We start from the raw sequence: 57,671 nt of genomic DNA on the forward strand, positions 1-57,671 counted from the left end.
TCTTTTGTAAAAGTGTATGCGGTAATCGACATCTCATGAAAACTGATGACGTCCGCACCGCTCAACTTTGCCTTTTCGGCGAGCTTTCGGATTATGGACAGGTTATAGGTCTTATCTCCGTCTTTGGGTTGAAATTGGGCAACTGCTAGGTTCATATGCGATTTTAAAATGACTTTTTAAGTATTACTATTTACAATGGACAAAACGATTATCATTCTGAACACCTGTTTAATTCATTTATCTATCATAGATCAGTTCTCCTTTTGGATATGTTTTAAGGACTTTTGTCTTTTCAATTCGTTTCCAAATTAGATGATGGTTTCTTTTCCAGTAGGTTCTGGCATCACAGATCGATGTAATTCCTTTGTCTACCAACATGGCCTCGGCCCATTCTTGATCCTTATTTACGGTATATATATGTCCGTAGATAAACAGTTGCTCACTGCTTTGCCGAGATAAAGCTTGGTTAAAATCTGCCTGACTAGAACATAAATGGACAACGAGCAGCAGAAAAATCAAATTCATTTTATACATATTACAATATCAATCTTTCAATCACTGTAATTAGATTTCCAATTTTTATAAATGCTATCCATCTTAACCACAATAGCATGATTATCTTTCGCTACGTTCTCAATTTCGGTAGGGTCATTGTTTAAATTATACAGCTCCCATGCTGTAAGTTTATCATTTCGTACAATTTTCCAGTGATTTAGGCGCATTGCCTGTCCATTCCTCCATTCCCAAAACAAGGGTTCCGTGCGTGCCATTTCATTGTTATCGAAGACCGGTAATAGGCTTTTACCTCTCAGAGGAACAATTTCTTCCCCATGATGTTCTAGCGGATAAACGGCTCCGGTGACCTCTATAAAAGTGGCCATAAAATCAATAAAATGACCAGCATAGTCAGAAAACGTATTGGGTTTTATTTTGTCTGGCCAATAGGCAATGAATGGTGTGTTTATACCACCTTCATAGCTAAAGTTCTTATAGAATCTGAAAGGGGTATTGGATACATTGGCCCAATTTTCTCCCAAGGACGTCCATCTAGACATAGATCCTATAGGCGCCGTATCATCGTCGTGTTCCAAAGTTACCATTTCGGCCGAAGCTCCATTGTCCGATACAAACAGTACAATTGTATTCTCGGCATATCCTAATTTCGTTAACTGGTTCATAAGCCGACCAATATTTTGATCTACCCTATCAATCATAGCGGCATATACTTCCATTACTTGAGCTTCGTAATTCTTTTGGTCTTCGGACAAGCTGTCCCATTTAGCATGGGTGGGTTCGGACAATATGTAAGTATCATCTATAAGTCCTAAGCGAATCTGCTTTTCATATCTTTTTTGTCGCACATGTTCATAGCCTTTGTCGTATTTTCCTTTGTATTTTCCAATATCTTCAGGCCATGCCATAAGTGGATCATGGGGAGCGGTATAGGCTAGGTACAAGAAGAAAGGCTTGTGCAATTCTTTGCTTTCTTCCAAATATTCCAAGGCGTAGTTTGTAAAATAATCCGTGGAATAAAAATCCTTTTCTTTTGGGGTATATGGTTTATGGATAATGCTATCTATCCCCCAAGACCTGTTGTCTTTTTTTTGGGAAGGTTTTGGTTCCCCTTCACGCTGACGACCGGGATTAAAGTGATTGGAAGCACCATCTTTGATACCAAAATAATGGTTAAATCCTCGCTTATAGGGGTTTTCTTTTCCATGATGTTTGCCCGCCCAATAGGTAACGTATCCTGCATCTTGCAATACTTCCCCGAGCGTTACCGCATTGCGGATAGGGTTTGTGTGTGTTTTATCATAACCGCAATCTTGGGCGTACACTCCGGTAAGTAACGATGCCCTGGATGGGAAACATTTTGCCGTATTGTAGAAATTAGTAAAACGAAGACCGTTACTTGCCAATTTATCTATGTTTGGCGTGTTTATTTCACTACCATAGCACCCTAAATCTGACCAACCCATATCATCAACGGCAATTAAAACTATATTGGGCCTTTCTTGTTCTTTTGGTACAGTGCAACCGCCTAAGAACAAAAATGGTATTAAAAACAGTATGGAAGGCTTCATATGGATAATCTGAATGTATTTTATTGGTCGGGCCGCTGTGATGGGCACTCCTGTCTAAAAGTAATAATTTTAGGGTAGTGGAGGGTAGGGAAACAGATTTAAAAACGGGCTGAGATGCTTTAGTCATCCTTAAGGAGTGTAACGGCAACCCCTTTTCGTAATGTATTATGGATTTCCGCAACCTTATCGGTCTCTTCTATCAATCGGTTCAGTTCTTCTTTGGGGGCATCACCTTCAACTTTTGCCGAATAGGTTAAATTATAACCCGGTTCGCCTTCCGCGGAGAATTCACCGCTGGCTTCTACCCGTACTGTTTCTAAAGTGATTCCTCTTTTTTTGGCTTCGCGATAAAGATCGTTACAAAAACAAGTGGCTACGGCCAAAAACAAAAACTCTCCGCCATTTATTGCAGAACCAAATCCGTCTGTACCACTACCTACTTGGAGTTCTTTTGTAACGCCTTTGGATATTACCTTTACGGAATGATTATCTTCTTTAGAATCTATAAACGCTGAAAATTTCATTTGGTTATAATAATTTTGATGTTCTACAATTGATTCGTTGTTGCGGGCTGATCTTACAAATCTAACCCCGTAAACATTATAAGATCTTTAGTACTGGGAAGGCGTTGCATCATCGTTTTATCGTTGGAACCCTATGGGAATTCTCCGGGCATAGGCTGCGAAGTTCCCAGAGTTGCCTTTGTAAATTCAAATGCTGTCATGGGTTGTCTTTCATCATTTCGGAAACAAACTGGTTCAAAAATTTTAAATCGTTCTTGGTCTTCAGGTATGCATCGATACGATTATCTCCCATATCCTGCAATTTATAATTGGGTAAGTCGTCTTTAAAACTAAGAAGCACAAAATTATCTACAATACGTTCTTTCCCTGCATGGGGGACATTAAACTTTTCTATAATGGATGTTTGGATACCAATATGCACTATTTCGTGCATTATTGTATTTGCCGGATTGTGGTATTGCTTAAATTCACCATTGGGTGTTGTATATATCAGTATAGATCCCTCATCAGGATTGTAAGTTCCTCCCGGACCATATAGGGTAAGGTTCACTTTATATACTTCAAATGTTTTAAAGCTCCAATCTAACGATAGATTATTCAGTTCCGAGATCATTGTATTGATTGTGGAAAGTTCATTCTTTATTTTATCGTACCCTTTTTTATAATGCGCTTTTTTGTAAACACTATCGCTGACAAATAGTTTTAAATCCTCATAGTCCTTTTCGGAAAGGTTATCCTCTTTGGCCTTATTTTTCAAAGATGTTATTAATTTTCCTTTGGGAAGGTTAACGGGATACTTGTTTTCCTCAAAGAAGTTGATATCCTGCAGGGTGCTCCAGATATAATCGGTCTCCGAAGCAGCGGTAGGCATATTCACTGCTATCCGGGATTGCGTAGTTCCTTCGCAGGAGATAAATAGAATTGCCAGAAATACGAAGTTTTTCATAGAAATAAGGGTCAATATGTATTTCCTCATCAAATTTAGCATTTTACCATTTCAAACTATTGTTGTAGCCGATAGCAGTTTTGTTTTAATAATATTTCTCAACTCCGCCAAAACCCTTTATTAGTTTATTTTCCTTTGTTTTTTTGATAAAGTTGTTCAATCGCTTATCAAATTCTTCCGGTCTTTTTCGGGCACCTTCTATATATGCAATTCTGATTCGTTTATAGGAATCCGACAAGTTTTGATAATTGGTTAAAAGAGTTTTGTCGGATTTTATGGTATCCATAATGTCTTTTGGAAAAATGAATTTCTCTTTGATAATTTTTTCAGCATCATCCCTAATGGATTCATGAATCAAACCATTGTCATAAAGCCACTTCAGGCGTTCTTTGTTTGGCTGGGAAAAGACTGATTTTTTTCTACGTTTACAAAAACGTTGTATAGTTATTTCCTCATTTAACGACTTAACAGTGCTATCTATCCAACCAAAACAAAGGGCTACTTCTACGGCATCGTTGTACAGAATTCTTTCCTTTCCCGTTTTTTTCAATGGATATGCCAACCAAACCTCGTCTGCGGTTTCAAAATTTGATAACAGCCATTTTCTCCATTCTTGTCTATTGGTAAAATATTTGATCCTTAATTGTTCCATTTGCCAATCACTACCAATACCTTAAACGAATAGCAGTATTTTGGCTACTCCTTGTTTTAAGGCACATAAATGTATTAAAAAAGCACAAGCTTTAGGAGCCTGTGCTTTCTTTACAACCTTTATACATTATGTTTTGTATTTATTTTGCCTTGGTCAAAGCCATTTTAAGGGCAAGTCCGGTTAATACGGAAGCCATAAACCACTTCTGTATTCTTAGCCAAATTGGTTTTTTTGAGAACCACGTGGCCATTTTAGCGGCAGAGATAACGATTAAAAGATTAATTGAAAAACTAATGAGTATTTGTACAAATCCGAGTTGGAAACTTTGACTTAAGATAGAACCATATTCTGGTTTTATAAACTGAGGAAAAAATGAAAGGTAAAATACGGCCATTTTTGGGTTAAGGACATTGGTAAGCAGTCCTATATTAAAAAGTTTAAGGGATTTATCCGGTTTTAGGTTTTGGTCCGCATCAAAAACCTTGTTTTTGGACTTAACTGTTGTGTAGGCCAAATACAAGAGGTAGGCTACACCTAGAAATTTAACAACTACAAATGCATAGGGAACAGCAAAGAAGATGGCGGTAAGCCCAAAAGAAACCATAAGAATATGGAATAGAAATCCGCACATAACTCCCAAAAGGGAAATAAACCCTGCTTTTTTTCCTTGCGATAGTGATCTTGAGATCAGATAAATCATATTGGGTCCTGGCGAAAGAACCATAATCAATGAAGCTAACCCAAATAATAGTAAATCGTTAATTGGTATCATATTGCTATTTGTTATATTTTTTTGACAACTGCATACTCGTTGTCCAAGATTTTATTGTGGAACGGTCCTACGTTAAAAATCTAAGGCTTTCGTTCAGCACAAATCACTATAAACCATTATCCCTGTTGTACGCCGGCTTTTTTTAAGTGAATACTCAGATAAAGGTCAATACATATCCAATTATTGCGCCGCCCAAAACTATAAATGCACTATTTAGTTTTTTGAAAACAAAGACGACGACTAAACTGGAAACAACTATTAAAATCGTTCGCCAATCGGTTAGTGTGTCTTTAGCCATTTCTATACAAACCGCAATTATCAATGCAACCGCCGCGACATTTACAACATCTAAAATTACTCCAATAATTTTTGATTTCCGCATTTTGGGTATTAAAGGATTTAATATCAGTACAAAAAGAAAAGAAGGAAGAAAAATCCCAACCGTGGCTGCTGTTGCCCCCATTATTCCGTTCATCTGCCAACCTATGAAAGTAGCGGTGGATAATACCGGCCCTGGGGTTATTTGCCCTACGGCGATCGAATCAATCAATGCCTGTCTCGTTAGCCATCCGCTTGCCACCAATTCTGTGTCTAGAAATGCAAACAAAACATAACCACTGCCATAAAGTATTGCCCCAACTTTTAAAAAACTAAGAAATATTTTGAATGTTCCAATTTTTAGAGGTTCGCTGACTTGAAAAAGTAAAAGAGGGATAAGACTGTTTAAGTTGTCCCTATTTTTTTTGAAAAAATAGATGGATAACCCGAGTGCGCCACAACCAAAAAGAGCAACTATTTCATTTACTCCAAGTAAACAAATTACTAAAGTTATTATTCCTAAAATTGCAAGCTCGGTGTTTTTTACGGCCTTTTTGCCAAGTCGGTAGGCAGCCATTACAATTATAGCTATAACTGCCGGCTTAATACCGTAAATAAAGGGTTCAACTTTTGGTAATTGTCCATACTCTTGATAAAGCCAAGCAAAAACAGAAGTGATTACAACCGCTGGTAAAATAAAACAAAAACCAGCGATGAGGAGACCTTTCCAACCGGCACGTTCGTGTCCACAGTGCATGGTCATTTCGGTGGAATTTGGACCCGGGATTAGGTTAGTTGCACCAATTAGGTCAAGAAAGTGTTCTTGTGTCATCCACTTTCTTTTGTTGACCACTTCGTCTTCCATCATTGCGATATGGGCTGCCGGACCACCAAAGGCAATACTTCCTAGTTTAAAGAATAATTTCGCAATTTCTTTTAGGTCATTTTTTTGAGACATTTTTGGTTCGGTTCAGATGTTGAATTATTTCACAATTTTCGGCTTGTGCTACATGGATAGGATATGATTTTGTCACACCGATGGCGTGATGAATTATGAGAACTGTTCTACACCGTGCTTAGATTATTTAGAATCTACTTCAGGTCTTTTTCCTAATTGCCACATTAAAATTCCTCCAGTAATAAACATCCAAATGGAATACGCTCCTATTGGAATACCCATTTCTACATTATTTAATATAGAAGTTGCAATTACAAACCCTAACGTACCGTTTTGTATACCACTTTCAACTGTGATTGAGATAGCGTTTTTTAAATTCAATTTAAACAATTTTGCGGTCAAATACCCTAACCCCATTGTTACTATGTTAAGTACCAATGTTACTAATCCTGCTGCTTTCATTCCATCTACCAGCTTATCCGCATTGGCAGCCAATACTGCTATAAATACTAGTATAAAAATGACCGTTGAGGCGGTACGCATTGGTTTTTCCATCCGATTTGCAAAATTGGTTTTGTGTTTACGGATGAACATTCCTATGGAAATAGGAATAACCGTGATTCCCATTATTTGTATAATAGTATCTATTATGGGTAATTTAATGGTAACATCTGTGTTGCTACCAAAATATTCTAATGCATAGGACAGAATAAAGGGTATTGTTAGGATACTTATAATACTGGCAATAGCAGTTAAGGTAACCGATAATGCAATGTTCCCTTTACAAACCTGTGTTATTAAATTACTGGTTGGGCCACCGGGACAAGTAGCTAAAATCATTAATCCAACTGCCATTACCGGATTTAGATTAAAAGCTATAGCTAGCGAAAAACCAATAATAGGCAAAAAGATAAGTTGATTGGTAAGACCAATTAAAATTGCTTTAGGATATTTTATAATTCTGGTAAAATCGTCTGGAATTAAAGTCATTCCCATACCTAGCATTATAATGGCAAGAGATAATGGTAAGAATACTTTACTTAAAAGTTCGGCTACATTCATAGGTTTGATTTCTTATTTAGATGCTTCATTAACGCATTAATCTCAACGTCCAAGTTATGAGTATTTGCGTGGTTTGTACTAAACAGTACAAGTATGCACAACTTCGGAAAATCTAATGAATTTTCCTAGTAGGCTAGTAGAAGCAATTACCAATAGCCATTATTGCGCAGGTTTTTATTCAATTGGTATGCAAAAGTCAACAATTGCTTTCCTTTCAGGATGTTCATTAAAATTATTGTGATAAATCTCAAAAGGGTTTCTGTCGGCCTTTTTATATCCGTTTTCATTCATCCAGATAAATAATCCGGTCCACGATTTTTCAAATTCGTTCAATCCAATTTTAAAACTACCTACAATAAATTTTCCTGCTTCTATTGAAGTCAGCCCAATTTCCCCAGTGGTTTCAACAGGTTTGTTTAGAAGCACAGAAGCACTCATTCTTACTTTGTTGGCTTCCGTAACTTTAAAACTGTCGTGGTAAATGGTTACCATTTTAGTTTTGTCGTTCATTAAGCCTTGAGGTATAGCCCATTTCATTAATTTCTGATAGGCCGTCCCAAGGTTTTGAGAACCAATACTTGATACATAAGCCAAATCTATTTTTGGCATTTCCTTAATTTCGATGTTTGCATTCATTTTTATCCATTTCTTTAGATTAGTAATGATGCAAATGTATTTTTCGTAATCAGGATATTCTTGTCCGTTCTTGCTTTTAAGTTGTCGGATCTTGCTATACTTGTTGGGATTTTGTTTTTTAAATTCTGTTGGGCTTATTCCGAAAAACTTTTTAAAAGCTTTTGAAAATGATGAGTTGTCACTAAATCCATATTTATGCGCTATTTCAGTCGTTGTAATGTTTTTATGCAATAAGTCCAAAGCAGATTTTTCTACTTTCCGTCTGTTCACATACACCTTCAAGGTTTCACCTGTTATAAACTTGAAAATTCTATGAAAATGGTAAGGTGAGAAAAAAGCAATTTCAGAAATCGTATTTAGAGAAAGGTCAACATCTAAATTTTCGTCAATAAATTGAAAAACTCGGTTAATTCGGCTTTTATAATCTTCTTGTACCTCTTTTTTGGCTATGGTCATTTTCTAATGTGGTGCAACGTTTGGTATAACGGTAGGTTTAATACCGTTTATATGTGCTTACCAATTGGCTTTAATTTTTAAGTAGGGGAATTAACATTTCTCTCAATTTTTGATATCCTGCCTTATTTGGATGTAAGCCATCAGAAAATAAGGACTCTTCAATTTTATTATTTTCCATTAAAAAAACCGAACCCAGGTCTGCGTATTTTAAAGAAGTCTTATTTGCCAGACTAGCAATTTGCAAATTTAGTGTTTCAATTCTTTGCTCATGATCCCTTCTCGGCAATAAACCCATCAGCACAATTTCTGCAGTAGGCTGCCGGAATTTGATCGCTTGTATCAATAGATTTAGACCTGCAATAATCTCTTGGTCTGTGTTGAGGTGCAAGTTATTGGTGCCTATCATTACCATAACTCTTTCGGCTTCAAATCCATCCAACTCACCATGATACACCCTCCAAAGGACATTTTCAATTCTATCCCAGCCATATGCGTAGTTTCGCACGCCCATGGGAGTAAGTAGCTCCTCCCAAGATGCTTCTTCTCGCGCTATTTTGGTTCGGGGTAGGCCTCCCCAAAAATGAACGATTGAATTAGCCAGTAAAACGGTCTTGGGAGGTGTGGTTTCATTAATCTTCAAGATTTCTCGATGACGTTTTTCCCAATCGTAATTTCCCGGTTCTCTGTACTGGATTCTAGGCTGAGTGGTGGAAGCGGTTCCCTTGGGTTCATTCAGAATGGAGCGGAGTTTAAGTGAATAACTGTCCGCATATCGCATCATACCCAGATCATTGGGATGTGTGCCATCTACCATATCGTCCAATTGCATTCCTATTTCCTCATAAGCTAAATAATGGAACATATCGATTCCTTCCTTTCTTAACTGGTTGTACGCGTCTTTCTGTATCCTATTTACCCGGGTAAAATGAGTCATACGTTCAGGACTGACCAATCCATCCGTGTATCCTGCATGTGCTGTCAACAATATCGGAATACCAGGGCGAGACTTTCTTAATTGACAAATGGAATTCAATATTCTATTTTTCAATTCTTCATCGTCGTAAACCTCTGGATTCCATAGATTGGGCATGCAATCAATAATGAAAATTTTCGCATCTATTTCTGATAGAAAATCTATCATTTCCTTTTCTAACCGGCCGTTTCCGGAAAATGCAAGATTAATCAACGGCCTATCCATTTTTCTGCTTAAAATATTGGTCCAAGCCATACCAGGGCGTGATGCGCATGCGCCATGCGCTATGGAGGTACCGTAAACCACAATCGGTTTTTCCTTTCTAATGGGAAGCGGCTCAAAGTAGGCGTTTTCGGAAACACCGATTTCCATCCATTCCAAACTATTGTAAAGTGGTAGATTTAATCGATATTCCCTACCTCTGTCATGATATCGGTCATTAGGGCGCAAACGATCGTAGCGGTAGACAATAGTATCTGAAAAGCTTCTCTTTCCTTGGCACCACATCCATTGGCCATCGCTATCAATAGCGTATAAGTCCATCCCGCTTACCCCAGTTGCTGGCATATGGTTCATCGCATGTCTGAGCCTCACACCATATCGTACTATGATTTCCTTGGCGTTAGAACGAAAGCGAACCTTTAATCCTGTAGTATGCTGCGAGAGATTCCACACGGGTTCTCGCACAAGGGTTTCAGCACGATCGGGTAAACGATTATATGGTTTACCATACTCGCCATGCCAGGCCTGTCCTTCAATAACTGGGAATTCACTATTGGCAGGATTAAACCATTTGATATCAGTTTTATCCTGGGCAAAAGAAGTTTGAACTACAAATATTACTAGCAATAAAATATTAAATGTCCTCATGGTTTTATTTCTGATGCTTTTTTAGGTGCTGCACTGAAAAATAGCTTTTGTTTACCAACCCTATTTTTATCAATTGTAAAGATCCTAGCAACTAATCATAAGCGGTTTTAGGTTTGGTTTTTCTTTAATTACAAAGAATTGGTGTTATACTGGTAAATCAATATTTTCATAATGGCTAACCGAACATTTTTCAATATACTTCTCCATTCCTTCGGGTATATGCGCTTCATTCCATTTGTCTCCTGCAAAATTTATTAAGTCATCCTCTTTTTCCCATCTTGATATCATTACAAATTGGTTAGAATTCCATTTGGTGGGTCTTGCAATTTCAAGAGAAATAAACCCTTCATAATTATTGACTATTGGAACCGAAATTTCCTTGAATTTAACTTCAAATTCATTATGAAGTTTTTTGGGAATGGTTGCTTTAAAAATTCGAATGATCATTTAGCTTGTTTTAGTTAAACCTTACGGTCTTGTGTATAAATGGTTGTGGGCATTTCTAACATAAACTGTTTTCCTTTTAGTAAATACAACCTCAATTAATTCTGCACTTTATTGGCGGTTGGTGCTTTTATTTTCTAATAATTGATCGGGTCATCTTCAACAATTGCGTAATGATAATTATCTTTCCATTCTCCCCGAATCGGAAGTATTTTTCTTCTTAAACCTTCTCTTGTCATTCCCGATTTTTCAAGAACTCTAATGGAACCCATGTTTTCAGTTGAAACACCGGCCTCTATTTTATGGAGCTTAAAATCGCCAAAACCGGTCTTTATTAAGGTTCTTGACACTTCGGTTGCATATCCATTTCCCCAATGCGAAGGCAATATTTTGTAATAAATTTCACCCAGTTTAAACTTGTTCAGGGATAAATTCATTCCTGCAATGCCAATAAATTCATCGGAGTTTTTAACTACAATTTTCCAAAAATATAGTTTTCTTTTCTCAGACTTTTGGTCATCGATCATAGGACGAATGGACTCTTTTGTTTCTTCCATATCTTTTGGAATACCAAGAGTATTGTATTCATCAACTTCCGAATACGAATGAAGTCTATGAATGTCCGCTAAGTCATCCCAGCCGACTTCTTGTAGTTTTAATCGTTCAGATTCTATGTCCATCTAAAATTTAATTGGCTCAAATTGAAATAATACACAACGGTTTAGCTATCGGAAGTAGGGTGACTCTATGAAAAACGGAGTTAACTGAGCTACTTCTAAACCAAATTTTGAATATTTTACTTTTTCACGTTCGTAATTAAAATTTTGAAGTTTGGCGGTGTTTCTACAACGTCATCAAACTTAGATTTCCTTGAGACACCCCATTGGCTATGATCATTGTTGGCAAACGTTTTTATTTTTACTCCTTTTGTTTTTTGGACTACTAAAAAGTCAGCACATTTAACCATTTTAGAAGATATATTGCTAAAGCTGTACCAGCGATACTCACAAATATTGAACTTTGCCAGAAATAAACTTTGTTTCCCCAAATATTTAACCACTTTTTGCCAAATGCTTTTTTAACGTAGCCCTTCATACTTTTGTAATAAAGAAAATTTATTATCAAAAAAATTACAACGGCTGCTATTATTATCCAAATTTTTTCCATTCCTTAATTTTTAATGTTCATGCTTTCTAATTGTTGCCGACATTGTTGTATAAGATTCGTTGCTTGGCCCACACAACTAATTTAATAAAAGGAAATCTAACCTTAGGTAAATCTGAAGGATTTTCCCAATCTCATTGCCCAGGCCCTTAACTATCTTATTTGCACCCTATTTGCTATAGCCGTTATTGTGGCACTGTTAGCTTACTGAAATTACAATTTTACCATGGTGCAGGCCATCCCCAAATCGTTGAATGGCCCAAGGTATTTTGTCAAAAGTATAAGGGCCATCTATTACGCAATTTAGCTTATTATCCTCATAAAGCTGATTGATATAATCCAAGTCCTTATTTGCTTTTAACATAACCATGTGCACGCGTTTCTTACTAAATAGCTTTAGTATTGGGCCCATATATACCATTTGCAACAGATTGCCAGATCTACCACCTATTGAAACGTATTTTCCTTCCGGCACAAGTACTTTTAAAAATTTCCAGAGCGATCGATTGGTCTTGCAATCAAGAATTAGGTCATATTGTTGATCACTCTTGGTAAAATCTTCTTTTTTATAGTCAATTACGTGGTCAAACCCCTGAGTTTTCATTGCTTCCAATTTTTTACCCGTGTCGACACCTGTTACATCTGCATTGTAAAGTTTTGCAATTTGAATACCAAATGAACCGACACCGCCACCACCGCCATTGATCAGGATCTTCTGTCGATCTTTAATCTGTCCCATATCTCGTAGACCTTGAAGGGCAAGCATGGCTGCATGTGGAATGCTGGTTGCCTCTTCAAAACTCATGCTATCGGGCTTTCGGGTAAGTGCTTTCTCGTCTATACAAAGAAACTCGGCAAAGCTGCCAAATCCAAATTCTGAAATATCACCGTAAACGGCATCTCCTGCTTTAAACTTTGTGGCATTACTTCCGATCTGCTCCACAATTCCTGCTACCTCCATTCCCGGTATCTTTAATTTTTTCTTGGGACTAAATAGCCCAAAGAGCAGACGATAGGCAAAAGGCTTTCCGGTGGTAAGGCACCAATCGTAATCATTGATTGTTGTTGCACAAACTTTAACCAGAACTTCCGTATTTTTGGGTTTAGGTTGCTCAGCTTCCTTAAGCCTTAGAACCGTGTTGGGCTCTCCGTAGTTTTTAATATTATATACTTTCATATTTACTAATGTGACACAGGGGTTGGGCAATGATTTCGTCAGGCCATCGCGTAATGAATTAGGGGTATTGTTATCTTCTGGAGGGATACATTCGAGCAAGCACATTCCGATTCCATATACAGAAGGTTCATTTCAATCAGTTGATGAAAGTTGGCTTGGGGAATCGTGCTCAATTCCGTTTCACCATTCATTTAAAGATAAATAAATTTCTGTGTTTCCAGAGGCATGAATTATAGATGTTGTTGCGTGTTGTTTTCTTATTTCTAATTGATACGGGGTTTTAACGATTTTAGTCCATTCATATTTCGTTCTAAAACTTTTTGAACATCCTCAGATTTGATATGTCCCAATATTCCCCAAGGACCCTCAAATCCTTCATCCCGTAAAATATTGATCATCTCATTTTCAAAATCTCCTTCTCCTATTGTGAGGATTTGTGGTCCCTCCTTTCTAATTCCATTAATATTTACGTATGACAAGTATGCCTTTATTTTTTTTACAATTTTTGGGAATTCATCCAGGTAGTGATGCGCATGATGAAAATTATAAATTATTTTCAAAGAATCTTCAGGCATTCGTTCAATGATTTCAACTTGATTATACGGATTGCCAAACCATCCATGATGATTATATAGGGCCAGGTTACAACCAATTTCGTCTGCCCTTAGTTTGACGAATTTGATGAAATCAATGGCCAACGAAATCGACTGTTCCTGATCTAGATTATTAAAATAGTTATTACTAAAACTAACCCAGATGGTTGGTTTGTTCTCAACGTCTTTTAAGATGGAGAGCATTCTTTCATTGGAAGGACTAAATTTGCCTACACTATCTCTCTCTGCATTGAGCCATAGGAATATTGAAACTATTTCAACATTGTGTTCTTTAGCTATTTTGAATTCAGCCTTCATTTCATTCAAATTCCCTAAATCCCAATTGTAACCGTATTTGGTAAACCCCATTGACTTTAGCATTCTAATACGCTCTATTGGCGACCTTTCCAATGAATCAAAGTTTACAATACACCAAGGTGAAACCTCGCCAAAATTGATTGGCCTTTGAGTTTGTTTCCCACAAGAACAAATGATCAGAAACAACAATGGCAAAAGTGATAATTTAGAAAAGGGTTTCATCTATCAATTCGGTAAGTTTTTTTATTGGCACCAACACCTTTTATGGTTAGTGATTTCCATTCTTTTGGTAGAACCGGATTATTTTGAATAATACCATCATCGGTTATATCTAAACCGGCAAAACCAAATAGAACACTTTGTAACATTCCACCCGCACCCGTTGCAAAATATGAAAAGTTAGAAGTTGCCACTTCAGATAAGGCACCAAAAGGAGCCTGCTGATTAGGCACGTAGCTTTCCTTAAAAAGGCGGTAGGCATTTGTTACGTCACCCTGCCTTGCATATAATACTGAAAAAATAGACTTACCCATTGCAGGGCCATCTTTGGATAACTTTGGCTCGTAATATTTTAAGTCTTTAAGTATAGCTCCTTTGTCATTTATTATATTGAGCGGAAAAGAAAGTAAGTTTACATCTGCTTGTTTAATGATTTCACCATTATAATTTTCGTGTTCTTTAGTAGTACCATCTTTAAGTTTAAGGATTTTAATTTTTTCTGATACCAATTGCCACTCTGGCTTTGGCGTTTCTCCAACTTCGATGGCCGCTTTGATGGCAAATTTCAAAGCCGTAATTGCAGCCCCATTGGTAAAGGCGTTATCATTTACATTTGGTGCAAATTCATTGGCCCCCACAACGTTATTGATTGAATAGGTACCATCACTATTTTCAGTAACTCTACTTACCCAGAAATCTGCCACTTCTTTCATTAAAGGATAGCCTTTTTGGGTTAACCACTTTTTATTTTTGGTAACACGGTAGTAGTTCCAAAATGCAATGGCTATATCTGCCGTTATATGATGTTCAAAAGGCCCAGTAAGTGCAAAAGGTGGCGTGGCCTCCTCTCCTGTATCATCGCTCTCCCAGGGAAACATAGCTCCTTGATAGCCATAATTCATAGCCCTCTTTTTTGCCGCATCTAAGCGGTCAGAACGATAATTGACTAAGGAGCGAGCAATATCCTGATTAAACATCACTAAGGGTGGAAACATCCAAAGTTCTGTATCCCAAAATATATGACCATTATAAGGTGTTTGCAAGGAGAGACCCATAGGCGCAATACTTAAATCAGAATCACCACGACCAAAAGCATACAAATGATATAATGCTAAACGAACGTCTTGTTGTGATTGTATATCTCCTTCAATAATAATATCTCCTTCCCATAATTTGCTCCATTGCGCTTTATGCTGAGCTAGCAATACTTCTTTAGAATTCAATAAATTAAAGATTACCATTCTTTCTGATTCAGATTTTGGGTCTGAAAAATCTTTGGTAGTGCATTGCGCGCCAGTCCATGCAAAATCTAAGTTTTCATTTTTCTTTAAGCTGTAATCAAATGATAAGGTGTTTTCATAGTCTGAAATAACTTTATGACTCAGTTCTGGTCTCTGATGCTCTCTTGAAGAATTTATGTTGTGCCATATAAATGTACCCGACGTGCTAACCAGATGTTTACCAAATGGACTTTGGGCAACGGATTGCAAAATTGGCATGGTAGTTTCAACATCTTTTAATATTTGAAATGTATTTTTAGGGGTTTGATATTGTTTTGGTGTCAGTATTTTTCCAGTAACTTTTAAATCAATTTGTTTAGTAGCCTGAACACTAATATCTATATATCCGGTATACTGCAAATTACGGAGGGCATAAATCGTACATGAAATTTTAGTTTTATCCTTTAAATCAAAACTTGTGGTTAACGAAGCACTTTTCATATCCATTGTTTGTTGCCAATTTGAGATATTATCTTCTGTGATTTTTTCACCATCGATATACAAATCAAGATTACCAAAATTCATACCGTGAAGAATCTGACTCACTTTTAAATTAGGGTCAACGTCATAGACATTGTTTAGGACAACGTGCTGTATCTGAAAAGGCTTTGAGGAACTGAGCATTCCAATTCTGCCATTTGCAATGGCAATACCAGTATAATCCGAATTTTCATTCGTGCTTATATGCCAGCCATCATTTTGAGCAGTTATTATTGTACTTATAATAAATAATAACATGAAAAATAGTTTTTTCATTACAATTTGTTTTTTAGATGAATGTCAACAATTTGCTAAACCTATTATTACGTGTATCTTTTTTAGCAGTACTAATCTAATGGATTTTTAATGCTTTCAAAAGTATTTGTTGTTACGGGAATATAGGTTTCGGTGGTTTTGATGGAACTATAACCTAAATACAAATGGATCCGCCTGGAGTCTACCAAGGATTTCAAAAAATGGATGTGAATAAAAAAATGTCAAGTTTACTGAAGTTTATTTTTTGATATACAAAGTTCATTTATTTTTTCGCCTATTAGTTTAGATAGATTTTCAGCAGATGAGTAATGCAGGTGCGAACCGTCATATGACTGAAAGTTGGAAGTGTTTATGTCTATCCAATATCCTCCAATTTTTTCAATTTCATTTCTGATCTTTTTCTCATCAAAACCAAATTCTTTGTTTTCCCATTCCTGCATTGCCTTGGTCGAGGGAGGCCTAAAGGCCACAACATCAATATCTTGCTTGCGAAAATCTGCAAGTCTCAATAATAGATTCTCAATGATTTTTTTGCTTAATACCACATTATTGTCCGTTGCAAATTTTTTATACACCGGTAAAGCCTCACTAGGGTTACTTGGAATTTTATAAGAAGCAACCCAGCCATCTTTATCATATTTGCCAAAATAGTTCTCTCGAACTTCAATAAATCCCTTAAGATTGGTAGTGTCTTCAACAAAGAGCTTAGCTATTTCTGAAGGTCTGTACGCGGAAATACTAAAAAAAGGATTGATGTATAAGGTTTTTAAAACTTCAGAGTAGTTTACTTTTTTATATGATTTGAAGCTTTTGTTCTCAGCAGCTATGTCCGTTAATGGCCCTGGGTCAATACCCAAGACAACAATTTTAGTTTTGGATTTTGTATCCAATCTTGACAACAAAAAATCTAAATACTCATCATTGTAACCCAAAGCTGAATACCCAAGATTTACCCCGGTAAGACTTTCGTCTATTGCAGACAGCACTGATTCTACGGAAACACCACGGTATATTCTGGAGTTGCCCCCGATGACTATATTTTTTTTGGCCTTTTGATGGGTTTTTTTAATCCAAAATTCATTAGTGATTTCAGCATTGCTCCTTTTTAATGGAAGATAATTCTTAATGATTATCGTTGAAAACATAACTAAAAAGAAAGTCAACCCTATTTTATATCTTTTAATCATACTGGTTTTAAAACTGGAAATAAATGAACTGAGACCCTGGCCCTCTTAAAAACAAAATACATAAAACACAGACTACCATTGTTATGATATCTAAATCATACCTACGGCTTACCCTTACTATTTTATGGTATTCGTTTCCAAGAAAAAAACGATATTCAATAAAAACAATTATTATTAAAAAGACCAGATTATCAAAATATACCCTAAAAAAATTGAATTGGAAAGAGTTGAAATCAAATAACTTGAATATTATTTCGTTGGCATGAGAAACGGTTTCAGCCCTGAAATATACCCATGCGGCTAATACTTGGATAAAAACCATTACGGCCCTAACATTTTTATTTATCTTAATCTTAAGATTTGTTGAAAAAAACTTTTCAATCAATAAAAAAAGTAAATGCACAGCGCCCCAAACAAGAAATGTAAAACTAGCACCATGCCAAAGGCCCGATAAAAGCATAGTAGCAGTTAGAGCGAGTATCATTTTGAGTTTTCCATTTCTAGATCCTCCAAGCGGGATATAAACATAATCCCTAAACCAAGTTGATAGCGAAATATGCCATCGAGACCAGAAATCTCTTAGACTGGTTGCGGCATACGGGTGGTTGAAATTCATTCGAAAATGATAACCCATGTACTTTGCCAAACCTCTTGCTATTAGAGTATACCCATTAAAATCGCAATATATCTGAAATGAAAATGCGATCATAACAACCCACCAATATAGAGTCCCGTCGTATTGAGTTTTCCCTTCAAATGCCGAATCAACAAAAAAGGACAGATTATCAGCAATTACCATTTTTTGAAAAAGCCCATAACAAATCAACTTACATGCATTCCATTTTTGAGTAAGATTGGGAACTTTATAGTTTTCCAGTTGTTTCAGAAAATCCTTTGCTCTAACTATAGGTCCTGCCACAAGTTGTGGAAACATAGATAAATAACTAAAAAAGTGAAGTATGTTTTTTGTTGGAGTTAATTTACCCTTATAAATATCTATGGTGTAGCTCAGCGATTGGAAAGTGTAAAAACTAATACCTACAGGAAGAATGAGCATAAATTCAGGAATACTTTCAGCTAGGTCAATTTTCAGATGAAAGAGTCCAAAGAACCGCTCTAATATTGATGCGAAAAATAAACTATACTTAAAAATGGACAGAAAGCCAAGATTGCCTATTATGGAAATGGCCAATAGTGATTTGCGGAATTTAGGAAATTTAAAAATCCCTATTCCACAGCTAAAATCAATCAAACCACTTGCAATAATTAAAAACAAGAATCTCCAATCCCACCAACCATAAAAGATAAAACTTGCACTTACAATAAGTAACCATCTACTCGTCGCCTTTTTTCGAAACAATGGCCATAAAAGAAAAAATAGAATTGAAAATACTAAAAATTCTAATGAGTTAAACTGCATTGATTAGATTAAAATATGGCTAAAAACTGGTTGTATGGTTAATCTTCTTAAATCCAGCTCGAAGATATTAAATTTTAGTATCTGTTATCCCTTTACTAATTAAATTCCTTGCTATAGGATAAAGGCTGGGTAATTTAATGCGCTTTACTACCTTCACTGAAATTCTGTATTATAGGTCTATAATGGAATTGAAGTATTCGCAGAATAATATATTGATATCTGAGTTAATTGTTCACTTTTAGGTATATGGAATTGTACTAGTATTATGTATGTAATTTGTTATACTTCCTCAAATACTGGAAGTGGATAACAAATTCTTGCATGGATACCAATGAAAAGGGCCACTAATAAGTGACCCTTTGATCGTAGCGAGAGAGGGACTTGAACCCTCGGCTACCTCTTGTGGATATGAATCCTCCATTGGAGAGACAAAGCCTCCCTGACCCAAGCCCTGCCTACGCCCGGCTTTAAGAACCTTTTAGGCGCCACGCCCTCTTTTTTAGCATTGAAAAATGCTGTATGGACTGCCTTCCTTGGGCGATATTCAGGCATTTCGCGAGTATGTTGTTCAGAATATGTCTTTTATCTTAAATATTTGCGAAACCAGTGAAATAGTTCTTCAAATACTTCTTCTCGATATTCTTTTAATGAATGGCTTCCTTTTTCAAATTTTATCAATCGGTATGGAATCTTATACTTGGTCAATTCTTTGGCAAAGTCTAATGTAAAATTTGGGTGCAATGCTATATCATCTTCACCCTGTAAAAGAAGAATGGGTATATTTTTGGGAAGTTCGTTGACCCAAAAGATTGCCGATCTTCGTTTTAAAACTTCAGCTTTGTTTAGATTATAGTTGGGTATAAAATCGGACCACCACTCATCTAACAATGGACGATCTAAAATGGTTCTGGTTAGGTTGGTCGAAGGAGCTCCTAGGGCTATGGCTTTAATTTTATCGGTTTCTTTTATTGCTAAAAAGGTGGTCATACCACCACGACTCCAACCCAACATACCCAATTTTGACGCATCAACATTAGGTTGCGATTCCAACAAGGGGATAAGATTAAGAACATCATTGATATCTCTACCACCATATTCTTCTTTACCCTCGCCACCACCGTTTCCGCGGTACTGGCTTGCTACAACAACATACTCATGGTTGGCAAGTCTAGCAAGCTCCCCCAAACCTATGGATGCCGCATTGTGGGTCAACGAACCGTGTTCAAGACTTCCGCCTCTGTTATAAATAATAGCAGGGTATTTTCCTTGGGCCATAGGTTGCAGTAAAAAGCCTTTTACCCGTAAACTATCACTCCAATAGGTAATTCCAAAAACTTGTACTTTATTGAAGTGCTCAAAGCGACTTCGATCCAGAACCACGCTATCCCTTGATTCTGTGGATTTGATATACCCTATAAATTCTTCAAAGTTCTTCAGCTCTACCTTTTCTATAATATCGCCATTAACTTGCGCGAAAGCTTGAAATGTTAAGATTTGTATGAAAAATAGAATTAAAAATTTGCACATAGATTTAATCGGGAATGGGTTAGTTCTTCTTATCTATTCGGAGTTTTCCATTACTGTAACAAAATAGCATATATTTCAGCACGTACTTTTTCTATTCCTTCATGTAGTGGGCTATATGTAACGGTTCCTAAATTAATAGCGATAAAGTAGTAAAGGTTTTTCTTCGGAATATAATAAAGTTCACAACCGGCTCCGATTCCTCCGCCAGAATGCCCGTAGGCTTCTATCTCTCCAATTCCCACATAACTTAAACCTAATCCATAAGCCAACTCACCGTTGTCTCTTTTCACCCATTTTTTCATGAGTTCCAATGTTTTTTCAGATAGTAATTTACCTTCCATCAAACCTTTTAAAAACTTTATGGCTTCTATCGGTGTGGTTACGATACCATCATCACCAATCATGTGCTCAACATTTTTTCGTTGCAGGTAAGTGGCGTTTTCCACTATTCCTGTACTGTTTCGATCCCAATAACTGTTTACCAGTTCGGAATAGTTTAAAAAATTATCATCATTTCTATAAAAAGTATGAGTAAGACCTAATGGCTTAAAAATAGTATCATCAATAAATTTTGCATGGTCTCCGGTCAGTTCATCAATTATCAAAGCCAATAAAACACAATTGGTATTGCGGTAAGAATAGCGGCTCCCAGGTTCAAAATCAAGAGGCTTTTTCTTTATATAACTCAGATAATCTTCACCTGTAAAAGCATATTCAGGACTTTGCAGAAGCTTTGTTACATAGTTTGGGTTAAAATTGTATTCCGAAATACCTGAAGTATGGTTCAAGAGCATCTTTACGGTTATTTTTTCGGCTTCTGCCACATAGTTACTGATTTTTTCCGGAAGATAATCCGTGATAGGTTTATCAAGATCAATTTTACCCTGTTCATATAATTTCAAAATTGCCACGGCGTGATACGTTTTAGCCACGCTTTGTAAATATTGAAGATTACATGCTTGCATGGGGGTTTTGTCTTCAATTCGAGAATATCCCTTGGCGGTATACCACCAACCGTTATCGGAATATATGGCAATTGTTGCGCCCGGAGCTCCATTTTTTACAAGTTTTTCCATGGCCTTATTCAACGCTTCCGCACTTATAAAATTATCAACAGGTTCGGAAGGCGAACATGTGGCTTTTTCAACCCCTTGGGCGTTGAGATCGTTGAAAGCAAGAACGATCCAAATGATATAGCTATATGAGATAATTGTTTTCATGTTTTTCAATTATTAAAGTGCACTCTAGATCCAACCTGTAGAAGTGTTTCCGGTACAATGGGAATACTTTTGTTATACCCTTTCAGCACTATAAATTGATAGCTGGCAAAAGGTGACACATAGGTTTTTTCCGAATAATTATTGTGACCTATTGAGACTCCGACCGGAATGGCAAAGAGTGCCTTACCTTTTTTTCCAACGGGGACCCAGGTGTCATTTTCTTGCTTAAATGATTGGGTGGGCCGGGACGTTAACATATAGCCCGCACCCAATTTCAATTCGGTATAAAAATTATTGGTAATGGTGGGCCGCCATACGGCTTGGGAATATAGAAACAAGCCGTTTCCAACATTTTTATTGCGATACCATACCAGATTAAATTGTTGTACCCAGTTGTGATTGCCGTTATGGCTCACTTCCGTACCAATGCCAATACCAATGTTGGAAAAATTGGATTTCATGTTCTTAAAGGGCATTGAGAAGGAATGAAACTGTAAAGTAATAATTAATGGAAAATTCCTATAATCTTTGGAAAAATCACTTTGGCCATTCACAAATTGCGCTAAACAACAGACGATCAGAAAAAATAAAAGTTCTCGTTTCATGCTTAAAATAATAACAACACAAAAGTATGTTCCCTTTGGGGTCGAAATCCCTGTAAATTATGTCTTAAATGCTGAAGTGTAGTATTTAACCCTCTGAAATGTTACAATTTTGGTCGAAACCATCTTTTAAATGAAGGAGCTTTTGTACGGCTAACAGTAATGTTTAGGGGAAAAAAATCATTTTTATGAAGAAGTACTAGAATTTTCCCGTTTTCTATTCGCTTAAAACCAGAAATCAGATTACGATGTAATATATATTTCCTGTTCAGTCTAAAAAAAGTATCCTCTGGAAGTCTATTTTCAACTTTTTCCAAGGAATCATCCAAATAAAACTTTTTCCCGTTGGTATCCTGAGCTACCGTATAATCGGTATCAATGAAAAAACCAGCCAGATTATCAAAATCTAGTTTTAAATCTTTTTTGCCAATTTTAACGACAAAGCCATCTACTTTTAATTTTTCTTCCCTTGCTATCTTTTGCTCTGTTTTTTTCCATTGATTATAGTAGTAGAGCCCCAAGTAAATGGCATTTATAAAAAAGAACCAAATTCCGATAATAATAAGGTCTATGGTGTAGAAATCCAAAGGAGCCCCTTCGCCTTTGGCTATGAAGCTCGTCAGTTCCGTTAAAAAACTGATAATGAACAATCCAACAATGATTGTGGCCGGCAATTGTATACCCAAACGCCTTATTATACCCTTGCTGTATGGGAGTTTGATATCTAGGTATAAGATTAGTTTTCTTGTAAAGTACCAGGCGATATATCCGGTTACAGTATCAATTGTAAAGGTTAATATTAAAAACCCATTGAACTTGATATTTGCATAGGTAAGGTGATAATTGATAGCACTTATAAAAGGAATTAAAACAAGGAATATGGAAATATCCGGATAGTAGACAGATTGGTTTTCATTACTTTTTTCCATCAATAGATTCACCTATAAAGAACAAGGTTAATTTAAGTTAAAACTGCCGTATTATCGACTATCTTATAAAAATAATGAGATTCGCCTGCATATGGAAATAATTTTCCAAATCGGAACAGCTGTATTTATCGACCTATAAATCTCGGGAAGTCCTGAGCTAAAAATTTGTTCCATAAAACTAACGTTTTTTGGAGTCGAAGAATTCTACGTGGACCACCTTCCATGGCCTGTATTTTACGGTAAATCCTTTATGTGCCAGTTTATTGTGGGATCTGAAGCGGTCGATGAGGTTGGAGGTAAAACCCGTATATCTTTTGTTATGCCACTCCGAATACATGATGTAGACTACAAATTCTTGCATGGATACCAATGAAAAGGGCCACTAATAAGTGGCCCTTTGATCGTAGCGAGAGAGGGACTTGAACCCTCGTCCGCCTCTGGCGGATATGAATCCTCCGTTAGAGGGACAAAGCTTCCCTGACCCAGGCCCTGCCAACGCCCGACTTTAAGAACTTTTCCCTTGCCATGGCCTCTTTTTTGGAGTCGAAGAATTCTACGTGGACCACCTTCCATGGCCTGTATTTTACGGTAAATCCTTTATGGGCCAGTTTATTGTGGGATCTGAAGCGGTCGATGAGGTTGGAGGTAAAACCTGTATATCTTTTGTTATGCCGCTCCGAATACATGATGTAGACTACAAATTCTTGCATGGATACCAATGAAAAGGGCCACTAATAAGTGACCCTTTGATCGTAGCGAGAGAGGGACTTGAACCCTCGTCCGCCTCTGGCGGATATGAATCCTCCGTTAGAGGGACAAAGCTTCCCTGACCCAGGCCCTGCCAACGCCCGACTTTAAGAACTTTTCCCTTGCCATGGCCTCTTTTTTGGAGTCGAAGAATTCTACGTGGACCACCTTCCATGGCCTGTATTTTACGGTAAATCCTTTATGGGCCAGTTTATTGTGGGATCTGAAGCGGTCGATAAGGTTGGAGGTAAAACCTGTATATCTTTTGTTATGCCGCTCCGAATACATGATGTAGACTACAAATTCTTGCATGGATACCAATGAAAAGGGCCACTAATAAGTGACCCTTTGATCGTAGCGAGAGAGGGACTTGAACCCTCGTCCGCCTCTGGCGGATATGAATCCTCCGTTAGAGGGACAAAGCTTCCCTGACCCAGGCCCTGCCAACGCCCGACTTTAAGAACTTTTCCCTTGCCATGGCCTCTTTTTTGGAGTCGAAGAATTCTACGTGGACCACCTTCCATGGCCTGTATTTTACGCTAAATCCCTTATGGGCCAGTTTATTGTGGGATCTGAAGCGGTCGATAAGGTTGGAGGTAAAACCTGTATATCTTTTGTTATACCGCTCCGAATACATTATGTAGACTACAAATTCTTGCATGGATACCAATGAAAAGGGCCACTAATAAGTGACCCTTTGATCGTAGCGAGAGAGGGACTTGAACCCTCGGCCTCCGGGTTATGAATCCGACGCTCTAACCAGCTGAGCTACCTCGCCCTAGCATTTTTAAACGGCTGCAAATATAAAGTTTAATTTCCGCTCTGTCAAAATTAGCCAAGCAAAATATTATTTTGGGTTTTGTTTTTTTATCATGTAGAAATATATATATTGTCCGTTATAAACAAATTTGGAATGAGCGACAAAATTAAATATGAACTCGAGTTTGTAATTCAATCTTCACCACAGTTACTGTATCAATATTTATCCACGCCTTCTGGACTCTCGGAATGGTTTGCGGATAACGTAAACTCAAGGGGGGAGATGTTCAGTTTTATTTGGGACGGTTCCGAAGAAGAGGCTAAGCTCCTGAAAAGAAAAAGTGACGAATTTGTAAAGTTCGCATGGGTAGAACAGGAAGACGATAGTTATTTTGAGCTAAAAATCATTGTAGACGAAATTACCAAAGACGTTTCACTGTTCATTACCGATTTTGCGGAAGAGGACGAAGTTAGCGAAGCTAAAATGCTTTGGGAAAACCAAGTATCCGATCTAAAACAGGTATTAGGTTCTACTTAAGATTCTCTGCAATAAACCCTATATTTGGCCTTGAATTTTTCAAGGCTTTTTTTATGGTGAACTATAACGGAAACTTACTTCCAAGAGAGGAAAATAGCTTAAACCATACCAATAGGGGACTGCGCTATGGGGATGCCCTTTTTGAGACCATAAGGGTACTGAGCGGAAAAGTCGTTTTTTGGGAAGACCACTACCTAAGGCTAATGGCTTCTATGCGCATGTTACGCATGGAAATCCCCATGAATTTTACCATGGAATTTTTGGAACAACAAATTCATGATACCGTTACCGCCAATGGGTTGGAAAAAGCTGCCGCACGTGTACGTCTTACGGTTTTTAGAAACCCAGGGGGTCTTTACCTACCCAAAACCAACGACGTTTCTTTTGTTGTTGAGGTTGTACCATTGAAAACCGCAAACTATGTAGTTAATACAGCGGCCTATGAGGTAGAACTTTTTAAGGATTTTTATGTAAATCAGGATATATTGTCTACCCTTAAGACCAACAATAAGGCCTTGAACGTAGTAGGTAGTATTTTTGCCAAGGAGAACGGTTATGATAATTGTTTGCTTTTGAACAACTCAAAACAAGTTGTGGAGGCATTAAACGGCAATGTTTTTCTAGTAACCGGTAATACAATAAAGACACCTCCTTTGCAAGATGGATGCCTAAATGGGATTATTAGAAAACGGTTGGTAGCGCTATTGCTCAAAAGTGGGGACTATGTTATGGAGGAAGCTTCTATTTCTCCTTTTGAACTGCAAAAAGTTGATGAAATGTTCATTACCAATACTGTTATTGGTGTACAATCGGTTACCCAATATAGAAAAAAGAAATACGCTACCCAAGTTGCAACTGCCTTACTGAATATGCTAAATACTGACGTAAATGCTCAACTAAAAAGTATAGGGAGTACTAATTAAGGCTGGGGTTTTCCGGAGCATTGGACCATAACAGATAATTGCCGCCAAGTTCCATCATATTTTCTCTCCAAAAAGCGTTAGTAGATTTATGGATAATACCGCTCTCATACTTATTAGGAAGCACAATCCAAGATTTGGATGATAATTCCTGATCCAATTGAAGGGATTCCCATCCAGAATATCCCAAGAAGAACCGTATATCTTTATCGGTAATTACTTTTTTGTTGATAAGCTCTATGGTATTTTCAAAATCTCCGCCCCAATAAATACCATCGGATATTTCAATACTATTTTCTATCAGATGGGGTACTTTATGGATAAAATAAAGGTTATCTTGCTCTACTGGCCCTCCGTTATAGACTTGGAAAGGTATCTCAATTTCTGTAATAAGGTCATTAATACTATAGTCCAAAGGTTTATTAAGAATAAATCCTACGGATCCCTCCTCGTTATGTTCTGCCAATAATACAACGGATCTATTAAAGGATACATCCCCTGTAAGTGTGGGTTCTGCTATTAAAAGTTTGCCTTTTTTAGGCTTTAAAATGACCATGACCGGATAGTAAGAATTTTAAAAATAAGACAATTCTTATAAAAACCAAAAAGTGTAACAATAAAAAAGCATCCGTTAAGACGGATGCTTTTACTGTATTGTGGAACTATGGATTAGTTTACCGCTTTGCCTAAATCGGCTCCTGCTTTAAACTTAACAACATTTTTAGCTGCAATCTGGATAGTTTTTCCTGTAGACGGATTTCTACCTTCTCTTGCATTTCTTCTAGATACGGACCAAGATCCGAAACCTACTAGAGACACTCTACCACCTTTTTTAAGAGATCCTTCTACATTCCCTAAAAAAGATTCTAATGCCTTTTTTGCCGCGGCTTTTGTGATGCCAGCGTCAGCTGCCATTGCATCGATTAATTCTGTTTTGTTCATAATTTAATTAAATTTTGTTAAAATAATTTGAATGCTGAAACAAATTTATACGGATTTGCGGTTAACACAAGTAAAATCAAGGGAAATCACCGTTTTTGTTGATAACTTGAAACGTTTGTTGATAAAGTGCACAGTTTTTAAGACTTCTCCCAGCCCCTTGTTAGTGGGACTTTAGCTAATATATGCGGAGGGGGCAAGTTTTAAGCCATTTAGTATTTCCCTGGTTTTCATTCTTCTTTTTCCTGGCAATTGTATTTCCAGAAGATTTAAGAACCCTCCTTTAACGGCCACTTTCATTTCGTTTTTGGTGTGTAGTAAACTCCCTTCTTTTAGTGTGTGTTCTTCCTCTTCCATGCGTACGCTATATATTTTTAAAAAAAGAGGTTCCGATGCATTGTAGAGGTAAGTCCATGCGGCAGGGTAGGGGCTTAGCCCCCTAATATGGTCGTAAATTTCCTTTAATGGACGCTCCCAATCTATTTTACAGGTATCCTTATGTATTTTATGGGCCGTTCTTAATTTTATATGGGCCGTCTGCTTTTGGGTAGTTACTGAATTGTCCTTTATACGTTTCACTGTTTCTAAAACCAAAACCGCTCCAAGAGCCATTAGTTTGTCGTGCAAAGTCCCTGCCGTATCTTCTAGGGAGATGTCAATTTGTTTCTGAAGTATAATTTCACCGGTATCTATTTTATCATCAATGAAGAATGTGGTAACCCCAGTTTCCGTTTCTCCGTTCATAATGGCCCAATTAATGGGGGCCGCACCCCTGTAGTTGGGTAATAGGGAAGCATGTAAATTAAAAGTACCGTATTTTGGCATTTCCCATACAACCCGGGGCAACATTCTAAAAGCCACCACAATTTGTAGATTGGCGTTTAAAGCTTTTAAAGCTTCAAGGAAGGCCTCAGATTTTAAGTTGGTGGGCTGTAACACTGGTATTGTATTGGCCACAGCATATTTTTTTACAGCAGATTCGCGCAAAGTACGCCCTCTGCCCGCAGGTTTGTCGGCCGCAGTAATTACGCCTACCACTTGGAACGGACTTTGGACAAGCAGATCCAGAGTAGCGACGGCGAAATCTGGAGTGCCCATAAAAACGATGCGCAATTCCCTGTTATCTAATGGGTTCGTATTCATTTTTTTCGTTTACATAAAGTTTCTCATCTTCCAATAATTGTTTTAAAATTTCCAAGATCACCGCTTCTTTGTACGGAAGCAACTCGATTAATAATCGAGAGGTTTTGGGCGATTCTTCCAAGAGTTTAAGAAGGTCTTGTGCAATAACTTTTTGCACATCCTCTACCACCTTTTGGTTACGTTCGCAAACATCGCACTTTCCGCATTCTTCTTTGTTTTTCTCACCAAAATAGCCCAATAATTGCCTGTTCCTACAAATTTTGTCATTTTTTATATAGGTAAGCATGCTTTCGACATTATTAATTTTTACTTGTTGCTGCTCCTTTACCTGTTTTGCAAAAACGTTGATGGTCTTATCGTCCTCCCTTGGAACCAAAAAGGTTATTTCTAGATCATTATGCTGGGCTTTGTAGGTTATGATATTATCTTTTTGCAGCTGTTCCAAAACTTCCAGTATTTTTTCCTCGGCTACATTTGCCTTTTTTGATAACAGTAGGGTGTTTATTTTTGTATCGTAATCAAACACCCCCCCGTAGGTGCGCAATAAGGTCTGTATTAATGGCGCTATCCTTTTGTTGTGATCCAAATATTGAAAAAAGTATTTTTTTTTGGTAATAAACCGTACCGTAGTCTTTCGGGAAAAAGATTCGGAAAGGGCGATGACCGAATTTTGATCTAATATCCTTAAACTATTATAGGTAAGCATAGGATTCAATTGATAAACCTCGCAAAAGGTATTGAAACTAAGGGGATAATTCTCGTCGTTACCTTCCCCATAGGAAATTTGAAAGTAATTATTGAGTTTCTTATAGGTGAGCTTTAAAAAATCTATGGTAGGCAATATCTTAAGGAATTGATTCCTCACTTGGGTTTCGTCCGTGGCATTGGTAACCAAAATGGCTTCAGCGGCCTTACCGTCTCTACCCGCTCTACCCGCTTCCTGAAAGTAGTTTTCCAAACTGTCCGGAATTTGATAATGTACTACCAGTCGCACATCGGGTTTATCAATACCCATTCCAAAGGCGTTGGTAGCCACCATGATCTGTATTTCGTTGGCAAGCCATTTTTGCAAGCGTTCGTCTTTGGCCCCTTTAGGAATGCCACCATGGAAAAAAGTTGCGGCACAGCCATTTTCGTTCAAAAAGCGAGCCATTTCCTCTGCCGACCTTCTGGTCCTTACGTATACGATACCACTTTTTGTAGTCTGCTGGCAAAGCTGTTTTAAACGATATCGCTTATCTTCTTCCCAGAGTACTTTAAAAGCGATGTTGTTTCTTGCAAATGAATCCTTTACGGTAAGTGTATCTTGCAAACGCAGATTGTCTACAATGTCTGCGGCAACTTTGGCCGTAGCCGTTGCGGTAAGGGCCATCATGGGAACTTCTGGCAAAATTTCCCGTAGTTCTGCACAATGCAGGTAGGCCGGTCTAAAATCGTTTCCCCATTGAGAAATACAATGCGCTTCATCAATGGCCACAAGATTTACCTTCATGCGTAAAATCTTCTCTTTGACAAGCTCTTGTTGTAATCTTTCGGGCGATAGGTATAGAAATTTATAATTGCCATACAGACAGTTATCCATAAGGTCAATAAGTTCATTCTCTGGTATTCCCCCTGTCAATGCTATGGCCTTTATGTTCATTTTTTGAAGGGTATCTACCTGGTTTTGCATAAGGGCTATTAAGGGGGAGACCACTATACAAATACCGTCCATACTTAAGGCAGGAATTTGGTAGCAAACAGATTTACCACCACCTGTTGGCAAAAGCGCAAGTACGTCTTTTCCCTCTAAAACGGCATCTATAACCTTCTTTTGGGAACCCTTAAAGGTTGAAAAACCCCAATATTTTTGCAAGATTTCTTGTGGGTGGTGCAGCACTATCCGCTTTTTATTTGTTGCAAAACAAAGGTAACCCGTTCCTTAACACTTCCCTTGGGGACTATAAGTGGGCTATACCCAAACCTAAGGTAGGTACTTACCAAACAATCGTGAATGAGAATGGCCTCTTCATAGCTCTCAAAACGCTCGTTGTCCGATACGTAAATTTCTTCCCAAGGGGGTAATAAGAATACCTTGTCATAGGTATGTTCTTCACAGACCGTTACAAAGTTTTTTTCGTAAGACTGATCAAAAAAATCCATATATGCCAACACATCCGGAAGACCTCTGTCGTAAAAAACAAAAGGTTCTTTTACTTCGGTGGCTTTAAGAAAGTGATCTCTTCTACCATCCAAAATTCTTTGATTAAAGCGTAACGGATCACTGACACTTGCAATGGGGTTAGATGCAAAACTACTTGTATCTCCTTCCTCTTTGGCCTTAAGGGTCATACTTCGGATAATCTCATGAAAGCAAAAAAAACCCGAGGCCTCCAGGGCTAAGATCACTGAGGTTTTTCCGGTTCCGGGGCCACCGGAGACTACAATTCTTTCCTGATTCAATATATAAAGTGCTTGTACGTACAAAAGTAAGGAAACCTGTACTATATACTACAAAATGTAAGAATATGGTTTGGGCCTATGACCTAAATCGTCAATATTTTGTTAATTAAGACCCTCGGATTGGATCAAACATCCATTTTGGGAAAAAAATTAAAGTGCTTATTCTATATTTGTAAAAAAGGACTATATGGATACCGAAAAATCCGAAGAATTTTATACCAGACTTAGGGCGCAGTTAGATCAAAACAACAGCTGGCCATCGGACTACCTCTATAAATTTATAGTGCCCACTGAGGCAGAGAAAATAGATCAGATTACCAAGATCTTTGATAATACCGGAGCGGTAATCGAATCTAAAAAGTCAAAAAAGGGGAAATATACAAGTATTTCTGTCGTTGTAAACCTTAACGGTCCCGATGCCGTTATCAAAAAATACAAGGAAGTAGGAGAGGTTAAAGGGGTAATATCACTATAAAATAGTATTTCTACCATAATTTTGCTATTTTGCAGCCTTTATAAGAATACTTCCTTAGCAATAATTTTAAGCATAAATTTTTCAATTTGAATCTAGTAGAAAACTTAGAATATAATACTGAGCGCTCAAAGCTGATTATTCCGGAATACGGGCGCCATTTTCAGAAAATGGTAGACCATGCCGTATCCATTGCCGATCGTGAAGAACGCAATAGGGTGGCAAAGTCCATTATAAGTGTAATGGGAAACCTTCAGCCACATCTTCGGGATGTGCCAGATTTTCAGCATAAACTGTGGGATCAGTTGTTCATTATGTCCGATTTTAAATTGGATGTAGAATCACCTTTTCCAATTACCAGTAAAGAAGTGCTTCAACAGAGGCCAGAACCATTGGGGTATCCACAGAATTTTCCTAAATATCGTTTTTATGGTAATAACATAAAACGTATGATTGATGTGGCCATAGGTTGGGAAAAAGGAGACATGAGGGCCGGTTTGGAATATGCCATTGCCAACCATATGAAGAAGTGTTATCTTAATTGGAACAAGGATACTGTAGAGGACTCGGCAATTTTTAAGCACCTTTATGAGCTAAGCGAAGGTAAAATAGATTTGGCTTCAGGAGGTGAAAACCTTACAGATAGTGGACAATTTCTAAAAAACAGACCTACCAAGTCCAACCGCAACAATACCAACAAAAAGAACCAAAGAAACAATAACCGCGGTAAAAAGCGGTACTAATTTTTGCTACCTTAAATGGGAACATTTAAAATTGATGGCGGCCATAAACTCCATGGTGAAATTACCCCTCAGGGTGCCAAAAACGAAGCCTTACAAATACTTTGCTCAGTGTTACTAACTGCTGAAAAAGTAACCATAAACAACATTCCGGACATCGTTGATGTAAACAAGCTTATTTCACTATTGGAGGACCTCGGGGTCAAAATCCAAAAAAAAGGGCCCGGTAGCTATACGTTTAAGGCAGATGATGTTAACCTAGACTATTTACAGTCTGCCCAATTTAAAGAAGACGGCCGCGGGCTTAGAGGCTCTATTATGCTTGTAGGTCCTTTGTTGGCACGCTTTGGCAAGGGATACATACCAAAGCCCGGGGGCGATAAAATTGGTAGACGTAGACTAGACACGCATTTTGAAGGCTTTATAAATCTAGGTGCCAAATTTAGATACAATAAAGAAGAACACTTTTATGGTGTGGAGGCCAAAAAGCTTACAGGTACCTATATGTTGCTCGACGAGGCTTCGGTAACCGGAACGGCAAATATTGTTATGGCTGCTGTTTTGGCCGAAGGCAAGACCACCATTTATAACGCAGCTTGCGAACCCTACCTACAGCAATTATGTAAAATGCTTAATAGGATGGGTGCAAAAATTACCGGCATCGGATCTAACATGCTCCATATTGAGGGAGTAGAGGAGCTAAATGGTACGGAGCATACCATGCTACCCGATATGATTGAAATAGGCAGTTGGATAGGGCTTGCAGCCATGACCAAAAGCGAGCTTAAGATTAAAAATGTAAGTTGGGACGATCTTGGCCAAATTCCCAGCGTATTCAGAAAACTTGGGATTACTGTGGAACGTATAGGCGACGATATCTTTGTTCCGGCGCACAACGATGGTTATAAGATCCAGAATTTTATAGATGGTTCCATATTAACGATAGCAGATGCTCCATGGCCAGGACTTACTCCAGATTTATTGAGTATTATTCTTGTGGTTGCCACACAGGCCAAGGGCGAGGTGTTGGTACATCAGAAAATGTTCGAAAGTCGCTTATTCTTTGTAGATAAACTCATTGATATGGGCGCCAAAATTATTTTGTGCGACCCCCATAGGGCTACTGTTATGGGGCACGATTTCAAATCTACCCTAAAGGCAACAACCATGGTTTCTCCCGACATTAGAGCAGGTGTATCCCTGCTAATTGCCGCGCTATCCGCAAAAGGTACCTCTACAATTCACAACATAGAGCAAATAGATCGTGGTTATGAACATATCGATACTAGATTGCGTGCTATTGGTGCTAAGATCGTAAGGGTATAGAGACCAAATATTCGTAACATTTACTTCACAAGCACCCTATTGCAAATAGGATTACAATAGCTTATTTTTAAGTAATGGGAGTTACCTTCAAGATTTAAAAAGGGAATCCACGGTTTCAGAGGTGCAGAACCACGGTTGAAATGGTTGTTAGACTTTTCCCCATGGCACTTTTTAAAATTTTAATTATGGCAGATAGCAGATGGGATGGTTTAACACTTATCAATAATGTGTCCGATCCAAAAAAGCGATTTGAGATGCATATAGAGGACAAAGTGGCTTTTGTGGAGTACATCATTTCCAAACAGCAAATTATTTACCTAACCCATACCGAAGTACCCCAGGGTCTTGAAGGAAAGGGGGTAGGGGGTGCCATGGTTTCTAAAGTGTTGGATTTTATTGTGCAATCTAAATTAAAGATGGCTCCCTTGTGTCCTTTTGTTGCCGCCTATTTAAAAAGACATCCAACAAGGGCAACCGGCATCCTGGCACCGGGTTATTCCATTGCTTAGTACTAAAAACTTAAACAACAGCACATTCTTATTTTTCAACCAAAGTACCGTCGGGGAATTTGGCAAAACGTCCCTTGTTCCTAGGGTGAACGTTATCGCTATGTTGCCAAGGCCAACCACCAAATTGTGTGAGCCTATATTCGTCCATAGCCTGTTGTATCTCCACATCAGTGTTCATTACAAAAGGCCCATATTTGGCTACGGGTTCATTGATGGGCTTTCCTTGTAGCAATAAAAAATGCGACTTCTTGTTACCGTTTTCCAAGGTGGTTTCTTGCAAGGAACCAAGTTCCACCCCCTGATTTGGAATTACCTTTTGGCCAGCGATGGTAACCTGATCGCCTTCGTAATAATACAAGGTTCTGTTGACATCGGTTTTGGCCGGCGGTAGGGTAAATTTTTCATCAGCATTTAGATGTATGTTCCAAATGGCTACTTCGTTCTCCGAATCGGCCGCCCAGGAGTTGGGTGCGGGTTTAGGTGCATCTGTTCCCAAAAAAGTACCGGCAATTACCTTCACTTTGGCAGTTGCTGTTTCCACGATGGGTATGGTTTCATGCCATAACATCGCAAAATGCGGGTCTACGAACTTTCCTGCTTTGGGAAGGTTTAACCAAATCTGAAAAAGCTCTAGCGGATTTTCCTCTTCAGTTTTCAACAAAGGGAACATCTCTGAATGTTGTACCCCACTACCTGCTGTCATCCACTGTACATCGCCTTCGCCAAATCTACCGGCCGCGCCCAGAGAGTCAGAATGATCACAATATCCTTTGTTTACTATAGTGATGGTCTCAAAACCTCTGTGCGGGTGAGCAGGAAAACCCGGTACCGTATGGCCATGATACATTCGCCAGCCGTCTTTAATAGTAAAATCGTTCCCTAAATTCCTTCCTTCTAAAGAATCGGCAGGCCCCATGTCTTCATTGCCTTTTGGGTAATGATCCAAATGATACACGGAAAACAGAAATGGGTCTTGGGTTTGCCAAGGAAATCCAAGAGTAAAAATATTTTTTATGGAATCTTTCATAACTTAAATGTTGGTACTTATTAAACTTTTAGAAATTGATTTACTCCAAGTTCAATGCCCGGCTGTATTTATTTCTATCCAATATTGGTCCGGATCTTGGATATATATTTGACGTACACCGTCCGCTCTGTTGGTTACAGAACTTGCTTTTCCGGGCCAATCCCAATAGGCAATATTGTTTGCAGTTAAGTGCGCTATAAATCCATCTAAATCTTGGGTCGCCAAACATAGGTGTATAGATTTATCTTTCTTAAAGACAATACTATCTTTGCGTATAAGGTGAATTTGGGAATTACCATGCACGGAAAACCATCTAAAACCTGGTTTTTTTTCGGGATGAGGTATTTCCGTAAGTTTTAAAATATCTCCGTAGAACGATGCACTTTTTTCCAAATCAGTTACCACCACACTTAAATGGTCGAACTGAAAGTCGAAAGACTGTGCTTTTACAAAGGAGCAGGAAATAAGTAGTATACTAAAAAAGATGTTTTTCATTTTTTAATCGTTTTTCACATTAATTTTTTGAGGTTGTACTATTTTTTCTTTCGTTAACCGCTTTACGGGGTTCGCTTTAACAACACCTAAAGATAGGGCGCATATTCCTAATTGCAAACAGTGTTTTTACGGTAGGTGCCCACGTTGTTGGTTCACACCCTTATTTAAACAGTGGGTTATTACAATCTTAGTAATTACGGGCATAATAGGCTCAATAAAACCTTATCACCGCTAACATTTGGCAAGGAGTTTTGGTCATTTCCAACACAATTTCCTTAGGGTTGTTAATCAATAATTTGAAAATAGCGTCATTTTAATATTGTAAGGATGTAAAAGAAGAAATGATAAAGTCGTGATCCTCTTTTAGTGCGATCTTTTGGTCTTGTGCCGTCCATATCATTATCATATATAAATCTTCCTTGTCTTCTATAAAGGCCAAAGTGTAGGCAATAGCATGGCTGGCTTCGCCTACTAGACCATCTATTGATATAATTTCGGCATTCAAACCATTAACTATGGCCGGTTTGGGTTTAGATAGATCGTGGACCTTCATATTTTGCTTCAACGACTTAATTTGCACCCGTCTGTAATTCTGTAAGACCGATTTGTTGTTATGCCATTGGTTCGTTTCCTTAAATAGAGCGCTAAGGGCGGGCTTGGACTCACTTAGTACTACCAAAAATTGCTGCTTGTCAATGTTTTGATATTGTAGTGAGGCATCTTTGTTTAAGTTTTTGGTTTCCTTCATGTACTTGGGCAACGAAATACTGTATGTATTATTGACTGTTATTGTGCGCCACTCCATGCCAGGCTTTTGGGGTGTAGTTTTATTTTTTTGTTTGTTAGAACAAGAAAGGAATACCAGAATAAAACAGGTTATGGATAGGATTGCAAGTAAATGTTTCATAGTTTTTTTACAGGGGATGTTTCCTTATCGGCTGCTGCCGTTTCTTTTAAATCACTGCAAAATTTTTACAATGTTTTGATAACCTTACAAGGGTTGCCAAAGGCCAACACGTTGGCCGGCATGTCTTTGGTAACCACTGATCCGGCACCAATAGTGGTATTGTCGCCTATGTTAACACCCGGCATAATAACCGTGTTACCGCCGATCCAAACATTATCCCCAATAGTCACCGGCTTGGTAAAAGTGATATAACTCCCCGTATTGCCACCAGTTTTAGCACTTCGTTCCGATGCCTTTAAAGGGTGGCCCGCCGTGTAGATTTGCACAAATGGTGCGATAAGCCCGTTTTTTCCAATGGTGATTTTATTGTTGTCCAAGAAAATACAGTTGGTATTTATAAAAGTATGTGCACCAATGGAAACATTTTCCCCGTAATCACAAAAAAAAGGTGCGTTCACCCAGACACTTTCCCCTTTATATCCCAGCAAATGGGTTAATATCTCTTGGGCCTCCTCACCATCCATAGCCTCTAACTGATTATATCGCTGTAATAGTTTTCTTGCCTTAGTATACATGCTCAACAATTCTGGATCTCTAGAATTGTAGTTGAAGCCACCAAGCATTTTCTCCTTTTCCGTCATCTTTGGCTATTGATCTATTTTTAACTTTAATATATACGTATTGGTCAAATTGTTTTCATCCACAAGGGTATAGTTATCTTGGTTTAAGTTCAGTAATTGACTATTAGCCAAAATGTATAGATATCCATCACTTATGGCGAACGTGGTAGGAAGGTTCATTTTTGGATGGTTTACCAGCAGGGGAACAATACCTTTAATTTCTGAATGCGCTTCGTTAAGAGCTATTCTATATATTCCGTGAGTTTCCTTGCTCCCTGCATTTTTAATGGCATACAACGAGCCGTTATGGTACTTTAGCCCATCAATTCCCCGGGTCTCTTCACTTTTTACATTTAGAACTTTTTTTGTTTTTAGATCTATGATTCTTAATCCTGTAGTCCATGAATCTACAAAAAGGGTATTACCATCATCAGAAATGGCAATACCGTTGGGATACTTGATCTGCTCATCTTCTAGAAACGGTTCAATGTTTCCTTCCGGGTATTGCAATTTATAGATTAGGTGTTGCTCCGTATCGGTAATGTAAATGTCATTGGTAGGACCAATCGCCAAATCGTTCATCAATTGGTTGTCCAAAGGTTTTGGCAAATATTTATTTACCAATGCGCCGTTGTCCAAATTAAGGACCAATAAAATGGAGCTCCAGAGGCTATCTTTTTTTTGAGCCCCTAAGGCGAACAGTTTATTGTCCTTTATAGTAATACCAATACCCCCTTTATAACCGTACTGGATAGAATCTATAAAGTCTTTGCTATTGCCCGAGACTAGATCGGTTTCAATGATTTTTTTCCGATAAATGCTGCTAAGATAGATTTTATTGGTAAGGGAATCCACGGCAATTCCTTCGGGAATCAGGGCCTTATCATAATCAATGGTTATGAGTTTGGTTTGTGCATGGCAACCACAGAAAAGAAAGCATACGAAGACAAAAGCCAGTTTTTTCATAAGCTTTTCAAATGCGTAAGGTTGCATAAATTACTGAGGTTGCTGCAGTACTATTAGTTTGTTCCAATAGGCGGTGGACCTTCTGGTACAATGGCTTCATAGACCTCGCTACCTTTACGTTCTTTGTATTCCGTCTTTACTTTTTCTACCAATTTTGGGTTCTCAAAAAGATCAACCATGGTCATTCCCATGGCTTTGGCGGCATATGACATTCCTTTATGCCCTATACTCATTCCGCCACAGGCCACAACTGCCCAAGAGTGCCATGGAGTATCTTTTGGTGCGGTAGTTACCCCTAGATTAATATTTGCCACGTTCCAACTTACATCACCCACATCTGTTGAACCACCCCCGGGGTGTTCCTTGGTCTCTTCCAATGGATTAATGGAGGCGTCCATGCCTACTTGCGGTTTTCCGGTAATTTCCTGAATCTTTTTTCCAAAGGCAATTTCTTCTGCGGTATAGGATATATCTCCCAGTAACTCCAAATTTTGTTGCATTATCTCACCGCCAGCACGGTTCACCAATACCTCATAGATACCGGATATTAAGGAAATCTTATAATCTACATTGGCCATTATAGCAGCGCCTTCTGCCATTTTTTGAACACGTTCATACACTGGCATCATTCCGCTTCTTTTGGTATCGCGGACACGTACCCATAGTTTGGAATAATCGGGGACTACATTAACTACTTGTCCGCCATCTTGTATATGATAATGTATTCGCACGGTGGGTTTAATGTGCTCCCTATAGTAATTGATCCCTGTGGTATACAGTTCCAAGGCATCAGAGGCACTTCTGCCATTCCACGGATCTGCTGATGCATGCGCGGCTTGCCCAAAAAACTCCACTTTAAAATCTACAAGAGCCAAAGAACTTTGTACGTCGGCTTTGGTTGCAGCACTTGGGTGCCAGCTAAGGTTTACATCTACCCCGTCCCAAAGGCCTTCGCGTACCATCCATATTTTTCCAAAGAATTTTTCTTCTGAAGGCGTTCCAAAAAATTTGACCGTACCTTTTAGTTTGCCCTGTGCTATTAGTTCTTTTACGGCTATGGCCGCACCTAAACTACCTGCACCAAAAAGATTATGCCCACATCCATGACCTGCTGCCCCATCTTGCAGTGGTTCTTTTGTGGGAACGGCTTTCTGTGAGATACCCGGAAGGGCATCAAACTCTCCCAAAACACTGATTACCGGAGCACCCGAGCCATAGGTAGCAACAAAAGCAGTAGGCATACCAGCAACACCTCGCTGTACGTTAAAACCGTTCTTTTCGGCATAATTTGCAAGAATTTCGGCCGATTTATGTTCTTCAAAGGCCGTTTCTGCCAAAGCCCAGATAGAATCACTTATTTTTATTAGAGCCGCTTCGTGTTTTTCCACGGAGGCTAAAATGGCCTTTTTGTTATTATTCATTTTTTGTGCCGATACCAGCGTGGTAAACATCAGCAGCAATACCAGAGTCATTCTTTTTTTCATCTCGATCGAATTAGCTATTATAAGGATTTACAATGTTCTAAATATACAAAAAAGAGATTAGGACAGTGCCTCTTTGTAGACTTTTAAACATCGTTCCCTAGCCATTTTATGGTCTACCATTTTTTGTGGATAGGTAAGCTCTTGAAGATCTGGAACCCAATAGTTAACGTAGGTTTTTTGTTTATCAAATTTATCTATCTGGGTGGTAGGGTTAAAAATTCTAAAGTAAGGTGCAGCATCTACACCGCTACCGGCGGCCCATTGCCAATTGCCTACATTACTGCTTAGTTCATAATCTAGTAACCGTTCTGCAAAATAGGCTTCGCCCCACCGCCAATCTATCAACAAATGTTTACATAAAAAACTAGCTACCAACATGCGTACCCTGTTGTGCATATGCCCGGTTGTGTTTAGTTCGCGCATGCCGGCATCTACCAAGGCGTAGCCTGTTTGGCCATTTTTCCACTTTTCAAATTCCGCTTCATTGTTTCGCCAGGGAATCCTATCATATTTCTTTTTAAAAGCTTCGTTTACCGTGTTCGGAAAATGCCAAAGAATTTGCATAAAAAACTCGCGCCAGATGAGTTCGTTTAAAAACACCTGATTTTTACTGGCCATAGCTTCTTGCACCATTTTTCTAATAGATACGGTTCCAAAACGCAAATGAGGCCCTAGTCTGGAGGTGCCATGAGGTAATGCCGGATAATTACGGGTAGCTTCGTAATTGTTAATTAGTAGCGGGGAGATGTTGTATATTGGAATTTTTATGGCAGCAGGCTCAAACCCTATATCCGTAATGGATAACCAAGGTAGTTTGGAGTTTTTCACTAAGTTATGCAAATAGACAGACGTATCTTGTGGCATAACATCCTGTGCGGCATTTAACAGTTGCTTCCATCTACGCATATATGGGGTATATACAATATAAGGGTTGCCATCTGCCTTAACCACCTCATTTTTTTCAAAGATTACCTGATCTTTATAGGAACTAAAGCCAATTCCGTTTTCATGCAGTAGCTCTCCTACCACTTTGTCGCGCTTAAGGGCATATGGCTCGTAATCCCTGTTGGTAAAGACCTTGTGCACCTGATGGTTGCGTAAAATTTCTTGAAATACCTTTAAGGGTTCTCCTTTGTAAAGGGCAATACCACTATCATAGGTCTTTTTTAGTTGGAGGTTCATGTTCTGCAGGGTAGTATGGATAAAACTTACCCTGGCGTCATTTTTTGGCAACCTGTCCAAAATTTCGTTATCGAATATGAAAATGGGAAGTACCTTATAGTTGTCTTTTAAAGCAGCTAAGAGACCTATATTGTCTTGCAACCTTAAATCTCTACGAAACCAAAATATGGATACTTTGTTGTCCAAATTTTTTAAATTGATTTAAACTCTACTTCGTTGGGTATTCCATCCATTATCCCAAATAGCTCTGCGAGTTTGTTTTCGCGATAAGAAAATATCTGCTGCAACTGTTTCTTTACCAGTAGAGGATGGGCCAGCTGTCCCAAAAAACCAAATGGCAGTTTATAGTCTATGACATCCTCCATTTCCACACCATTGTCCAGGGGATTGATAAAATGTTTATGATGCCATAAGGCGTAGGGTCCAAAACGCTGTTCGTCTACAAAATAGCGCCCTTCTTTTACATGGGTTATTTCTGTGACCCACTTGGTAGTTATACCCGGGAAAGGAGATACCTTGTAATGTATTATTTGACCAGGATACATAGGTCTGTCCCCACCTGCAATAATATTAAAACCCATATGGTCTGGAGTGATTATCTTCAGGTTTTTTGGGCTCGATAAAAACTTCCAAGCCTTATCCATTGAAATAGGAAGCGCCTGGCGCGAACGAAGTTGGTATAATTTCATAGTTTTTAACCAAAAATAAGGCAATTTATACTCAATTGAAATCGATTCTGTACGAAATGCTTCGATTTTCCAAACTATTTTCTAAACGGGTCTCATGGAAAATCACGTCATTGATAAATGAAAAAATGGTATTTGGGCGAGGCTTTTAAACCTAAAGTCGATTTTTCAATACTACCTTATTTTTTATAGGCTCAAAAAGGCTTCAAATTTGTACATTGAACCTAGAACTAAAACAATGATAGTAAAGCGGTTACACTTTTATATGTTGCTTCTTGGTAGCGTACTCTTTGCTCAGGAGAATACCGCTTTGATAGGTAGTTTACCAACCGCTGTCCACGAGACCTCTGGCTTACTTTTTTTTAATGATCACCTGATAACGCATAACGATTCTGGTAACAGCCCTCAGTTGTTTGAGATAGATACTTTGTCTCTGGAGATTAAACGCATGGTAACGGTTGTTGGTGCCAACAATATGGATTGGGAAGACCTTGCGCAAGATGACGACTATATCTATATAGGTGATTTCGGAAATTTTGAAGGCGGTAGGCAAGACCTGGTTATTTATAGGGTTTCAAAACCGGACTATCGTAGCTCGGATATGGTAGTTGCCGAACGAATTGATTTCTCATACCCAGACCAACCCAATGGTACTAACAGTTCAGGTGGCGATTGGGATGCTGAAGCTCTTTTTGTGTTGGGCAATAATCTTATTATACTCACAAAGCAATGGCAGACCATGGAAACAGTGGCATATAGTGTCCCTAAAGTACCTGGTAATCAGGTAGCCGTAAACTTAGGTAGCTACCCTGTAGGTGGTCTTGTAACGGGCGCTTCGTATCATGAAGCATCCAAAAACTTGGTATTGTTGGGATATAGTCAGCAGTTGAGCCCATTCATATTTCAATTTAATGACATAACGGCGACCGATATTTTTGCCAATCCGGAAGAGAAAAGGAACCTCAATATTCTGATTGCTCAAATGGAGGGCATAACACACGTCTCGGAAAACACACTTTTTGCATCTGCCGAACTTTTTGAAAATGATAGCCCTAGAATAACTTTGCCTCCGCAATTGTTCTCTATTACAGCGCCAAGTAAACCAACTGAGGAAGAAAATCCGGAAGGGGATATAGAAGGGGAATTGGTTTTGTATAGAAATGAGGGGTCTAAAATCTTGCAATACGAATTGAACACTTCGGAAACGCTTTTTGGTAGGGCAGTTTTTGATACCGCCGGCAAGAGAATCCGTTTTACACATGCCAATGCCATTGAGGAACATAGCATTGATCTTTCCACGTTGGCCCCATCTATTTATTACCTTACCTTTTATCTTCGCAGCGGTATAGTGTCTAAACCCTTCTTGTTAAACTGATTTTTTAAGCCTGCCCGTTTTTATTTAAGGATTTGTTAACAAAGCCACTGTCGCATAATATCTAGATTTGTGAAAACTAAAAAATCTTTCAACAAAATGAAAAAAGTATTCCTTTTACTATGTGTAGTACTTGTGTCTTTCGCAGGAAACGCACAGGTCAACACGCCACAACCTAGTCCGTCCGCAACATTAATGCAGACCGTGGGACTAACAGATGTTACGCTAGAGTATTCTAGACCTTCCATGAGAGGTAGAACCATTTTTGGTGACCTTGTTCCTTATAATGAAGTATGGCGTACAGGTGCCAATGCAAGAACTAAAATTACTTTCAGTGACGACGTTACTGTAGACGGCCAAACTTTAAAGGCAGGTACCTATGCAATTTTCACCAAGCCTGGTGAAACTGCTTGGGAAGTTATTTTTTATACCGATGCACAAGGTGGTGGTACACCCAGAGAGTGGGACGATGCCAAAGTAGCCGCTAAAGCCATGGCACAGGTAAACCCAATGCCAATGGCCATAGAGACGTTTACCATGACCTTCGACGACCTTTCCAACAATTCTGCCAACTTGGGTATGTTATGGGAAAAGAGTTACGTTGCGGTAAAATTTGAGGTACCTACTATGGAAAAGACCGTTAAAAGTATTGAGACCGTTATGAACGGCCCAAGTGCAAACGATTACTATTCTGCGGCATCTTATTACTATGCGGAGAATAAAGATTTGGAAAAAGCCAAGGAATGGATAGATAAAGCCGTGGCTATGGACAAAGAAGGTAAAGCTTTTTGGGTAATGAGACGACAGTCGCTTATTCACGCAAAAGTGGGTGCTACCAAAACTGCTATTGAAGCTGCAAAAAAATCATTGGCATCTGCAGAAGCTGCAGGTAACGAAGATTATGTTAAGATGAATAAAGAATCCCTGAAAGAATGGGGAGCACTTTAATACAAAATTTTAGATCAGATATTAAAAGGCCCGCAATTGCGGGCCTTTTTTATGTTTTGATCGGAGGGTTTCGCAAGAGTCGTTCTAAACTTTCGAATAAAAATGCGATCACCATTACCAGTCCACATCCAATAAAATTTAACCAGAGATATCCCAGTTTCTCTTCCCCTGTAGGGTGAATATGAATTAGGGTATAGTATATTACACAGACAATGATCTGGGTTACCAAGGCTGCAAAGAAAACGGCATTGCCTTTTATAAACTTAAAGAAGAAGGCCAATAAAAATATGCCCAAAACATTTCCATAAAAGATAGATCCAATAATGTTTACCAGCTGTATTAAATTATCGAATAAGTTAGCAATGCTAGCAATACCTATGGCGATCAACCCCCAGAGAAGGGTAAATAATTTAGTTGCCTTTACGTAATGTTTGGGTGTAAATTCTCCTTTTTTATTGCGTTTGTACAAATCCAAAGCGGTAATTGTACCCAATGCGTTAAGTTCCGAAGCGGTAGAGGACATGGCTGCCGAAAGTATCACCGCTAAAAGGAGTCCAACCAGTCCTTTTGGTAAATAGTTAAGAATAAAATGTATAAAGACATAATCCTTATCGTTGGTCTCAATACTGTCATCGGCCATTTTTATCAATGCCTTTGCAGCCTCCCTGTTACTTCTGTCTTTGGCATTTATGGTTATTATTTCCTCCCTGGCTTCAACAATGGCATCATATTCCTTAAGCTCCAAAGCGGTTGAAAATTTATTATGTGCCATTTTTTTCTCTGTTTCCAGGGCAACATGTCCTTCTTGCAATATATGGTAATCCTTGGCATATGGAGAGGCCATTATGGCGTTTGTTGCTGCCGGATTAAAGTTTAAAGGCGACGTATTATATTGATAGAAAACAAAGACCATGACACCTACCAAAAGGATTAAAAACTGCATCGGTATTTTGAATATTCCATTAAAGATTAAGCCCAATTGGCTCTCACGCACCGATTTTCCGGATAGGTAACGTTGTACCTGACTCTGATCGGTACCAAAGTACGCCAGGGCCAAGAACAAGCCACCGGTGATTCCACTCCAGAAGGTATACCTACTTTTGGTATTAAGGTCAAAATCCAAAATGTTCAGTTTATCGCTGGCACCTGCAATTTTCAATGCTTTGGTAAAAGTTATATCAGGTGGCAGGTAACCTAGGATAAAGAAAAAAGCCACGAACATTCCGGTAATAATGATAAACATCTGCTGCTTTTGGGTAACATTTACAGCTTTGGTGCCTCCGGTAACGGTATACACAATTACCAAGACGCCTATAATAACGCTCAATGTCCTTAAATCCCACCCTAAAACGGCGGAAAGAATAATTGCCGGAGCAAAAATGGTAATTCCTGCGGCCAGCCCTCGCTGTATAAGAAAAAGAACGGCTGCCAGTGTCCTTGTTTTTAGATCAAATCTATTTTCCAAAAACTCGTAGGCCGTGTATACTTTTAGTCTATGGTACAGCGGAATAAATACCAGGCATATAATAATCATGGCCAAAGGCAATCCAAAATAGAATTGTACAAACCCCATTCCATCATGGAAAGCTTGGCCCGGGGTAGAGAGAAAGGTAATGGCGCTTGCTTGGGTAGCCATCACCGAGAGGCCTATGGTCCACCATTTTGCTTCATTACCTCCTAATACATAATCTTTTACATCCTTACTGCCCCTGGTTTTCCAAACACCGTATCCAACAATGAAAAGTAATGTTCCGGCAAGAATTATCCAATCTAGTATTCCCATATTAGCGGTATGCGGTCATTACAAAATAGAAAAATAAGACGTAAGCGATGTTCAGTAGAATCACTAGGGTATATTCCTTAGTCCAGGTAATTTTTTCTTGCATTTTTTATCCTTTGATGTCACTTTCGTTTTCCACCTTATCCTTGCCTATGGATAACATGTTTGCAAATATTTTGTAGGCCCCGGATACTCCTGCGGGCAATTCCCGGAAAAAACTTAGGCCAGTATAGATATAATTCCCTTTTCCATAAGGTGCAACTATAAGACTACCCTGTTTTTCTGCCTCACCACTATCGCCCATGGAGAGGATAGGAGTAAATTCTGGACCCCATTCGTTTGGAAAGTATAAACCCCGTTCTTGTACCCAACCATCAAAATCTTTTTCGGTTATGGGGTTGGGGAAATTTACCATAGAATGGTTTTTAGCCAAAATTTTAACTTCAGAGTTTTCTTCCGTAACCCTATCCCTAGAGAGTTTTAATGGATAGGGGGCCAGGTTGTCTATTCCCAAACCTCTTCGGCTTGCAGTATTGTATTGTACAATTAGATTGCCACCTTCGTTGACATAATCGAGCAAATGCCGTTGCTTAAATTTTAGCTCATCCACTACATTATAGGCCCGTATTCCTACTACAATGGCATCGTATTTGGCAAGCGTTCCGGGCTGAATGTTATTGGGGTCTATGGTATGGACCTTATATCCTATCTGCTCTAAGCTCTCGGGTACTTCATCGCCTGCACCAACGATATAACCAATATTTTCACCAACTTTTTGTATGTTGAGCCTCACTATTTTAGATTCAGAGGACAACAGCACTGATTGTGTCGGCACATGATCATAAGCAATTTCTATCAACTCTTGCGAGTATGTTTTTTGACCTACCGAAACTACGGGAGCAATGGTTCCTTCACTTTCTTTTTCTGGGGGCACAACCGTAAAAATTACTGTTTGCTGGTCTCCCTTTTCCGCAATGGTAAAGTCTATAGCGGCCGGAGTTACCTGCCAATCCTGGGGATGTTCCAAGCTAATTTTTCCTTTTAGGCCACTCGCACCCGCACGGATAGTAACCGGTATATCCTTTGCTTTGGAATCGGCGAAAATCACCACCTTATCTGTCAAATGCGTAGTTGCCTGTGGCAATATTTCAAAAGGTTGGTAAAGTTCTCCCTTATCGGGTTTGGAATAGCGATGTACAATGGGTTTTTCAATGGTAATAGAAAATCCTTCAAAATCCAATTCAAAGGTAGCCATAAAAGCATGGGGAGTTTCTGGTTTTCCTATCAAGCTTTTGTCCGCAACTGTATACATACCCAAACTTCCTTTTTCCGCCAGCCAATATGGGCTTGTATACGACATGTTTTCGGGAACGTTTAGCGTTAACTCCAAGTTTATCTTTTTATTTTCTTCTAAGTTTAGATTAGTTCCATCCTCGTAATCCTCTAAGATTGAGAGAGACTTTAGAGCAATCTTGGCACTACTTCTGTTCAGAACTTCCACATTTATTTTAACCGTTCCCCCGGGGTAGGTAGAAGATTCTTGGGCAGATGCTTCCAAATAAAGTCCAGACACCGCAACAATAATATCTTTTAACTCCTTGGATTTTAGGTTCCTCCAATGGGCATCGGGAACTTCTTGTAGTTTTTTGTACGCCAATAGTAAATTGGGCAGATGTTTGGCAGGATCAATAAAATCAAAACTTTTTTCAATGGCATATAAAATCTCTCCGACAGCCTTTCCTCCAGATACTCTAGACCATGTTGTATTTACTCCTTCAAAAATATTGGTCTCGTCGTTCGGCAGACTACCTTTTACAAGTTCTATATACTCATTTTGCGAGCCTCTGGTGGTTACCCTTCCAAATCCCTGACAAAGATGTTGGTTGCTTGCCATGGAAGCAATTTCATTGTTAGAGAGTCCTTTTGTAGGGTAATAGACCCCGATGTCAAAATTAAGCATCTTGGATTTATCTGCTTTTTCAAAATTTTCTGGACTTCCATAAAACCACCAGGAAGTATTAAAAAAAGCACGTTTCGGTTGCCAGGTAGTTGTAGACGTTAGCTGTTCCGGATAGGCGTTCTCATCATTCGCCATGTCAAACGCTTCAACACTTAACATCGCTGATGAGGTATGGTGTCCGTGTGTGCTTCCCGGAGTCCTATGGTCAAAACGATTAATAATAACATCGGGCTTAAGATTTCTAATTACCCATACAACGTCTCCCAGCACGTCTTTTTTATTCCAAATGGTCAAAGTTTCATCGGGGTGTTTTGAATAGCCAAAATCATTGGCACGGGTAAAGAATTGTTCTCCACCATCTACCCTTCTAGCGGCAAGGAGTTCTTGTGTTCTTAAAACTCCCAATAGTTCCCGAAGTTCGGGCCCAATAAGGTTTTGTCCACCATCGCCTCGCGTTAAGGATAGGTATGCTGTTTTTGCCTTAACGTTGTTGGATAGGTATGAAATTAGTCTTGTGTTTTCATCATCTGGGTGAGCAGCTATATACAAAGCTGTACCCAGAAAGTTAAGTTTTTGTAGCGAATGATATATTTCCGAGGATGTTGGTTTTTTGGGAGCTTGGGCAAAGGCATGTAATGAGGTCATAAGTATCCCGATAAAGAATACTAGAATTTTACGCATAACGTTGGAGTTTTGTTGTAATCCAAAGATAGAAAGATTAGCAACCGAGCAATAACATTTACAACTTCTTTAACACGTAGTCCGCCGCTGTTTTTTGAAGGAAACGGGCAATCTAGCTAATGCGTACTACTCCTTTTTGCAAAAAAAGATTGTTGGGATAAGTAACCAGCTCGCCGTTGTCCTTTACCAAATGCACGTGGAACGCCTTTATATCCTCTATGAGCGCTTCCTCTCCGAAATCACCATCGAGTATACGAATGCGATCCCCAATTTTAAAAGGGAAATAGAAAAAAAGGATAATCCCAGCGGTAACATTGCTTAAAATAGACCAAGAAGCAAATAAGGCTACCCCAAGTACAGCGAATACAGAGGAGAAAATAAGGCCTAGCTCCTTAATGTTTACACCCCAGATAAAGGTTAGTGCAACCACAGTCAATGAGGTAAGGCCAAAGGAAACGTATTTTATGACCAACTTGGTACGGACCTCGTTAATTTCACTGATAGCCCCAACCTTACGTATGGTCTTAATACTGATGAACCTAAGTATTAATAGTAGGACCAGGCTTATAGCTGTACCAATGATCTCTGTTTGGTAATCAATAATAAGTTCTTTCATTTTACTATAATCCTAAACTATCTCGCAAAAATACATCATCATTACCATTTTGTCCCCAATAAGCTGTTTTTAAGGTGTTTATTTTTGTTGCCTTGGATGTCATGCTTTTTGCGTTGGCCCCAAAACCACTTTTATAGGTTTCTGTCCAACTTTCAATAGTGTGCGGAAAGGAAGTAGAAAAATTGATCACCAATGTTCTTTGCAGTTCTGGATAATCTATTTCATAAGCGCTTAGGTCTCCGTTTTTAGTTAAAGAAACAGTTGCTTTATAGGCTTTTATCTCCTTGTGCCTTAGTCTAATATACTCTAAAGAAGGTATAATGTACTGTTCACCCACGGGAAGTCTGTCCGGAGCTATTCGTATTTTGTTCCAAAGCTCATTTTCCAAGATGGATTTTTCTAGCTGTAGGTTCTTATCTCCCTCACTTTCAAAATAAGAAAAGGAGCTTATATCAAATTTATCCCTGTTATTGAGTTGAGTAAAGACCTGCCCGCACCATTCCTGCACCGAGGTGGTAACCTTTATGGCGTGCTGATTGTCGTGTACCGGATAAAAACTACTGCCCATAATGGAATACGGATATATTCCGGTTAAATATTTTTTGGTGCTGTTCAATTTTAATATCGGAACATTGTTCGGATTGGAACGATCTGCCTTTACCTGCTTGTCCGCCACAAAGGGTTCGGTAACATACACCAAAACTGCTTTTCCTTCACGGATTTCCCCATAACGGGCCTGTTCTAGTGCGTATGATGTTATTTCGGCATTACCTGCGTACCAATATTTTTTAAAATCTTCAGAAAGTGGTTTTTTGGGTTCTGCGGAAACAATACTTTCAGACTCCGCATTAAGGGCTACCTCAGTGGAATTTCCTTTTATTTTTTCATTGCACGAAGCTATAACATAGGTAAGGGCAATTAACGCGAACAATATGGTCTCAAATCTTGCAAAACGTTTCATTGGATTCAATTTTTCATAAAAATAAGCATCAATTTTCAAGAAACCATGCTTATTAACGTTTTGTAAACGATATGCGTTGGTAAACCCATAACATTGTTATAAGACCCCTGAATTTCAGTTACTCCAATGTGCCCTATCCATTCCTGGATGCCATAGGCCCCGGCTTTGTCAAAAGGATGGTAGTTGTTGATGTAATACCAAATTTCATCATCGGACAAATTCTTAAACTTTACCTTGGTAATGGCATAGGCGGTTCGTTGGTCTTTGGCGGTGGTAAAGCACACGGAAGTGATTACCTCGTGCCAGCCGTTAGATAGTGTTTTCAGCATTTCATAGGCTTCTTGTGCATCAACAGCTTTGGCCAAGGATTTATCCTGGTGCCACACAACAGTATCCGAAGTGATAAGAATTTCATTTTCACCTAATTCATCTTTATGGACACTGGCCTTTAATACTGCCAAATATGTGCTGATTTCTTCCCGTTTTAAATGTTCGGGGTAAATTTCCTCAACGGATTTTAGACGAATCTGAAAATCCAATCCCAATTCCTTAAAAAACTGTTGACGCCTTGGGGATCCGGAGGCTAAGACTATTGTGAATTGTTTTAATTCTTCGGTCAGCATGGTGTCTAATCGTTTTCTGCACTAAAGTTATCGTACCAATCTCCCCTTACCTTCAATACCTGTTCAATAATATCCCGCACACATCCATCACCACCATCTTTATGTGAAACATACTTGGAAACCGCTTTTACTTCTGCTACTGCATCTTGGGGGCAGGTGGGCAGTGCTACTATTTTCATAGGAGGAATATCGGGTAGGTCATCGCCCATATAGAGAACATTTTCTGGAGCTATATTATAAATATCTAGATATTCTTCTAGTGGCTCAACTTTGTGATGGGCTCCCAAATATATATCGGTTACCCCCAATCCCTTTAATCTATTGCGAACACCTTCATCGGTTCCGCCGGTAATAATACATACATTATAGCCCTTCATAAGGGCGGTTTTGAGTGCGTATCCATCTTTAACACTCATTTTTCGTAACATGGCTCCCTCAGTGGTGATTAATAGGGTGCCATCTGTAAAAACCCCATCAACATCAAATACAAATGTGGTAATGTCCTTTAGATATTCCTTATAACTTTTCTCCATGGCTTTTTTCAATTGATTTGCTCATTAGGGCGTACACCTCCCTGTGCGTTTCGTCTTTTAATTGTTTATTATGTTTTTCCAGTGTCTTTTTATCCTTGCGTACTGCTGGTCCCGTCTGGGCCTCAAAGGGCTGCAAGGTTTGTATTTTTTTTGCTGTTTCCATGATGAGTGGTTTTAATAGCTCGAAAGGAAGTCCGTTTTCATCACAAATTTCCTTGCCCAATTGATAGCAATGGTTGGTGAAGTTATTTACAAATACCGCCGAAATATGCAGAACACCCCGCTGTTTAGATGAAATATGCACTACATTGTCCGAAATTTTGGAAGCTAGCTCCGTCAAGATATGAAGGTCATTTTCGTTTCCGGCCTCTATACAAATGGGTATGGTTTTGAAATTTGGTCGTTGTCCTTTGCTAAAGGTTTGCAAGGGGTAAAAAACGCCTCGTCGCTCATTGTACTCCAAGGCATTTAAGGCTACCGCACCGGAAGTATGTACCACCAGACCCTTTTTAGTGCTTAAGTTTTTAGCTACCTCGGCAATGGCATCATCGCTAACAGCAATAAGGTATACATTGGCCTCCATGATGCGGGCATAACTGGTAGTGGTATTTACCGAAGGGGCAAAGGCAGCCAGCGCTTTTTTATTTCGCCCAACAACCTGCACTAATGCTATATCGGTATGTTCTAGGAACGCATCGAGCAAATGAGTGGCCACGTTACCAGTACCCAGAAGAACAACCTTAATCATACCGCTAAAATAAGCATATATTTCATTTACACCTCGCTATTTCCAAGCATATCCATAAGCGTAGATCGTTACCATTTTTTCGAGTTTTTTGACAGGTATTTTTTGTGAAAAAACCTTGGACAAACGAATTCTTGCATATAAAGTATCCTAAGATTGTTAATTACCTCATTTTTGTCTTCGAAATACGTTATTTTTGCACTCTGAAAATACAATTCAGTCCTCCAAAATGATAGATTTACTTAAGAAGATCTTCTTTTCCACACGCTTAATGGCCTTCTTGTTCATCGCTTTTGCCACAGCTATGGCTTTCGGAACATTTATTGAAAGTTGGTACAGCACGGAAACGGCGCGGATATGGATTTATAATACTACCTGGTTTGAGGCCATAATGGTATTTTTTGTCATCAATTTTATAGGAAACATTTTTAAATATAGATTGTTCCGTAAGGAAAAATGGGCCGTGCTTACATTACACCTGTCTTGGATATTGATCATTTTGGGAGCCTTTGTTACAAGGTATATTAGCTTTGAAGGCGTAATGCCCATAAGGGAGGGAAATACTGAAAAAGTATTTTATTCGGACAAAACATATTTAACGGCATTTGTTGACGGGGAGATTAATGGTGAGCCTAAACGAAAGCTATTGGAGGATGATTTGATAGTGACACCCGAAGCCCTAAAATCGAGCTTGCCATGGAAATCCGATTTTAACGGACAACCCTTTACCATTTCCTATGTAGATTTTATAAAAGGTGCCAAAAAAGGGCTGATACCCAATGAAAACGGCAGCGAATTTCTTAAAATCGTGGAATCTGGGGATGGCACCCGACACGAACATTATTTGGAAAACGGGGAAGTTGCAAGTATACACAACGTTTTGTTTTCATTGAACAAACCTACCGATGGGGCCATCAACATAGCAACTACGGATAGCACTTACCATATAAAATCACCTTTTGAAGGTAGTTTTATGCGTATGGCAGATCAGTTCCAAGGACAACTTTTTAAAGACAGCCTACAAACCTTACAACTACGCTCGCTATACAATACTGCCGGTATGCAGTTTGTAATTCCGGACCCCCTGGTTAAAGGTGTGGAAGGTGTAGTCACCATTCCTAGAGAGGAAGTTACCGAGGTAGATCAGGATGCTTTGGTACTTAGCATAACGGTCAATGGGGAGAGTGTTACCAAAAAGATATTGGGAGGAAGGGGTTCTTCAAATTTTTCCGAGAAGATTGGGGTAGGCGGATTGGACTTTACCTTAGGTTATGGTTCCAAAGTTTATGAACTGCCTTTTGCAATAAAGTTGAACGATTTTATAGCCGAAAAATATCCTGGTACGGAAAGGGGATATGCTTCTTTTATGAGCAAGGTTACTGTGGAAGATCAACGGGCTTTTGATTATGATATTTTCATGAACAATATTTTGGACCACCAAGGATATCGTTTTTTTCAATCGGGTTTTGATCCGGATGAACGGGGTACCATCCTTTCCGTTAATCACGATCTTGTGGGCACGTGGATTACTTATATTGGCTACTTTCTCCTGTACATTGGTTTAATGGGTATTATGTTCTTTGGGAAGACCCGTTTTAAGGATTTGGCAAATTCTCTGGATAAACTAAAGGCGAAGAAAGCGGGCATGACCACAATTTTAGCTTTGGGTTTTGTCCTCCATGGAACAGCCCAGGACACCCATGCACATACCGCCGCTCCTGCTGCTCAGCAAGTAGATTCTATATTGCAGACTACCATTGTATCCAAGGAACATGCGGCAGCTTTTGGGAAATTGATTATTCAGGACGATGGGGGACGTATGAAACCCATTAATACATTTTCTTCCGAGCTTTTACGCAAACTAAGTCTAAAGAGTTCTTATAAGGATTTAAATGCAGATCAGGTATTCCTATCCATGATGTTGAACCCAGCCGTTTGGTACAATACGGCGTTTATAGCATTGGATAAGAAAGGGGATAATGATAGTATTAGAACCATAATCGGGGTAACCGATGAACAACGTTTTGTAAAGGCGACCGATTTTTTTGAAGCGGACGGAAAATATAAGTTGGCGCCTTATCTACAAAAAGCCTATGCTACCAATACACCTAACAAATTTGAGCAAGACTTTAAAGATGCAGATCTTAGATTAGGCCTGCTAAATAGGGCATTGGGAGGCGAAATAATTAAGATATTCCCTTTGTTGAACGATGAGAACAACAAATGGATTTCGGCAGTGGAATACCGTTCCGGACAATACCAAGTAACAGATTCCCTGTATGCCAACTTTGTTAAAAATGCCGTACCATACTATTTGTCTACCCTCCAAACCGCTAAGGCCACCGGGGATTATACCGGGGCCGATAGATTACTTCAGGCTTTTAAGCAAAACCAACAAAATCATGGTAGCGAAGTACTGCCAAGCGATGCAAAGATTAAAGCCGAAGTAGTATATAACAGCCTCGATATTTTTAATCGCATGTATAAGTACTATGCTGTTATTGGACTTTTAATGTTTTTTGTGCTGATATTCCGAATTTTTAAGGATAGGGAAATTTGGCGTGTGGCCACTTTTTTCTTTAAAGGAACAATCATGGTCTTTTTTGTTTGGCATACGGCCGGACTGATTTTGCGATGGTACATATCCGGACATGCTCCTTGGAGTGATGCTTATGAAAGTATTCTTTATGTTTCCTGGGCCACCATGGGCATGGGCCTACTTTTAGGACGCAAAAGCCATATGACAATTGCCGCAACGGCCTTTGTAACCTCTTTACTGCTTTGGATAGCGCATCAAAATTGGGTAGATCCAGCCATTGCAAACCTAGTGCCCGTATTGGATAGTTACTGGCTCATGATTCATGTAGCGGTAATCGTTGGAAGTTACGGCCCGCTTACCGTAGGTATGATTCTTGGTGTAGTGGCTTTGTTATTGATTATTCTTACCAATGAAAAGAACAAGGCCAAGATGGAACTAAATCTTAAAGAACTTACCATAGTTAACGAACTTACCCTAACAGTAGGTTTGGTGATGCTTACTATTGGTAATTTCTTAGGAGGGCAATGGGCCAATGAAAGTTGGGGCCGTTATTGGGGTTGGGACCCCAAGGAGACCTGGGCGCTCATTTCCATAATGATCTATGCTTTTGTAATCCACACCCGTCTTGTTCCCGGACTCCGAGGTAAATGGACATTCAATTTTTTGAGCGTAGCCGCCTTTGGTAGTATTATGATGACCTATTTTGGTGTAAACTTTTATCTGGTTGGGCTGCACAGTTATGCCAGCGGGTCTCCTGTGATAACACCTACCTTCGTTTGGTACATTGTCTTCGGTGTATTGATTTTGGGAATTATCAGCTACTGGAGATACAAGGTCAATTACGTTAAATAATTTTCAAATTATTTGTTATCCCTAAAAAAAGGTGCATCTTTGTACCATCATGAAGTTATAGAATTTATGTACACCATAGATGTCATCGGAGGGCTAAAGCCCAGGTTTTAGTCGGCTACTTGCCGACAGGTGACACTTTTCTCTTTTTTCAACATAAATTCTAAGTAATGACACAATCCAATAAACTTACGTTTAAAAAACTTTTTAAATACTTTATTATTTCCGTTACGGGCAAGGAAACGGAATTCACCACTGGTAGCATAAGGAAGGCCATTTTTATGCTCTCCATTCCCATGATATTGGAAATGCTGATGGAGTCTATCTTTGCTTTGGTAGATATTGCCTACGTATCACAGGTAAGCGTTAATGCCGTGGCTACAATCGGTCTTACAGAATCTGTTATAACCCTGGTATATGCCATTGCCATTGGGTTAAGCATGGCCGCAACTGCTGTGGTCGCCAGGCGTATTGGCGAAAAGGACATCAAAGGTGCCCGCGAATCCGCGGTACAGGCCATCTTATTGGGAATAGGGGTCTCCGCTCTGGTAGGAGGCGTTGGTTTTTTCTATGCCAAGGAGATATTGGCCCTTATGGGCGCCGAACCCGACCTTATAGCCGAGGGTTACGGGTATACCCAATTGTTGATAGGTGGTAACATCACCATTTTATTACTGTTTCTTATCAATGCAATTTTTAGAGGGGCAGGTGATGCATCTGTTGCCATGTGGACTTTAGTACTCTCCAATGGTCTAAATATTATTTTAGACCCCATATTCATTTTTGGCTGGGGACCCGTTCCAGAATTCGGGGTAATGGGTGCTGCAATCGCAACCAATATTGGTAGGGGTACAGCGGTGCTGTTTCAGTTGGCCATACTGTTTTTTGGTTGGAGCAGCATTAAAATAGGATTTAAGGATGTTATCATAAGGGCCCAAGTGATGTTTAACTTGATAAAAGTCTCTATGGGAGGTATTGCACAGTTCCTCATAGGTACATCTAGTTGGGTATTTTTAATGCGTATAATGTCGGAGTTTGGTAGCGAAGTACTTGCTGGTTATACCATTGCCATAAGGGTAATGATGTTTACATTGATGCCTTCTTGGGGGATGAGCAACGCTGCAGCTACTTTAGTTGGACAAAATTTGGGTGCCAATCAGCCCGAAAGAGCAGAAATATCGGTATGGAAAACAGGGAAGTACAATGCCTATTTTATGCTATTGGTGTCTTTGGTCTATTTGTTTTTTGCCAAAGAGATCATCGGGTTGTTCAATGATGCCCCCAGTGTTGTGGAAAGTGGAGGGCTATGCCTGCAAATTATAGCGGCTGGCTATATCTTTTATGCCTATGGCATGGTAGTTACCCAAGCTTTTAATGGGGCAGGGGATACCAAAACGCCCACAAAGATCAATTTTGTTGCCTTTTGGTTGTTTCAACTACCTTTTGCCTACTTGGGTGCCATTACGTTTAAACTGGGAGCTATGGGTGTTTTTATGGCCATTACGCTGGCCGAAATTTTGCTTGCGGTGATTGCCATTGTCTGGTTTAAAAAGGGATATTGGAAGAAGGTTCAAGTCTAAGCTAATTTTGTAACTTTGAACATTGCCTTAGCGTAATGGAGCACTATTTTACCATCTAAAAAACTGTTGAATGGATAAAGCTAAAAAGGGACTTAATACGATTTGCACCCACACGGGAAGCTTAAAAGACAAGGAATTTAAAGGTGCTGTTTCACCACTTTACATGAGCAGCTCCTATGCTTTTGAGGATGTGGACAAAAAGCGATATCCACGATATTTCAATACACCCAACCAAGAAGCTCTTGGTAAGAAAATAGCAGCCTTGGAACATGCCGAGGCTGCTTTAATATTTGGAAGTGGTATGGCGGCCATAAGCACTTCTTTGATGGCATTTCTTAAATCTGGGGATCATGTTGTGCTGCAGCGAGAGTTATATGGAGGTACTTCCAATTTAATTTCCGAAGAGTTTGAAAGATTCGGTATTGCCTACACCTTTGCCGAAGGCATGCAAATCAGCGATTTTGAAAAGGAAATTAGACCTAATACCAAGGTAATTTATATAGAAACACCCTCCAATCCCTTGCTGGCCATTACAGATTTGCGTGGCATAGCCCAGATTGCACAAGAACATGGAATTATCTCCATGATCGATAATACTTTTGCCAGCCCTGTAAATCAAAATCCGATCGATTTTGGGATCGATATTGTAATACACAGCGCTACAAAATACATGGGAGGACATTCCGATATTTGTGCCGGGGCCGTGGCTGCTTCAACTGCCTATATAGAGCGGATCTTTGGTTTGGCCAAAAATTTGGGCGGTAGTCTCAGTGATTATACGGTTTGGCTGTTGGAGCGCAGCATAAAGACAATGGGCATAAGGGTAAAAGTGCAAAATGAAAATGCTCAAAAAATGGCAGAATACCTCTACACACATAAAGATGTAAAGGCGGTTTATTACCCTGGCTTACCATCGCATCCTGGGCATAACCTAGCCAAATCCCAAATGAAAGGATTTGGGGGCATGCTTTCTTTTGAACTTATAGAGACCTTGGACGCCTCCAGGTTTCAAAAGACATTACAGCTAATAAAGGCTTCCATGAGTTTGGCCGGGATAGAAAGTACCGTGCTTTCCCCTTCCAAAACCTCTCATGCGCTGTTGAGTGAAGAGGAACGCAAACAGCAAGGAATCAATGACGGATTGATACGCTTTTCACTAGGCATCGAGGAACTCGATGATTTAATTACCGATATAGAACAAGCGCTAGAACAGGTTAGGAATAAGAAGCAAATAGCCAATCTGTAAATACAAAATCAAACTACAGTACATGAAATTAGACATATTAGTTTTTGGGGCCCACCCCGATGACGCGGAATTGGGAGCGGGCGCTACAATAGCGAAGGAGATTGATAATGGCAAGAAAGTAGGAATTATAGATTTAACCCGCGGTGAGCTCGGTACCCGTGGCTCAGCAGTGATAAGAGATAAGGAGGCCACTGCGGCCGCAAAAATCTTAGGGGTTTCCATTCGTGAGAATTTGGAGTTTGCGGATGGGTTTTTTATAAATGATAAAGAACATCAACTAGCCATAATTAAAATGGTACGTAAATACCG

General features: G+C 39.0%; 59 protein-coding genes and 1 tRNA gene (2 of these 60 cut by a window edge). 12 read left to right on the forward strand and 48 right to left on the reverse strand.

Annotated elements, in window-relative coordinates; all coding sequences use genetic code 11:
* From ACEQ81_RS08390 to ACEQ81_RS08525, 28 genes are all read right to left on the reverse strand, one after another.
* Positions 1-155, reverse strand: partial view of a nitrilase family protein gene (locus ACEQ81_RS08390; RefSeq protein WP_411030431.1) — the 5' end (the start) only. Its footprint begins 784 nt before the window's first position; only the first 155 of its 939 coding nucleotides appear in the window; its start codon is at positions 153-155; the stop codon falls past the left edge of the window.
* Between the two features lie 82 nt (positions 156-237).
* On the reverse strand, positions 238-525 hold the full coding sequence (locus ACEQ81_RS08395) for a hypothetical protein (RefSeq protein ID WP_411030432.1): 288 nt from the start codon (positions 523-525) through the stop codon (positions 238-240).
* Between the two features lie 26 nt (positions 526-551).
* Positions 552-2,084 carry an arylsulfatase gene (locus ACEQ81_RS08400; RefSeq protein WP_411030433.1) on the reverse strand — a complete coding sequence of 511 codons (1,533 nt, stop codon included), beginning with the start codon at positions 2,082-2,084 and terminating at the stop codon, positions 552-554.
* A 119-nt stretch (positions 2,085-2,203) separates the two neighbouring features.
* A complete protein-coding gene (locus ACEQ81_RS08405) occupies positions 2,204-2,608 on the reverse strand; it encodes an OsmC family protein (protein ID WP_411030434.1) in 405 nt (134 codons plus the stop codon).
* Positions 2,609-2,804: 196 nt separating this feature from the next.
* Positions 2,805-3,584: a hypothetical protein gene (locus ACEQ81_RS08410; protein ID WP_411030435.1), complete on the reverse strand. Its 780-nt coding sequence runs from the start codon at positions 3,582-3,584 to the stop codon at positions 2,805-2,807.
* Positions 3,585-3,639: 55 nt separating this feature from the next.
* Positions 3,640-4,206: a YdeI/OmpD-associated family protein gene (locus tag ACEQ81_RS08415; protein WP_411030436.1), complete on the reverse strand. Its 567-nt coding sequence runs from the start codon at positions 4,204-4,206 to the stop codon at positions 3,640-3,642.
* 139 nt (positions 4,207-4,345) lie between these two features.
* On the reverse strand, positions 4,346-4,978 hold the full coding sequence (locus ACEQ81_RS08420) for a LysE family translocator (protein ID WP_411030437.1): 633 nt from the start codon (positions 4,976-4,978) through the stop codon (positions 4,346-4,348).
* 154 nt (positions 4,979-5,132) lie between these two features.
* The gene (gene chrA / locus ACEQ81_RS08425; protein ID WP_411030438.1) at positions 5,133-6,254 is read right to left on the reverse strand and encodes a chromate efflux transporter; all 1,122 of its coding nucleotides are present in this window, start codon (positions 6,252-6,254) and stop codon (positions 5,133-5,135) included.
* Between the two features lie 123 nt (positions 6,255-6,377).
* The gene (locus ACEQ81_RS08430) at positions 6,378-7,256 is read right to left on the reverse strand and encodes a bile acid:sodium symporter family protein (protein WP_411030439.1); all 879 of its coding nucleotides are present in this window, start codon (positions 7,254-7,256) and stop codon (positions 6,378-6,380) included.
* A 174-nt stretch (positions 7,257-7,430) separates the two neighbouring features.
* Positions 7,431-8,348 carry a GyrI-like domain-containing protein gene (locus tag ACEQ81_RS08435; protein ID WP_411030440.1) on the reverse strand — a complete coding sequence of 306 codons (918 nt, stop codon included), beginning with the start codon at positions 8,346-8,348 and terminating at the stop codon, positions 7,431-7,433.
* 70 nt (positions 8,349-8,418) lie between these two features.
* Entirely contained in the window at positions 8,419-10,191 is a 1,773-nt protein-coding gene (locus ACEQ81_RS08440; protein WP_411030441.1) for an SGNH/GDSL hydrolase family protein, read from the reverse strand.
* 144 nt (positions 10,192-10,335) lie between these two features.
* Positions 10,336-10,638 (reverse strand): antibiotic biosynthesis monooxygenase family protein, encoded by a 303-nt coding sequence (locus tag ACEQ81_RS08445; RefSeq protein WP_411030442.1) that lies wholly within the window; start codon positions 10,636-10,638, stop codon positions 10,336-10,338.
* Positions 10,639-10,772: 134 nt separating this feature from the next.
* Positions 10,773-11,315, reverse strand: coding sequence for a GNAT family N-acetyltransferase (locus ACEQ81_RS08450; RefSeq protein WP_411030443.1), 543 nt, complete (start codon positions 11,313-11,315; stop codon positions 10,773-10,775).
* A gap of 262 nt (positions 11,316-11,577) precedes the next feature.
* Positions 11,578-11,802, reverse strand: coding sequence for a hypothetical protein (locus ACEQ81_RS08455; RefSeq protein ID WP_411030444.1), 225 nt, complete (start codon positions 11,800-11,802; stop codon positions 11,578-11,580).
* A gap of 196 nt (positions 11,803-11,998) precedes the next feature.
* Positions 11,999-12,976, reverse strand: a complete 978-nt coding sequence (locus tag ACEQ81_RS08460; RefSeq protein ID WP_411030445.1) for an NAD(P)-dependent alcohol dehydrogenase — start codon at positions 12,974-12,976, stop codon at positions 11,999-12,001.
* 263 nt (positions 12,977-13,239) lie between these two features.
* On the reverse strand, positions 13,240-13,980 hold the full coding sequence (locus ACEQ81_RS08465) for a sugar phosphate isomerase/epimerase family protein (RefSeq protein WP_411030446.1): 741 nt from the start codon (positions 13,978-13,980) through the stop codon (positions 13,240-13,242).
* Between the two features lie 125 nt (positions 13,981-14,105).
* Positions 14,106-16,142, reverse strand: a complete 2,037-nt coding sequence (locus tag ACEQ81_RS08470; protein ID WP_411030447.1) for a glycosyl hydrolase family 95 catalytic domain-containing protein — start codon at positions 16,140-16,142, stop codon at positions 14,106-14,108.
* A gap of 227 nt (positions 16,143-16,369) precedes the next feature.
* Positions 16,370-17,329, reverse strand: a complete 960-nt coding sequence (locus tag ACEQ81_RS08475) for a hypothetical protein (RefSeq protein ID WP_411030448.1) — start codon at positions 17,327-17,329, stop codon at positions 16,370-16,372.
* Positions 17,330-17,336: 7 nt separating this feature from the next.
* Positions 17,337-18,521, reverse strand: coding sequence for an MBOAT family O-acyltransferase (locus tag ACEQ81_RS08480; RefSeq protein WP_411030449.1), 1,185 nt, complete (start codon positions 18,519-18,521; stop codon positions 17,337-17,339).
* An 810-nt stretch (positions 18,522-19,331) separates the two neighbouring features.
* The gene (locus tag ACEQ81_RS08485; protein WP_411030450.1) at positions 19,332-20,276 is read right to left on the reverse strand and encodes an alpha/beta hydrolase family protein; all 945 of its coding nucleotides are present in this window, start codon (positions 20,274-20,276) and stop codon (positions 19,332-19,334) included.
* A gap of 50 nt (positions 20,277-20,326) precedes the next feature.
* Positions 20,327-21,496 (reverse strand): serine hydrolase domain-containing protein, encoded by a 1,170-nt coding sequence (locus tag ACEQ81_RS08490; protein ID WP_411030451.1) that lies wholly within the window; start codon positions 21,494-21,496, stop codon positions 20,327-20,329.
* A 5-nt stretch (positions 21,497-21,501) separates the two neighbouring features.
* Entirely contained in the window at positions 21,502-22,101 is a 600-nt protein-coding gene (locus tag ACEQ81_RS08495; RefSeq protein WP_411030452.1) for a hypothetical protein, read from the reverse strand.
* A gap of 101 nt (positions 22,102-22,202) precedes the next feature.
* Complete coding sequence (locus ACEQ81_RS08500) at positions 22,203-23,027, reverse strand: LytR/AlgR family response regulator transcription factor (RefSeq protein ID WP_411030453.1); 825 nt, start codon at positions 23,025-23,027, stop codon at positions 22,203-22,205.
* 178 nt (positions 23,028-23,205) lie between these two features.
* Positions 23,206-23,388, reverse strand: a complete 183-nt coding sequence (locus ACEQ81_RS08505) for a GIY-YIG nuclease family protein (RefSeq protein WP_411030454.1) — start codon at positions 23,386-23,388, stop codon at positions 23,206-23,208.
* A gap of 97 nt (positions 23,389-23,485) precedes the next feature.
* Complete coding sequence (locus ACEQ81_RS08510; RefSeq protein WP_411030455.1) at positions 23,486-23,737, reverse strand: GIY-YIG nuclease family protein; 252 nt, start codon at positions 23,735-23,737, stop codon at positions 23,486-23,488.
* 97 nt (positions 23,738-23,834) lie between these two features.
* The gene (locus tag ACEQ81_RS08515) at positions 23,835-24,086 is read right to left on the reverse strand and encodes a GIY-YIG nuclease family protein (RefSeq protein ID WP_411030455.1); all 252 of its coding nucleotides are present in this window, start codon (positions 24,084-24,086) and stop codon (positions 23,835-23,837) included.
* Positions 24,087-24,183: 97 nt separating this feature from the next.
* Entirely contained in the window at positions 24,184-24,435 is a 252-nt protein-coding gene (locus tag ACEQ81_RS08520) for a GIY-YIG nuclease family protein (protein WP_411030456.1), read from the reverse strand.
* 43 nt (positions 24,436-24,478) lie between these two features.
* Positions 24,479-24,552, reverse strand: a tRNA-Met gene (locus ACEQ81_RS08525).
* Between the two features lie 135 nt (positions 24,553-24,687).
* Between ACEQ81_RS08525 and ACEQ81_RS08530 the strand changes: the two genes are divergently transcribed.
* Both ACEQ81_RS08530 and ACEQ81_RS08535 read left to right on the forward strand, forming a co-directional pair.
* Entirely contained in the window at positions 24,688-25,071 is a 384-nt protein-coding gene (locus tag ACEQ81_RS08530) for an START-like domain-containing protein (RefSeq protein WP_411030457.1), read from the forward strand.
* Between the two features lie 53 nt (positions 25,072-25,124).
* Positions 25,125-25,994, forward strand: a complete 870-nt coding sequence (locus ACEQ81_RS08535) for an aminotransferase class IV (RefSeq protein WP_411030458.1) — start codon at positions 25,125-25,127, stop codon at positions 25,992-25,994.
* Here ACEQ81_RS08535 and ACEQ81_RS08540 read toward each other — a convergent pair.
* From ACEQ81_RS08540 to ACEQ81_RS08560, 5 genes are all read right to left on the reverse strand, one after another.
* Positions 25,987-26,547 carry a YqgE/AlgH family protein gene (locus ACEQ81_RS08540; RefSeq protein ID WP_411030459.1) on the reverse strand — a complete coding sequence of 187 codons (561 nt, stop codon included), beginning with the start codon at positions 26,545-26,547 and terminating at the stop codon, positions 25,987-25,989. The genes ACEQ81_RS08535 and ACEQ81_RS08540 overlap by 8 nt on opposite strands.
* A gap of 113 nt (positions 26,548-26,660) precedes the next feature.
* A complete protein-coding gene (locus ACEQ81_RS08545; protein ID WP_411030460.1) occupies positions 26,661-26,933 on the reverse strand; it encodes an HU family DNA-binding protein in 273 nt (90 codons plus the stop codon).
* Positions 26,934-27,104: 171 nt separating this feature from the next.
* Positions 27,105-28,073: a methionyl-tRNA formyltransferase gene (fmt, locus tag ACEQ81_RS08550; RefSeq protein WP_411030461.1), complete on the reverse strand. Its 969-nt coding sequence runs from the start codon at positions 28,071-28,073 to the stop codon at positions 27,105-27,107.
* The gene (locus ACEQ81_RS08555; protein ID WP_411030462.1) at positions 28,051-29,952 is read right to left on the reverse strand and encodes an ATP-dependent DNA helicase RecQ; all 1,902 of its coding nucleotides are present in this window, start codon (positions 29,950-29,952) and stop codon (positions 28,051-28,053) included. The genes fmt and ACEQ81_RS08555 overlap by 23 nt, the downstream gene beginning before the upstream one ends.
* A complete protein-coding gene (locus tag ACEQ81_RS08560) occupies positions 29,952-30,515 on the reverse strand; it encodes an AAA family ATPase (RefSeq protein ID WP_411030463.1) in 564 nt (187 codons plus the stop codon). Before ACEQ81_RS08560 ends, ACEQ81_RS08555 begins: the two co-directional genes overlap by 1 nt.
* A 187-nt stretch (positions 30,516-30,702) precedes the next feature.
* Between ACEQ81_RS08560 and ACEQ81_RS08565 the strand changes: the two genes are divergently transcribed.
* The 4 genes from ACEQ81_RS08565 (at position 30,703) to ACEQ81_RS08580 (ending at position 33,562) form a co-directional block, all read left to right on the forward strand.
* Positions 30,703-30,990, forward strand: a complete 288-nt coding sequence (locus ACEQ81_RS08565; RefSeq protein WP_411030464.1) for a DUF493 family protein — start codon at positions 30,703-30,705, stop codon at positions 30,988-30,990.
* An 86-nt stretch (positions 30,991-31,076) separates the two neighbouring features.
* Complete coding sequence (locus tag ACEQ81_RS08570) at positions 31,077-31,730, forward strand: DUF4290 domain-containing protein (protein WP_411030465.1); 654 nt, start codon at positions 31,077-31,079, stop codon at positions 31,728-31,730.
* 15 nt (positions 31,731-31,745) lie between these two features.
* On the forward strand, positions 31,746-33,053 hold the full coding sequence (gene murA, locus ACEQ81_RS08575; RefSeq protein WP_411030466.1) for a UDP-N-acetylglucosamine 1-carboxyvinyltransferase: 1,308 nt from the start codon (positions 31,746-31,748) through the stop codon (positions 33,051-33,053).
* Between the two features lie 185 nt (positions 33,054-33,238).
* Positions 33,239-33,562 carry a GNAT family N-acetyltransferase gene (locus tag ACEQ81_RS08580; RefSeq protein WP_411030467.1) on the forward strand — a complete coding sequence of 108 codons (324 nt, stop codon included), beginning with the start codon at positions 33,239-33,241 and terminating at the stop codon, positions 33,560-33,562.
* Positions 33,563-33,590: 28 nt separating this feature from the next.
* Here ACEQ81_RS08580 and ACEQ81_RS08585 read toward each other — a convergent pair whose 3' ends face one another.
* From ACEQ81_RS08585 to ACEQ81_RS08620, 8 genes are all read right to left on the reverse strand, one after another.
* Complete coding sequence (locus ACEQ81_RS08585; protein WP_411030468.1) at positions 33,591-34,589, reverse strand: pirin family protein; 999 nt, start codon at positions 34,587-34,589, stop codon at positions 33,591-33,593.
* Between the two features lie 51 nt (positions 34,590-34,640).
* Positions 34,641-35,084 (reverse strand): VOC family protein, encoded by a 444-nt coding sequence (locus ACEQ81_RS08590; RefSeq protein WP_411030469.1) that lies wholly within the window; start codon positions 35,082-35,084, stop codon positions 34,641-34,643.
* A 313-nt stretch (positions 35,085-35,397) separates the two neighbouring features.
* Positions 35,398-35,991, reverse strand: coding sequence for a hypothetical protein (locus tag ACEQ81_RS08595; RefSeq protein WP_411030470.1), 594 nt, complete (start codon positions 35,989-35,991; stop codon positions 35,398-35,400).
* Positions 35,992-36,056: 65 nt separating this feature from the next.
* Entirely contained in the window at positions 36,057-36,632 is a 576-nt protein-coding gene (locus tag ACEQ81_RS08600; RefSeq protein ID WP_411030471.1) for a sugar O-acetyltransferase, read from the reverse strand.
* Positions 36,633-36,638: 6 nt separating this feature from the next.
* Positions 36,639-37,604 carry an SMP-30/gluconolactonase/LRE family protein gene (locus ACEQ81_RS08605; protein WP_411030472.1) on the reverse strand — a complete coding sequence of 322 codons (966 nt, stop codon included), beginning with the start codon at positions 37,602-37,604 and terminating at the stop codon, positions 36,639-36,641.
* A 26-nt stretch (positions 37,605-37,630) separates the two neighbouring features.
* Positions 37,631-39,061 carry an amidohydrolase gene (locus tag ACEQ81_RS08610; RefSeq protein WP_411030473.1) on the reverse strand — a complete coding sequence of 477 codons (1,431 nt, stop codon included), beginning with the start codon at positions 39,059-39,061 and terminating at the stop codon, positions 37,631-37,633.
* Positions 39,062-39,118: 57 nt separating this feature from the next.
* On the reverse strand, positions 39,119-40,429 hold the full coding sequence (locus ACEQ81_RS08615; RefSeq protein WP_411030474.1) for a cryptochrome/photolyase family protein: 1,311 nt from the start codon (positions 40,427-40,429) through the stop codon (positions 39,119-39,121).
* Positions 40,430-40,434: 5 nt separating this feature from the next.
* Positions 40,435-40,932 (reverse strand): SRPBCC family protein, encoded by a 498-nt coding sequence (locus ACEQ81_RS08620; protein WP_411030475.1) that lies wholly within the window; start codon positions 40,930-40,932, stop codon positions 40,435-40,437.
* 235 nt (positions 40,933-41,167) lie between these two features.
* Here ACEQ81_RS08620 and ACEQ81_RS08625 point away from each other — a divergent pair, with 235 nt between their 5' ends.
* The gene (locus ACEQ81_RS08625; protein ID WP_411030476.1) at positions 41,168-42,304 is read left to right on the forward strand and encodes a hypothetical protein; all 1,137 of its coding nucleotides are present in this window, start codon (positions 41,168-41,170) and stop codon (positions 42,302-42,304) included.
* Positions 42,305-42,400: 96 nt separating this feature from the next.
* Positions 42,401-43,249: a DUF2911 domain-containing protein gene (locus tag ACEQ81_RS08630; RefSeq protein WP_411030477.1), complete on the forward strand. Its 849-nt coding sequence runs from the start codon at positions 42,401-42,403 to the stop codon at positions 43,247-43,249.
* A gap of 49 nt (positions 43,250-43,298) precedes the next feature.
* Here the strand turns inward: ACEQ81_RS08630 and ACEQ81_RS08635 are convergent, their stop codons facing one another.
* The 7 genes from ACEQ81_RS08635 to ACEQ81_RS08665 all read right to left on the reverse strand — a co-directional run bounded on the left by ACEQ81_RS08635 (position 43,299) and on the right by ACEQ81_RS08665 (position 51,151).
* Entirely contained in the window at positions 43,299-45,032 is a 1,734-nt protein-coding gene (locus tag ACEQ81_RS08635) for a sodium:solute symporter (protein WP_411030478.1), read from the reverse strand.
* Between the two features lie 106 nt (positions 45,033-45,138).
* Entirely contained in the window at positions 45,139-47,670 is a 2,532-nt protein-coding gene (locus tag ACEQ81_RS08640) for a PIG-L family deacetylase (RefSeq protein ID WP_411030479.1), read from the reverse strand.
* Positions 47,671-47,782: 112 nt separating this feature from the next.
* The gene (locus ACEQ81_RS08645) at positions 47,783-48,286 is read right to left on the reverse strand and encodes a mechanosensitive ion channel domain-containing protein (RefSeq protein WP_411030480.1); all 504 of its coding nucleotides are present in this window, start codon (positions 48,284-48,286) and stop codon (positions 47,783-47,785) included.
* A gap of 4 nt (positions 48,287-48,290) precedes the next feature.
* A complete protein-coding gene (locus ACEQ81_RS08650; RefSeq protein ID WP_411030481.1) occupies positions 48,291-49,247 on the reverse strand; it encodes a septum formation inhibitor Maf in 957 nt (318 codons plus the stop codon).
* Between the two features lie 35 nt (positions 49,248-49,282).
* Positions 49,283-49,870 (reverse strand): Maf-like protein, encoded by a 588-nt coding sequence (locus ACEQ81_RS08655; RefSeq protein WP_411030482.1) that lies wholly within the window; start codon positions 49,868-49,870, stop codon positions 49,283-49,285.
* Positions 49,871-49,875: 5 nt separating this feature from the next.
* Positions 49,876-50,403: a KdsC family phosphatase gene (locus ACEQ81_RS08660; protein ID WP_411030483.1), complete on the reverse strand. Its 528-nt coding sequence runs from the start codon at positions 50,401-50,403 to the stop codon at positions 49,876-49,878.
* The gene (locus ACEQ81_RS08665) at positions 50,387-51,151 is read right to left on the reverse strand and encodes a Rossmann-like and DUF2520 domain-containing protein (protein WP_411030484.1); all 765 of its coding nucleotides are present in this window, start codon (positions 51,149-51,151) and stop codon (positions 50,387-50,389) included. The genes ACEQ81_RS08660 and ACEQ81_RS08665 overlap by 17 nt, the downstream gene beginning before the upstream one ends.
* A gap of 226 nt (positions 51,152-51,377) precedes the next feature.
* On the opposite strand from ACEQ81_RS08665, the gene ccsA reads away from it, so the two are divergent.
* The 4 genes from ccsA to bshB1 all read left to right on the forward strand — a co-directional run.
* Positions 51,378-54,539 (forward strand): cytochrome c biogenesis protein CcsA, encoded by a 3,162-nt coding sequence (gene ccsA, locus ACEQ81_RS08670; RefSeq protein WP_411030485.1) that lies wholly within the window; start codon positions 51,378-51,380, stop codon positions 54,537-54,539.
* A 167-nt stretch (positions 54,540-54,706) separates the two neighbouring features.
* A complete protein-coding gene (locus ACEQ81_RS08675) occupies positions 54,707-56,116 on the forward strand; it encodes an MATE family efflux transporter (RefSeq protein WP_411030486.1) in 1,410 nt (469 codons plus the stop codon).
* Positions 56,117-56,186: 70 nt separating this feature from the next.
* Entirely contained in the window at positions 56,187-57,362 is a 1,176-nt protein-coding gene (locus tag ACEQ81_RS08680; protein WP_411030487.1) for a trans-sulfuration enzyme family protein, read from the forward strand.
* A 22-nt stretch (positions 57,363-57,384) separates the two neighbouring features.
* Positions 57,385-57,671: the start of a bacillithiol biosynthesis deacetylase BshB1 gene (gene bshB1 / locus ACEQ81_RS08685; RefSeq protein WP_411030488.1), read on the forward strand. 436 nt of this gene lie beyond the right edge of the window; the window shows 287 of its 723 coding nt (coding positions 1-287); it begins with the start codon at positions 57,385-57,387; its stop codon lies beyond the right edge, outside the window.

The sequence above is a fragment of the Spongiimicrobium sp. 3-5 genome, from assembly GCF_046557915.1.
Lineage (GTDB): Bacteria > Bacteroidota > Bacteroidia > Flavobacteriales > Flavobacteriaceae > JBHEBG01.

What these genes read in the sequence shown, in the direction of transcription:
- ACEQ81_RS08585 (WP_411030468.1), bottom strand. Translation starts at nt 34,589, where the DNA reads ATGAAAGATTCCATAAAAAATATTTTTACTCTTGGATTTCCTTGGCAA.
- ACEQ81_RS08665 (WP_411030484.1), bottom strand. Translation starts at nt 51,151, where the DNA reads ATGATTAAGGTTGTTCTTCTGGGTACTGGTAACGTGGCCACTCATTTG.
- ACEQ81_RS08610 (WP_411030473.1), bottom strand. Translation starts at nt 39,061, where the DNA reads ATGAAAAAAAGAATGACTCTGGTATTGCTGCTGATGTTTACCACGCTG.
- ACEQ81_RS08565 (WP_411030464.1), top strand. Translation starts at nt 30,703, where the DNA reads ATGGATACCGAAAAATCCGAAGAATTTTATACCAGACTTAGGGCGCAG.
- ACEQ81_RS08520 (WP_411030456.1), bottom strand. Translation starts at nt 24,435, where the DNA reads ATGCAAGAATTTGTAGTCTACATAATGTATTCGGAGCGGTATAACAAA.
- ACEQ81_RS08430 (WP_411030439.1), bottom strand. Translation starts at nt 7,256, where the DNA reads ATGAATGTAGCCGAACTTTTAAGTAAAGTATTCTTACCATTATCTCTT.
- ACEQ81_RS08625 (WP_411030476.1), top strand. Translation starts at nt 41,168, where the DNA reads ATGATAGTAAAGCGGTTACACTTTTATATGTTGCTTCTTGGTAGCGTA.
- fmt (WP_411030461.1), bottom strand. Translation starts at nt 28,073, where the DNA reads ATGAATACGAACCCATTAGATAACAGGGAATTGCGCATCGTTTTTATG.
- chrA (WP_411030438.1), bottom strand. Translation starts at nt 6,254, where the DNA reads ATGTCTCAAAAAAATGACCTAAAAGAAATTGCGAAATTATTCTTTAAA.
- ACEQ81_RS08475 (WP_411030448.1), bottom strand. Translation starts at nt 17,329, where the DNA reads ATGATTAAAAGATATAAAATAGGGTTGACTTTCTTTTTAGTTATGTTT.
- ACEQ81_RS08415 (WP_411030436.1), bottom strand. Translation starts at nt 4,206, where the DNA reads ATGGAACAATTAAGGATCAAATATTTTACCAATAGACAAGAATGGAGA.
- ACEQ81_RS08680 (WP_411030487.1), top strand. Translation starts at nt 56,187, where the DNA reads ATGGATAAAGCTAAAAAGGGACTTAATACGATTTGCACCCACACGGGA.
- ACEQ81_RS08435 (WP_411030440.1), bottom strand. Translation starts at nt 8,348, where the DNA reads ATGACCATAGCCAAAAAAGAGGTACAAGAAGATTATAAAAGCCGAATT.
- ACEQ81_RS08630 (WP_411030477.1), top strand. Translation starts at nt 42,401, where the DNA reads ATGAAAAAAGTATTCCTTTTACTATGTGTAGTACTTGTGTCTTTCGCA.
- ACEQ81_RS08645 (WP_411030480.1), bottom strand. Translation starts at nt 48,286, where the DNA reads ATGAAAGAACTTATTATTGATTACCAAACAGAGATCATTGGTACAGCT.
- ACEQ81_RS08600 (WP_411030471.1), bottom strand. Translation starts at nt 36,632, where the DNA reads ATGACGGAAAAGGAGAAAATGCTTGGTGGCTTCAACTACAATTCTAGA.
- ACEQ81_RS08500 (WP_411030453.1), bottom strand. Translation starts at nt 23,027, where the DNA reads ATGGAAAAAAGTAATGAAAACCAATCTGTCTACTATCCGGATATTTCC.
- ACEQ81_RS08580 (WP_411030467.1), top strand. Translation starts at nt 33,239, where the DNA reads ATGGCAGATAGCAGATGGGATGGTTTAACACTTATCAATAATGTGTCC.
- ACEQ81_RS08395 (WP_411030432.1), bottom strand. Translation starts at nt 525, where the DNA reads ATGAATTTGATTTTTCTGCTGCTCGTTGTCCATTTATGTTCTAGTCAG.
- ACEQ81_RS08470 (WP_411030447.1), bottom strand. Translation starts at nt 16,142, where the DNA reads ATGAAAAAACTATTTTTCATGTTATTATTTATTATAAGTACAATAATA.
- ccsA (WP_411030485.1), top strand. Translation starts at nt 51,378, where the DNA reads ATGATAGATTTACTTAAGAAGATCTTCTTTTCCACACGCTTAATGGCC.
- murA (WP_411030466.1), top strand. Translation starts at nt 31,746, where the DNA reads ATGGGAACATTTAAAATTGATGGCGGCCATAAACTCCATGGTGAAATT.
- ACEQ81_RS08400 (WP_411030433.1), bottom strand. Translation starts at nt 2,084, where the DNA reads ATGAAGCCTTCCATACTGTTTTTAATACCATTTTTGTTCTTAGGCGGT.
- ACEQ81_RS08635 (WP_411030478.1), bottom strand. Translation starts at nt 45,032, where the DNA reads ATGGGAATACTAGATTGGATAATTCTTGCCGGAACATTACTTTTCATT.
- ACEQ81_RS08595 (WP_411030470.1), bottom strand. Translation starts at nt 35,991, where the DNA reads ATGAAACATTTACTTGCAATCCTATCCATAACCTGTTTTATTCTGGTA.
- ACEQ81_RS08650 (WP_411030481.1), bottom strand. Translation starts at nt 49,247, where the DNA reads ATGAAACGTTTTGCAAGATTTGAGACCATATTGTTCGCGTTAATTGCC.
- ACEQ81_RS08605 (WP_411030472.1), bottom strand. Translation starts at nt 37,604, where the DNA reads ATGCAACCTTACGCATTTGAAAAGCTTATGAAAAAACTGGCTTTTGTC.
- ACEQ81_RS08455 (WP_411030444.1), bottom strand. Translation starts at nt 11,802, where the DNA reads ATGGAAAAAATTTGGATAATAATAGCAGCCGTTGTAATTTTTTTGATA.
- ACEQ81_RS08440 (WP_411030441.1), bottom strand. Translation starts at nt 10,191, where the DNA reads ATGAGGACATTTAATATTTTATTGCTAGTAATATTTGTAGTTCAAACT.
- ACEQ81_RS08660 (WP_411030483.1), bottom strand. Translation starts at nt 50,403, where the DNA reads ATGGAGAAAAGTTATAAGGAATATCTAAAGGACATTACCACATTTGTA.
- ACEQ81_RS08590 (WP_411030469.1), bottom strand. Translation starts at nt 35,084, where the DNA reads ATGAAAAACATCTTTTTTAGTATACTACTTATTTCCTGCTCCTTTGTA.
- ACEQ81_RS08485 (WP_411030450.1), bottom strand. Translation starts at nt 20,276, where the DNA reads ATGTGCAAATTTTTAATTCTATTTTTCATACAAATCTTAACATTTCAA.
- ACEQ81_RS08535 (WP_411030458.1), top strand. Translation starts at nt 25,125, where the DNA reads ATGGTGAACTATAACGGAAACTTACTTCCAAGAGAGGAAAATAGCTTA.
- ACEQ81_RS08620 (WP_411030475.1), bottom strand. Translation starts at nt 40,932, where the DNA reads ATGAAATTATACCAACTTCGTTCGCGCCAGGCGCTTCCTATTTCAATG.
- ACEQ81_RS08410 (WP_411030435.1), bottom strand. Translation starts at nt 3,584, where the DNA reads ATGAGGAAATACATATTGACCCTTATTTCTATGAAAAACTTCGTATTT.
- ACEQ81_RS08545 (WP_411030460.1), bottom strand. Translation starts at nt 26,933, where the DNA reads ATGAACAAAACAGAATTAATCGATGCAATGGCAGCTGACGCTGGCATC.
- ACEQ81_RS08420 (WP_411030437.1), bottom strand. Translation starts at nt 4,978, where the DNA reads ATGATACCAATTAACGATTTACTATTATTTGGGTTAGCTTCATTGATT.
- ACEQ81_RS08510 (WP_411030455.1), bottom strand. Translation starts at nt 23,737, where the DNA reads ATGCAAGAATTTGTAGTCTACATCATGTATTCGGAGCGGCATAACAAA.
- ACEQ81_RS08495 (WP_411030452.1), bottom strand. Translation starts at nt 22,101, where the DNA reads ATGAAACGAGAACTTTTATTTTTTCTGATCGTCTGTTGTTTAGCGCAA.
- ACEQ81_RS08640 (WP_411030479.1), bottom strand. Translation starts at nt 47,670, where the DNA reads ATGCGTAAAATTCTAGTATTCTTTATCGGGATACTTATGACCTCATTA.
- ACEQ81_RS08505 (WP_411030454.1), bottom strand. Translation starts at nt 23,388, where the DNA reads ATGCAAGAATTTGTAGTCTACATCATGTATTCGGAGTGGCATAACAAA.
- ACEQ81_RS08655 (WP_411030482.1), bottom strand. Translation starts at nt 49,870, where the DNA reads ATGCTGACCGAAGAATTAAAACAATTCACAATAGTCTTAGCCTCCGGA.
- ACEQ81_RS08460 (WP_411030445.1), bottom strand. Translation starts at nt 12,976, where the DNA reads ATGAAAGTATATAATATTAAAAACTACGGAGAGCCCAACACGGTTCTA.
- ACEQ81_RS08515 (WP_411030455.1), bottom strand. Translation starts at nt 24,086, where the DNA reads ATGCAAGAATTTGTAGTCTACATCATGTATTCGGAGCGGCATAACAAA.
- ACEQ81_RS08530 (WP_411030457.1), top strand. Translation starts at nt 24,688, where the DNA reads ATGAGCGACAAAATTAAATATGAACTCGAGTTTGTAATTCAATCTTCA.
- ACEQ81_RS08450 (WP_411030443.1), bottom strand. Translation starts at nt 11,315, where the DNA reads ATGGACATAGAATCTGAACGATTAAAACTACAAGAAGTCGGCTGGGAT.
- ACEQ81_RS08445 (WP_411030442.1), bottom strand. Translation starts at nt 10,638, where the DNA reads ATGATCATTCGAATTTTTAAAGCAACCATTCCCAAAAAACTTCATAAT.
- ACEQ81_RS08405 (WP_411030434.1), bottom strand. Translation starts at nt 2,608, where the DNA reads ATGAAATTTTCAGCGTTTATAGATTCTAAAGAAGATAATCATTCCGTA.
- ACEQ81_RS08540 (WP_411030459.1), bottom strand. Translation starts at nt 26,547, where the DNA reads ATGGTCATTTTAAAGCCTAAAAAAGGCAAACTTTTAATAGCAGAACCC.
- ACEQ81_RS08490 (WP_411030451.1), bottom strand. Translation starts at nt 21,496, where the DNA reads ATGAAAACAATTATCTCATATAGCTATATCATTTGGATCGTTCTTGCT.
- ACEQ81_RS08675 (WP_411030486.1), top strand. Translation starts at nt 54,707, where the DNA reads ATGACACAATCCAATAAACTTACGTTTAAAAAACTTTTTAAATACTTT.